Annotated in this window: 52 protein-coding genes (2 of these 52 running past the window's edge); 26 read left to right on the forward strand and 26 right to left on the reverse strand. The window is 35.7% G+C overall.

Translation table 11 applies throughout. The annotated features are described in order from the left end of the window. The 4 genes from ACQ76T_RS08090 to ACQ76T_RS08105 all read right to left on the reverse strand — a co-directional run. Positions 1 to 701, reverse strand: partial view of a PH domain-containing protein gene (locus ACQ76T_RS08090; protein ID WP_431342801.1) — the 5' portion only. The gene continues 160 nt to the left of window position 1, outside the view; only the first 701 of its 861 coding nucleotides appear in the window; its start codon is at positions 699 to 701; its stop codon lies beyond the left edge, outside the window. Positions 702 to 892: 191 nt separating this feature from the next. Continuing rightward, on the reverse strand, positions 893 to 2,242 hold the full coding sequence (gene hisS, locus ACQ76T_RS08095; protein WP_431342802.1) for a histidine--tRNA ligase: 1,350 nt from the start codon (positions 2,240 to 2,242) through the stop codon (positions 893 to 895). A 123-nt stretch (positions 2,243 to 2,365) separates the two neighbouring features. After that, positions 2,366 to 2,821 carry an HRDC domain-containing protein gene (locus ACQ76T_RS08100; RefSeq protein ID WP_431342803.1) on the reverse strand — a complete coding sequence of 152 codons (456 nt, stop codon included), beginning with the start codon at positions 2,819 to 2,821 and terminating at the stop codon, positions 2,366 to 2,368. Between the two features lie 14 nt (positions 2,822 to 2,835). Next, the gene (locus tag ACQ76T_RS08105) at positions 2,836 to 3,168 is read right to left on the reverse strand and encodes a single-stranded DNA-binding protein (protein WP_431342804.1); all 333 of its coding nucleotides are present in this window, start codon (positions 3,166 to 3,168) and stop codon (positions 2,836 to 2,838) included. Positions 3,169 to 3,522: 354 nt separating this feature from the next. Here ACQ76T_RS08105 and ACQ76T_RS08110 point away from each other — a divergent pair, with 354 nt between their 5' ends. The 10 genes from ACQ76T_RS08110 to ACQ76T_RS08155 all read left to right on the forward strand — a co-directional run bounded on the left by ACQ76T_RS08110 (position 3,523) and on the right by ACQ76T_RS08155 (position 11,033). After that, entirely contained in the window at positions 3,523 to 4,398 is an 876-nt protein-coding gene (locus tag ACQ76T_RS08110; RefSeq protein WP_431342805.1) for an AraC family transcriptional regulator, read from the forward strand. A gap of 66 nt (positions 4,399 to 4,464) precedes the next feature. Beyond that, a complete protein-coding gene (locus ACQ76T_RS08115; RefSeq protein WP_431342806.1) occupies positions 4,465 to 5,631 on the forward strand; it encodes an iron-containing alcohol dehydrogenase in 1,167 nt (388 codons plus the stop codon). Positions 5,632 to 5,793: 162 nt separating this feature from the next. After that, positions 5,794 to 6,516 (forward strand): polysaccharide lyase family 7 protein, encoded by a 723-nt coding sequence (locus ACQ76T_RS08120; protein ID WP_431342807.1) that lies wholly within the window; start codon positions 5,794 to 5,796, stop codon positions 6,514 to 6,516. A gap of 327 nt (positions 6,517 to 6,843) precedes the next feature. Continuing rightward, on the forward strand, positions 6,844 to 7,437 hold the full coding sequence (locus ACQ76T_RS08125; protein WP_431342808.1) for an HPP family protein: 594 nt from the start codon (positions 6,844 to 6,846) through the stop codon (positions 7,435 to 7,437). Positions 7,438 to 7,444: 7 nt separating this feature from the next. Further along, complete coding sequence (locus ACQ76T_RS08130) at positions 7,445 to 7,789, forward strand: hypothetical protein (RefSeq protein ID WP_431342809.1); 345 nt, start codon at positions 7,445 to 7,447, stop codon at positions 7,787 to 7,789. Positions 7,790 to 7,817: 28 nt separating this feature from the next. Next, on the forward strand, positions 7,818 to 8,726 hold the full coding sequence (locus tag ACQ76T_RS08135; RefSeq protein ID WP_431342810.1) for a TIGR01777 family oxidoreductase: 909 nt from the start codon (positions 7,818 to 7,820) through the stop codon (positions 8,724 to 8,726). 31 nt (positions 8,727 to 8,757) lie between these two features. Beyond that, positions 8,758 to 9,339 (forward strand): GDP-mannose pyrophosphatase NudK, encoded by a 582-nt coding sequence (gene nudK, locus ACQ76T_RS08140; protein ID WP_431342811.1) that lies wholly within the window; start codon positions 8,758 to 8,760, stop codon positions 9,337 to 9,339. Positions 9,340 to 9,474: 135 nt separating this feature from the next. After that, positions 9,475 to 9,861 carry a hypothetical protein gene (locus tag ACQ76T_RS08145; protein WP_431342812.1) on the forward strand — a complete coding sequence of 129 codons (387 nt, stop codon included), beginning with the start codon at positions 9,475 to 9,477 and terminating at the stop codon, positions 9,859 to 9,861. A 21-nt stretch (positions 9,862 to 9,882) separates the two neighbouring features. Beyond that, positions 9,883 to 10,341 carry a DUF2750 domain-containing protein gene (locus tag ACQ76T_RS08150; RefSeq protein ID WP_431342813.1) on the forward strand — a complete coding sequence of 153 codons (459 nt, stop codon included), beginning with the start codon at positions 9,883 to 9,885 and terminating at the stop codon, positions 10,339 to 10,341. A gap of 14 nt (positions 10,342 to 10,355) precedes the next feature. After that, the gene (locus tag ACQ76T_RS08155) at positions 10,356 to 11,033 is read left to right on the forward strand and encodes a DUF2306 domain-containing protein (RefSeq protein ID WP_431342814.1); all 678 of its coding nucleotides are present in this window, start codon (positions 10,356 to 10,358) and stop codon (positions 11,031 to 11,033) included. Between the two features lie 212 nt (positions 11,034 to 11,245). On the opposite strand, the gene ACQ76T_RS08160 is transcribed toward ACQ76T_RS08155, so the two are convergent. Next, on the reverse strand, positions 11,246 to 11,449 hold the full coding sequence (locus ACQ76T_RS08160; RefSeq protein ID WP_431342815.1) for a hypothetical protein: 204 nt from the start codon (positions 11,447 to 11,449) through the stop codon (positions 11,246 to 11,248). A 120-nt stretch (positions 11,450 to 11,569) separates the two neighbouring features. On the opposite strand from ACQ76T_RS08160, the gene ACQ76T_RS08165 reads away from it, so the two are divergent. From ACQ76T_RS08165 to ACQ76T_RS08185, 5 genes are all read left to right on the forward strand, one after another. Then, positions 11,570 to 11,953, forward strand: a complete 384-nt coding sequence (locus tag ACQ76T_RS08165; RefSeq protein WP_431342816.1) for a VOC family protein — start codon at positions 11,570 to 11,572, stop codon at positions 11,951 to 11,953. Positions 11,954 to 12,283: 330 nt separating this feature from the next. Then, entirely contained in the window at positions 12,284 to 13,054 is a 771-nt protein-coding gene (locus tag ACQ76T_RS08170; protein ID WP_431342817.1) for a hypothetical protein, read from the forward strand. Between the two features lie 254 nt (positions 13,055 to 13,308). Beyond that, positions 13,309 to 14,205, forward strand: a complete 897-nt coding sequence (locus ACQ76T_RS08175; protein ID WP_431342818.1) for a retropepsin-like aspartic protease — start codon at positions 13,309 to 13,311, stop codon at positions 14,203 to 14,205. Positions 14,206 to 14,316: 111 nt separating this feature from the next. Further along, complete coding sequence (locus tag ACQ76T_RS08180; protein WP_431342819.1) at positions 14,317 to 15,366, forward strand: hypothetical protein; 1,050 nt, start codon at positions 14,317 to 14,319, stop codon at positions 15,364 to 15,366. Positions 15,367 to 15,510: 144 nt separating this feature from the next. Continuing rightward, positions 15,511 to 15,957 carry a KTSC domain-containing protein gene (locus tag ACQ76T_RS08185; protein WP_422692609.1) on the forward strand — a complete coding sequence of 149 codons (447 nt, stop codon included), beginning with the start codon at positions 15,511 to 15,513 and terminating at the stop codon, positions 15,955 to 15,957. Positions 15,958 to 16,263: 306 nt separating this feature from the next. On the opposite strand, the gene ACQ76T_RS08190 is transcribed toward ACQ76T_RS08185, so the two are convergent. The 4 genes from ACQ76T_RS08190 to ACQ76T_RS08205 form a co-directional block, all read right to left on the reverse strand. Then, positions 16,264 to 19,449: an efflux RND transporter permease subunit gene (locus ACQ76T_RS08190; protein ID WP_431342820.1), complete on the reverse strand. Its 3,186-nt coding sequence runs from the start codon at positions 19,447 to 19,449 to the stop codon at positions 16,264 to 16,266. 7 nt (positions 19,450 to 19,456) lie between these two features. Continuing rightward, positions 19,457 to 20,518 (reverse strand): efflux RND transporter periplasmic adaptor subunit, encoded by a 1,062-nt coding sequence (locus ACQ76T_RS08195; protein WP_431342821.1) that lies wholly within the window; start codon positions 20,516 to 20,518, stop codon positions 19,457 to 19,459. A 6-nt stretch (positions 20,519 to 20,524) separates the two neighbouring features. Then, complete coding sequence (locus ACQ76T_RS08200) at positions 20,525 to 21,892, reverse strand: TolC family protein (RefSeq protein WP_431342822.1); 1,368 nt, start codon at positions 21,890 to 21,892, stop codon at positions 20,525 to 20,527. Between the two features lie 92 nt (positions 21,893 to 21,984). Then, entirely contained in the window at positions 21,985 to 22,578 is a 594-nt protein-coding gene (locus ACQ76T_RS08205; protein WP_422692613.1) for a TetR/AcrR family transcriptional regulator, read from the reverse strand. A 187-nt stretch (positions 22,579 to 22,765) separates the two neighbouring features. Here ACQ76T_RS08205 and ACQ76T_RS08210 point away from each other — a divergent pair, with 187 nt between their 5' ends. Continuing rightward, the gene (locus ACQ76T_RS08210; RefSeq protein WP_431342823.1) at positions 22,766 to 26,779 is read left to right on the forward strand and encodes a T9SS type B sorting domain-containing protein; all 4,014 of its coding nucleotides are present in this window, start codon (positions 22,766 to 22,768) and stop codon (positions 26,777 to 26,779) included. Between the two features lie 38 nt (positions 26,780 to 26,817). Here the strand turns inward: ACQ76T_RS08210 and ACQ76T_RS08215 are convergent, their stop codons facing one another. From ACQ76T_RS08215 to recQ, 6 genes are all read right to left on the reverse strand, one after another. Further along, complete coding sequence (locus tag ACQ76T_RS08215; protein ID WP_431342824.1) at positions 26,818 to 27,645, reverse strand: CvfB family protein; 828 nt, start codon at positions 27,643 to 27,645, stop codon at positions 26,818 to 26,820. Positions 27,646 to 27,837: 192 nt separating this feature from the next. Next, a complete protein-coding gene (locus ACQ76T_RS08220; protein ID WP_431342825.1) occupies positions 27,838 to 30,069 on the reverse strand; it encodes a reprolysin-like metallopeptidase in 2,232 nt (743 codons plus the stop codon). 259 nt (positions 30,070 to 30,328) lie between these two features. Next, complete coding sequence (gene lpdA / locus ACQ76T_RS08225; protein WP_431342826.1) at positions 30,329 to 31,732, reverse strand: dihydrolipoyl dehydrogenase; 1,404 nt, start codon at positions 31,730 to 31,732, stop codon at positions 30,329 to 30,331. Positions 31,733 to 31,855: 123 nt separating this feature from the next. Further along, entirely contained in the window at positions 31,856 to 32,206 is a 351-nt protein-coding gene (locus ACQ76T_RS08230) for a hypothetical protein (protein WP_431342827.1), read from the reverse strand. A 240-nt stretch (positions 32,207 to 32,446) separates the two neighbouring features. Next, on the reverse strand, positions 32,447 to 33,526 hold the full coding sequence (locus tag ACQ76T_RS08235) for a glycosyltransferase (RefSeq protein ID WP_431342828.1): 1,080 nt from the start codon (positions 33,524 to 33,526) through the stop codon (positions 32,447 to 32,449). Between the two features lie 188 nt (positions 33,527 to 33,714). Continuing rightward, positions 33,715 to 35,919, reverse strand: a complete 2,205-nt coding sequence (gene recQ / locus ACQ76T_RS08240) for a DNA helicase RecQ (RefSeq protein WP_431342829.1) — start codon at positions 35,917 to 35,919, stop codon at positions 33,715 to 33,717. 158 nt (positions 35,920 to 36,077) lie between these two features. Between recQ and ACQ76T_RS08245 the strand changes: the two genes are divergently transcribed. From ACQ76T_RS08245 to ACQ76T_RS08270, 6 genes are all read left to right on the forward strand, one after another. Then, positions 36,078 to 37,037 carry a KpsF/GutQ family sugar-phosphate isomerase gene (locus ACQ76T_RS08245; protein ID WP_431342830.1) on the forward strand — a complete coding sequence of 320 codons (960 nt, stop codon included), beginning with the start codon at positions 36,078 to 36,080 and terminating at the stop codon, positions 37,035 to 37,037. Positions 37,038 to 37,047: 10 nt separating this feature from the next. Further along, positions 37,048 to 37,608, forward strand: coding sequence for a Crp/Fnr family transcriptional regulator (locus ACQ76T_RS08250; RefSeq protein ID WP_431342831.1), 561 nt, complete (start codon positions 37,048 to 37,050; stop codon positions 37,606 to 37,608). 100 nt (positions 37,609 to 37,708) lie between these two features. Next, positions 37,709 to 38,395 carry a type 1 glutamine amidotransferase domain-containing protein gene (locus ACQ76T_RS08255; RefSeq protein WP_431342832.1) on the forward strand — a complete coding sequence of 229 codons (687 nt, stop codon included), beginning with the start codon at positions 37,709 to 37,711 and terminating at the stop codon, positions 38,393 to 38,395. 222 nt (positions 38,396 to 38,617) lie between these two features. Then, positions 38,618 to 39,445, forward strand: coding sequence for a twin-arginine translocase subunit TatC (gene tatC / locus ACQ76T_RS08260; protein WP_431342833.1), 828 nt, complete (start codon positions 38,618 to 38,620; stop codon positions 39,443 to 39,445). Between the two features lie 196 nt (positions 39,446 to 39,641). Next, positions 39,642 to 41,273, forward strand: a complete 1,632-nt coding sequence (locus ACQ76T_RS08265) for a M1 family metallopeptidase (RefSeq protein WP_431342834.1) — start codon at positions 39,642 to 39,644, stop codon at positions 41,271 to 41,273. Positions 41,274 to 41,359: 86 nt separating this feature from the next. Further along, positions 41,360 to 43,216 carry a PDZ domain-containing protein gene (locus ACQ76T_RS08270; RefSeq protein ID WP_431342835.1) on the forward strand — a complete coding sequence of 619 codons (1,857 nt, stop codon included), beginning with the start codon at positions 41,360 to 41,362 and terminating at the stop codon, positions 43,214 to 43,216. A gap of 126 nt (positions 43,217 to 43,342) precedes the next feature. On the opposite strand, the gene ACQ76T_RS08275 is transcribed toward ACQ76T_RS08270, so the two are convergent. From ACQ76T_RS08275 to pepE, 4 genes are all read right to left on the reverse strand, one after another. Then, on the reverse strand, positions 43,343 to 44,509 hold the full coding sequence (locus tag ACQ76T_RS08275; protein ID WP_431342836.1) for a sensor histidine kinase: 1,167 nt from the start codon (positions 44,507 to 44,509) through the stop codon (positions 43,343 to 43,345). A 6-nt stretch (positions 44,510 to 44,515) separates the two neighbouring features. After that, a complete protein-coding gene (dacB, locus tag ACQ76T_RS08280; RefSeq protein WP_431342837.1) occupies positions 44,516 to 45,889 on the reverse strand; it encodes a D-alanyl-D-alanine carboxypeptidase/D-alanyl-D-alanine endopeptidase in 1,374 nt (457 codons plus the stop codon). Positions 45,890 to 45,999: 110 nt separating this feature from the next. After that, the gene (locus tag ACQ76T_RS08285; RefSeq protein WP_431342838.1) at positions 46,000 to 46,866 is read right to left on the reverse strand and encodes a hypothetical protein; all 867 of its coding nucleotides are present in this window, start codon (positions 46,864 to 46,866) and stop codon (positions 46,000 to 46,002) included. Then, entirely contained in the window at positions 46,866 to 47,558 is a 693-nt protein-coding gene (pepE, locus tag ACQ76T_RS08290; RefSeq protein WP_431342839.1) for a dipeptidase PepE, read from the reverse strand. Before pepE ends, ACQ76T_RS08285 begins: the two co-directional genes overlap by 1 nt. Positions 47,559 to 47,754: 196 nt before the next feature. On the opposite strand from pepE, the gene ACQ76T_RS08295 reads away from it, so the two are divergent. Continuing rightward, entirely contained in the window at positions 47,755 to 48,291 is a 537-nt protein-coding gene (locus ACQ76T_RS08295; protein ID WP_431342840.1) for a tetratricopeptide repeat protein, read from the forward strand. Between the two features lie 348 nt (positions 48,292 to 48,639). On the opposite strand, the gene ACQ76T_RS08300 is transcribed toward ACQ76T_RS08295, so the two are convergent. Next, positions 48,640 to 49,128 carry a YdeI/OmpD-associated family protein gene (locus ACQ76T_RS08300; RefSeq protein ID WP_431342841.1) on the reverse strand — a complete coding sequence of 163 codons (489 nt, stop codon included), beginning with the start codon at positions 49,126 to 49,128 and terminating at the stop codon, positions 48,640 to 48,642. Between the two features lie 219 nt (positions 49,129 to 49,347). Here ACQ76T_RS08300 and fsa point away from each other — a divergent pair, with 219 nt between their 5' ends. Next, positions 49,348 to 50,001 (forward strand): fructose-6-phosphate aldolase, encoded by a 654-nt coding sequence (gene fsa / locus ACQ76T_RS08305; protein ID WP_047429579.1) that lies wholly within the window; start codon positions 49,348 to 49,350, stop codon positions 49,999 to 50,001. Between the two features lie 147 nt (positions 50,002 to 50,148). Continuing rightward, positions 50,149 to 51,141, forward strand: coding sequence for a serine hydrolase domain-containing protein (locus ACQ76T_RS08310; RefSeq protein WP_431342842.1), 993 nt, complete (start codon positions 50,149 to 50,151; stop codon positions 51,139 to 51,141). A gap of 61 nt (positions 51,142 to 51,202) precedes the next feature. On the opposite strand, the gene ACQ76T_RS08315 is transcribed toward ACQ76T_RS08310, so the two are convergent. The 5 genes from ACQ76T_RS08315 to ACQ76T_RS08335 form a co-directional block, all read right to left on the reverse strand. Next, entirely contained in the window at positions 51,203 to 52,066 is an 864-nt protein-coding gene (locus tag ACQ76T_RS08315; RefSeq protein WP_431342843.1) for a GLPGLI family protein, read from the reverse strand. 20 nt (positions 52,067 to 52,086) lie between these two features. Further along, positions 52,087 to 52,653 (reverse strand): sugar O-acetyltransferase, encoded by a 567-nt coding sequence (locus ACQ76T_RS08320; protein ID WP_431342844.1) that lies wholly within the window; start codon positions 52,651 to 52,653, stop codon positions 52,087 to 52,089. Positions 52,654 to 52,818: 165 nt separating this feature from the next. Beyond that, positions 52,819 to 53,724: a GLPGLI family protein gene (locus ACQ76T_RS08325; protein ID WP_431342845.1), complete on the reverse strand. Its 906-nt coding sequence runs from the start codon at positions 53,722 to 53,724 to the stop codon at positions 52,819 to 52,821. Positions 53,725 to 53,779: 55 nt separating this feature from the next. Continuing rightward, positions 53,780 to 55,726, reverse strand: coding sequence for a M56 family metallopeptidase (locus ACQ76T_RS08330; RefSeq protein WP_431342846.1), 1,947 nt, complete (start codon positions 55,724 to 55,726; stop codon positions 53,780 to 53,782). A gap of 6 nt (positions 55,727 to 55,732) precedes the next feature. Continuing rightward, positions 55,733 to 56,098, reverse strand: a complete 366-nt coding sequence (locus ACQ76T_RS08335; protein ID WP_431342847.1) for a BlaI/MecI/CopY family transcriptional regulator — start codon at positions 56,096 to 56,098, stop codon at positions 55,733 to 55,735. Positions 56,099 to 56,431: 333 nt separating this feature from the next. On the opposite strand from ACQ76T_RS08335, the gene ACQ76T_RS08340 reads away from it, so the two are divergent. After that, positions 56,432 to 57,016 (forward strand): hypothetical protein, encoded by a 585-nt coding sequence (locus ACQ76T_RS08340; protein WP_431342848.1) that lies wholly within the window; start codon positions 56,432 to 56,434, stop codon positions 57,014 to 57,016. A gap of 320 nt (positions 57,017 to 57,336) precedes the next feature. Here the strand turns inward: ACQ76T_RS08340 and ACQ76T_RS08345 are convergent, their stop codons facing one another. Next, a protein-coding gene (locus ACQ76T_RS08345; protein WP_422692639.1) for a GNAT family N-acetyltransferase crosses the window boundary here: on the reverse strand, positions 57,337 to 57,671 show its 3' portion. Its footprint extends 112 nt past the window's final position; only the last 335 of its 447 coding nucleotides appear in the window; its start codon lies beyond the right edge, outside the window — the gene reads right to left on this strand; it ends in the stop codon at positions 57,337 to 57,339.

A 57,671-nucleotide genomic window follows, 5' to 3' on the forward strand; every position in this document is an offset into this window, starting at 1 on the left:
GTTTGAGTAAATGCCTGCAATGATATAGAATCCTGACTGGAAGACCTTACAGTATCATTGTAATTTCGATTAAGAATATTTGTGAAAGCTCTTGCATCATTTTTAGTATGCAGTTTAAATTCTGCAGTTCCCCTATTGGTATTGATTTTCAATATGGAGTACAAAAGATTTTCAACATGATCAATAGAAGAAATGTTCTGAAGTGAGAATTCATTCTTTACAACTCCGCCCAGAAACTTCTTATCAATAAAAGCAAGCCTCTTTTGTGTTGAAAAAATAATTCCTTCTCTTTTACTCTGAAGATCTATTCCTTCTGCAATTGCATAAAGTTTCTCATCTCTGTCCAAAATATTAGCAAGTTCCTTCACTTCTTCATTGGCTAGCACACTGAGTCTTGCCTTAAGGGCCACAATCTGATCTTTGATTTCGTCCATTCTTGTTGGAGCATCGTATTGATAAGTATTTCCTGTATAGGAAGAATCATTTTGAGTTTGGCCTGCGTCAATTTTACTTTTCAGAAACATTCCTGTAATTTCTGCAAAGTAAAACTGATCCAGAGTATGAAGAAGATCCCTGTTAATATTGACCGCTTTGGTAAAACACCCCGTACACAAATATCCACCATCTGCCAGTCTATTTTTCCCTACCAGCATATCTGTAGACGTGAGAGCACTACCGCATAATGCACAAATAGTATTCATTTGGTTTTTATGTTTAAAAGTTTTTATTGATTTTAGAGAAAATACTTCCCTGTTTTATAACATCGACTCCAAATTACAAATTTTGAATCGAATGTAGACTTAAAAAATATTTAAATCTTGTCATCCATCAAATAAATCATCCACAAAAATTACTTTTGTGGATGATTTATTTTTAACCTATGGATATATGATTACCCTAGGAATTCTTCTAAAGAAACAGTTCTCTGTTCTCCAGCTTCAAGATCTTTATAGGTAACTGTATTATTTTTAATTTCTTCCTCCCCCAGAAAAACAAGATTCTTAATACCTTTCTTTTCTGCATAGGTAAACTGCTTGTTGATCTTTGAGTTTTCAGGATATAGTTCTGCGGAAACACCTTTTGCTCTTAGCTTCATGATCAACTTTAAAGCTTCCGTAATTCCTTCTCCTCCGAAATTAGCAAAAAGATATTCTATTTTAGAAGAAGCTTCTTCAGGGAAAAGGTTCAGTTCTTCCATTACCAGATAGATTCTATCAAGTCCGAATGAAATTCCGATTCCCGGAATATTTTTCACTCCAAAAACTTCAGTCAGGTTATCGTATCTACCGCCCCCGCCGATGGAACCCATAGCAACCTCATCCGCTTTCACTTCAAAGATAGCTCCGGTATAATAATCAAGTCCTCTCGCTAAGGTAATATTGAAAACTAAGTTCTGCATATCAACCCCAAGGTTCAGAGATTGTGTAAGAACAAATTCCAGTTCTTCTACTCCTTTAAGTCCGATTTCGTTACCCGCAAACTTTTCTTTCAGTTGAAGAAGGTTTTCTAATGCATCATCAGACTGTTCGAACAGGAAGTCTAGTTTATCAATAGATTCCTGAGAAATTTCTCTTTCCAGTAATTCTTTAACAACGCCGTCTTTTCCAATTTTGTCAAGTTTATCCAAAGCCACAGTGAAGTCAATCAGTTTATCTGTGATTCCTGCATACTCAGCTAATCCTGAAAGAATTTTTCGGTTGTTCATATGAATGGTTACAGGAACTTTCAGGTCAGAAAATGACTTTAAATACAACTGAACCAACTCTACTTCCTGCAATAAGCTTTCACTTCCTACAACATCTGCATCGCACTGATAGAACTCTCTGAATCTTCCTTTCTGAGGTCTGTCTGCTCTCCAAACCGGCTGAATCTGATAACGTTTAAAAGGAAATGTCAGTTTCCCATGATTCATTGCTACAAATCTTGCAAAAGGTACAGTAAGATCATAACGAAGGGCTTTATCTGAAATTTGTGAAGTAAGTTTCTGATGGTTTTTATTTTCCCAATCTTCCGGATTTACTTTTGAGGTGTAATCTCCAGAATTTAAAATCTTAAAAATCAAACGGTCTCCTTCTTCTCCGTATTTCCCTGTCAACGTAGAAAGATTTTCAAAGCTTGGAGTTTCTAATGGTTGAAATCCGAATAATTCAAAATTATTCTGTAAAATAGTAATGATATATTTTCTTCTGGAAACTTCCTGTGCAGTAAAATCTCTCGTTCCTTTTGCTAAACTTGGCTTCATTTCTTGTATGTCATTTTGATAAATGCAAAAGTACGGAATTGAACGGAATTTCACACAGCATAAAAAGCTGAAGCCATAATCTTCTTCAGCTTTCGCTGTTCTATGATCATTTAATCTGAAAAATCAGACACTATCCAGGATCTCCAGAATTTCTTCACCATAATTTTCAATCTTGTGCTTTCCGAATCCTTTAATCTCAAGCAGTTCTTCTTTTTTTGCAGGTTTATACCTTGCTACAGACATCAGCTCCTTGTTACTGGCAATAAAGTAAGTAGGTAGATTTTGTTCTCTTGCTTTCTCTGATCTCCATATTTTCAGAGCATTGAGAATTTTTTCTTCATTAAAGTTTAAAAAGTCATTCTCTGCAGAGTATTTAACTGCCTTTGGTTCTTTTACTGTATTTTTGATTTCTTTTACATCTTCAAAATACAGAATAACAGACCAATACCGTTCTTCACTTACAAAAGCTGTTTCTACTTTCATAATTTCGTGTGCTTCCAGAAAATTATCCAACATTTCCTGATCTTTGTAGAGGAATTCTTCGGGAATCCTTATTTTAAAAACTTTTACTTTCATCATTTGTGTTTTTAGAATCATTTTCCTCCTAATAACAGGATTTCATCAACCCGTATTTCTGTAATATACCGCTTCACCCCATCTTTATCATCATATGATCTGTAGGTAAGCTTTCCTTCTATGGCAATTTCTTTTCCTTTGGGAACGTATTTTTCAAAGATCTCTGCAGTCTTCCCAAAGGCAATCAGATTGTGCCATTGTGTTTCTTCTACTTTTTCACCTTTAGCATTCGTGTAATGATCGCTTGTTGCTAATGAAACACTTGCTTTTATATTTCCGTTTTCGAAGTTTACGATTTCAACTTCTTTTCCTGTATAACCTATCAGGGTTACTTTGTTTCTTAGTGACATAACTTTTAGATTTTAAATGTTAATAATTAGATAAGAGACGTTCACTGCTTTCTCAAATCTCTGTTGCAAAGATTCATTACCTGAGAAGCTTTAGTCGGTGATAAACTATTTAAATTCGTTTGTAGTCGTTTGTAGTCGGATATTAAATGGTAAAAAATGAACTCAAAAAAACAATTCATCAGAATAAAAGAATAGATCAAGCCCTTAATCATGCTTAATATCCTATTACATAAACAAAATATAGAATTCACGGTTTCCTTACTTTTAGGATATAAATTAATTATTTTTGCATTCTATTTCAAAAAAATAGGCATAATAAAATTTTTGGCCGGTTGATATAAAGAAACGAGAACTATGAAGAAGCTTGAGATTAAAAAAAATATTCAAAAGGAAGAGGATAAAAATCTTTCGTTTAGGGTTTTTGATTTAACAGAAGAATATTTAAAGGAATATTTTAAACCTCATAAAAAAGACCATTTTCTGATCATTATTATTGAAAGTGGAACATTACAACTTCATATTGAGGACAAAATTCACTTTTTGAAACCCGGAAAAATCTCTGTAGTATTTCCTGAGCAGGTACATTTTATTTCTGATATCAGTAATGACCTGAAAGGAAAAATTATTTTGTTTGAAGAAATACTATTCTGTTCGGATATTTTAAAGAATGAGCTGAGTACTTATAATGTTAACCTTTCCACACAGCTCCACTGTACTATTTTATCTCAGCAAGAATTTCAGCAAAGTTTATATACGATTTCAATTATTCAAGGAATTTATCAAAACCCAAGTCTTATAAAAAAGGAACAAGCAAGATTTCAGATTAAAATATTTCTGTTGGGCTTAATTGAGTCAATCCATGGCTTACACCCTGTCTTACATAAAGAAACTGCCGACAAACCTGTTTATGTAAGGTTCAAAAAGTTATTGAATGAGCATTATAAACAGTACAGAACCGTTCAGTATTATGCCGATGAACTGGCAATTACTCCTAAAAAATTAAACTCAATTACCAAAAAGCATTGTGGAGAAACGGCGATTCAGGCTATCCATAACAGAATTTTAATTGAAATAAAGCGACAGTTGATGTTTTCAGATCTTTCTCATAAGGAAATTGCTTTTGACCTGGGATTTAATTCTCCATCTGCTCTCAACAAGTTTGTAAAAGCGAAACTGAAAGAAACTCCAACAGAACTCCAGCAGGAATTGGCGCAAATGTATAACACATAATCCTGTTTGTATAACACCATCTGCTTTAGCTGATCTAATTTTGTCTCATTAAAAATTAAGTAAAAAATGAGCAAATTATTTATTGCAGGAGAAGTTTTTCATGGCGCGGGAAGTCTTTCAGAACTAGCTAATATTAAAGGAAAAAAAGCAGTAATTGTAACTGGGGGAAGTTCTATGAGAAAGAGCGGAACTTTGGATAAAGCGATTGCTTATCTTACAGAGGCGGGAATAGAAACACAAATTTTCGAAGGTGTAGAAGAAGATCCTTCATCTGCAACATGTATGAAAGGAGCTGAGGTCATGAAGACATTTGAACCGGACTGGGTTATCGGTCTAGGTGGATGCTCTGCCATTGATGCTGCAAAAATCATGTGGGTATTTTATGAATATCCTGATGCGGATTTCGATGCGATGATCAAGCCTTTTACCGTTCCGGTTTTAAGAAATAAAGCAAAATTTATTGCCATTCCTTCTACAAGTGGAACAGGAACCGAAACAACAGGTCTAGCCGTTATTACAGACAGAGAAAAAGGAGTAAAATATCCTATCGTTTCTTATGAATTAACGCCGGATATTGCCATTGTGGATGGAGAAATCTGTGCTTCAATGCCTGCCCATGTCACTTCCAATACAGGTCTTGATGCTTTGACTCACTGTGTGGAAGCCTATGTTTCGAATATTGATAATAATATCGCAGATGCTCTTTCAAAAGGTGGTTTGGAGATTGTTTTCAATAATTTAAAAGAAGCGGTAGAAAACCCGAATAATATTACAGCGCGTCAGAATATGCACGATGCCTCTTTTATGGCAGGTTTGGCATTCAACAATGCATGGTTGGGAATTGTACACTCTTTATCTCATCAGGTTGGAGCTTTGTATGGAATTCCTCACGGTGCTTCTAATGCAATTTTCCTTCCGAATGTTATCCGTTATAATGCGCAGGCAACAGAACGTTTTCCTGATCTTGCCAAAGTGATCGGTAAAGAAACGGCAGAAGAACTTGCACAGGCCATTGAAACGTTACGTTCTGAGGTCAACAATCAGTCGGCTATAAAAGAATTTGGAATTTCAAGAGAAGACTGGGATAAAAACCTTGACTATATTGCCAACAATGCACTGGTAGATCCTTGTACAGGTTTCAACCCACGAGTTCCTACGTTAGATGACTTGAAAGCAATCTACAATGCTTGTTATGAAGGTCTCGTGTACACTGAAGAATTGGTTGCAGGATAGTTTTATATTTAAATTTCAGTACTGATAGAAAAACAGAAAGTCAAATTGGCTTTCTGTCTTTTATTTTAAATCTATTATATAAAAAAACACGTACCATGTAAGAATCTTATCAATAAAAATATATAAATTCGTATATACTTTTTAACTGTAATTAAACCGGCTATGAAGAACTTATTTAAAATCATAGTACAATGTGGATTATTTGTGCTTTGTCCTATTCTTTTTCATGCACAAAAAAACGTTTATGCTAAAGTCTCTCAGGCTCAGTTTGATCTGACAGGGTTTAATCTTCAGCTCCCGGTTCCGAAAAACAATTCTATTACCATTATTAAAGGTCCCGAAATAGCGCGGTTCTCATCAGAAAATTTCTATTACTCAAGTGAGGACAAAAGTATCCGTTTCTTTTGTTCTTCGGATGGGAAACCTACTCAGGGCTCTCATTATCCCAGAACAGAATTGCGTCAGGAAGAGGATTGGCATTTTGAAAACCAGCACCAATTGCTGGTAAAAATGGCTATTCTGGAGCAACCCAGTACGGGAAAAATTATTATTGGCCAGATTCATGGAAACTCAAAAGGCACCGAAGCGGTAAAACTATGGTGGAATAATGGTGAATTGCAGGCTGGTTTCAAAAAAGAAGTAAATGGTAAAGAAGATCGAGTTACCCTCTTGAAAAATATTCCTTTGGGACAATCTTTCGAATACAGTATTCAACAGGACGGTTTACATGTTCAGGTGAAAATAAACCAACAAACCACTGAATATACTTTGGGAGATAGCTGGAAATCAGAAGCCGTTTATTTTAAAGCGGGAAATTACCTGCAGGATAACAGACTTCCGGTAACTTCTGGCTTAGTGGCCATTTATAATATTAAAGTATTTTAATTTCTTTTACTACAGATCACTCAGAAAATTAAGACACTGTTCACTGTAAATGACATAAATTGTATCTTAATTTTCCGCACAATCATTCCAAAATATTTTCATCTATTTCTCTACAGATATTGAAGTGAAATAATTGGGAAAATTATTCATTATCAAAGGGATCAGCATTCCCATATACTGTGCTTCAATCTGAGTACTTTCTTTATTGATAAAGTAAAATAAAAATTTATTTGAATCTGACTGGGCACATTAAGATCACTCATACGATCCATTTACAAACGGATATTTCCGTATCTTTGAATTTAAATAAAAAATAAAGAAGATTAAATGAAGAAGGCTATAAAAAGAACGTTCAGAGTCTCAAAATATGTGATATATAAAGAAACGCTTGTTGATTACAAAGAGCATTTCTGGTCATTCTTAGGCGCTTTTTTCGGGATTGGGCTCATTGCATTTATCCAGTCTCATACGTTAGCAGAAACAGAAAATATATTTCTGATCGGTTCTTTCGGAGCATCTAGCGTTCTTATTTACGGAGCCATTCAAAGTCCATTGGCCCAGCCAAGAAATCTGATAGGAGGTCACGTTCTGTCTGCCATTGTGGGAGTTACCATATATAAGATTGTTCCGGACATTATATGGCTTTCTGCCCCTTTAGCTGTAGCTTTCTCTATTGTTGTTATGCAGTATACAAAAACGCTGCATCCACCAGGCGGAGCTACCGCCCTGATTGCTGTAAGTTCCACCGGAAAAATTCCGGACTTAGGATATTGGTACGTTATTTCCCCTGTACTTTCGGGATGTATTATCCTGATTATTGTTGCTTTGTTTTTCAATAATATTACATCCAACAGAAGCTATCCTACTCACAATAGATTCAAAAAGCTATTAAAAAAAAGACATACACACCACACCAAATGATAAAATAATGAATTGCCTCGAATGTGGCGAAAAAATAATCGGAAGGGCTGATAAAAAGTTCTGTAATGATGCCTGCCGCAACGCCTACAACAATAAGCAGAACAAAGATTCTACCAATCTGATGCGGAATATCAACAACAAGCTCCGCAAAAATTACCGCATCCTTGTAGAAATCAATACCGATGGTAAAACTAAAGCAACCAGAGCCAAACTCGAAAGTCTTGGCTTCGATTTTGATTATTTCACCAATCTGAAAGTTTATAAAAACGGTTCAGAATACAAATTTATTTATGATTACGGCTATAAACTTCTGGAAGAGGACTTTGTGCTGATCGTTAAAAATCAGACATAGCCCCATTACACCCACTAAATATATTATTATGAAAGAAATAGTTCTCATTACAGGAGCCAGTGGCATGATCGCCCGCGAACTTTCCAAAAAACTTGAAAAAGATTTTGACCTGAGGTTTCTTACCCGGCATAAAAAACATTCTAACGAGTATGAATGGGATATTATCAATGGAATAATAGATGAACACGCTGTAGAAAATGTTTCCCACATCATTCACCTTGCAGGCGCCAATATCTCTGAAAAAAGATGGACCCCTGAAAGAAAAAAAGAACTCATCTCCAGCAGAGTTGATTCTGCTTCACTGCTTAAAAACGCTTTACAAAACAAAAATGTAAAGCTTAAATCCTTTATTTCAGCATCCGGTATCAACTTCTACGGTACCAAAACCTCTGAAAAAATTTATACAGAAATAGATCCTCCCGGAAATGACTTTCTAAGTGAAGTTGTTATATTGTGGGAAAAAGCAGCTGACGATTTTAAAAAGGAAAGTTTTGCAGAAAGAGTGGTAAAAGTCCGGACGGCAGTCGTTCTTTCTGAAAAAGACGGAGCTCTCAAAAAAATGGTTCCTCCCATCAAATATTATGTAGGATCTCCCTTGGGAAGCGGAAAACAATATATGCCATGGATTCATATTGAGGACATTTGCTCCCTTTACGAATTTGCCTTGAAAAACACTACTATTGAAGGCGCTTACAACGCAGTAGCTCCACAACATATTACCAATAAGGATCTGACGAAAGAAATTGTTGAGGTCCTGAAAAAACCTCTGTTTATGCCCAATGTTCCGGTTTTTGTACTAAAATTGATGTTTGGAGAACTTGCCACTGCTATATTGGAAGGTTCAAGAGCTTCATGCAAAAAAGTGCAGGAATCAGGATTCCGGTTTAAGTTTCCCGATTTGAAACCTGCATTGAAAGATTTACTAAAAAAAGATTAACCTACAACCAATAAAAAGACCGCACAGCGATATGCAAAATCCTAATATTGATATTCTAAAAACAGAAATCCTATCAGACAACTGGTATACTTTGAATAAAGTTACTTTTACAATTCATAAAAAAGACGGCACTGAGGAAACTCAGAGTAGAGAAGCTTATGACCGGGGAAATGGTGCCGTAATATTACTTTACAATACAAATACAAAAAACGTCATTTTAACAAGACAGTTCCGCCTTCCTACCTATATCAACGGAAACACAACCGGAATGCTGATTGAAGCCTGTGCCGGACTGCTAGATAACGATAACCCCGAAGACTGTATAAAAAGAGAAACAGAAGAAGAAACAGGATACAAAATTTCCAAAGTACAGAAAATATTTGAAGCTTATATGTCCCCCGGATCTGTAACGGAGATTCTTCACTTCTTTATCGCTGAATATTCGAATGAAATGAAAATTGCTGACGGCGGCGGCCTGGAAGAAGAAGGTGAGAATATAGAAGTTCTGGAATTATCTTTTGAGGAAAGCCTTACCATGATCGATTCAGGGGAAATAAAGGATGCCAAAACAATTATGTTGCTGCAATATCTAAGACTTAAAAATATTATATAGTTTTAACCAAACTCTACGATAAAGAAATTTTTATATGAAAAAAAACTGATCCTGATTACAGCTGTTATCATTTCTCTAACAAGTTGTAATCAAGTTTCTAAAGACCATAAAGAATCCAACTCAAATATTAAAATAATGGATAACCCAGAAATCATTAAAAATGTGAAACTTGCCATAAATCCTAAATATCAGGATTGGGTTCTTTTCAAAAATGGAACTTATATTATTTTTGATAATGCTGACACCATTAAAAATGTGAATGAAGAAGCAATAAAACAGATGAAAGAATATGGACCTGTCTTTGTGGGAGGACCTGCTGGGGACTTTAATACCATCCATTTAAACCAAACTGACGGCTGGCTTGTTTCCGGGCATGGCTACGGAATGTACACTTATGTAAATCCGGCAGAAATTGAAAATAAAACACCTAACGATATTGAAATTGGTTTATTTGGAAGATCAAAAAGAGATCTTGATGGACAGAAACCTGAAATAATATATACAAATAGTCGTAAAAAATAGTTTATAATAATTACTTTTAAAATGCTTCAAGACCATATTACCATTCAAAACCGTTATAAAAGTTTCATAAAACAAATCTGTGAAACACAAACATTATTTGCTTTAAAAGACGAAACAGGATATGCTACCTCTTATTCCAACGAAATAGAATATGAAGATGGTGGGCCTGCCCAAATCCTCTGCTTCTGGTCGGATATTGCAAGAGCAAAATCCTGTGTGGAACAGGAATGGGATCATTACGAGGTATCATCTGTTCCTCTTACTGAATTTGTAGAAAACTGGTGCCTGGGAATGAACAGTGACGGACTTATTGTAGGTGCTGATTTCGACAGCAATCTTTTCGGATACGAAGCAGAACCTCTGGAAGTTATTCTTGATATTATCACAGAGTTGAAAAATACAGGAAAATCTCTCGAATTGAGAAAGTTCAAGAATATTGACGATCTTGAAAACCAGGTAAGAGAAGTTTTGGAAGACTAAAATAATACATCAGAGTGAAGAATTGGGGTCTCAAAATCATTTCAGCGATTGCCCTATTGGCAGTCGTTATTTTCAGTATTCTTATGCTGAAAACAATTTCCCAATATCTGACCTTTGAAAAGACCATTGGCTTTCTGGCCTTCAAACAACAGGTTGTCAGCAATCCTTATTGGATGGCTTTTTTCTATATCCATATCTTTTCCATCACTCTTTGTCTTTTGGTTGGTTTAACTCAGTTTTCGACTCAATTTTTAACAGAAAACGGAAAACTGCACAGGATTATTGGAAAAATGTATGTTTATAATATTCTCATCATCAATGTTCCGGCATGCTTTGTACTTGGACTCTTTTCAAATGGTGGCATTATAGGAATCACAGGCTTTCTGCTACAGGATTTTCTTTGGGCTTATTTTACCATCATGGCTGTATTCTCCATAAAAAAGGGGAATATCATTAGACATAAAAAGGAGATGATTCTAAGCTACTCCATTACTACAACGGCCATTACGTTCAGAATTATCAAGAATCTGTTTTATAATGAATCACAACATGATTATGAACTCTTTTATGGTCTAAATGTCTGGGCAGCACTTTTCATCAATCTTTCCATCGCTTATGCTATCCTTGGACAAAGATCGCTGTTATCGGTCAAAAGAAACATTTGTAGCAAAAAGATAAATACTGGCAGATGAAACTACCAGAAATGCTCCTATGAATATTAAAACATTGAAAAGCCTTTTATATCTGCTGTTTTGAGTCCAACGATTGAAAAAACGCATAAACACATAAGATATCCCTGAAAATATAGCCAAAATTGAGAGGAAAACAACAAGTAAAAACAAGTAAAGCCAATCGAAATACATATCGTAAATTTATAGAGTAATATTAATTAAAAATCAAATTCTTATCGGCCAAAATTAACATTGGCGAAGAAAATATAAATACTAAAAGATGAAATCAGGAAAAATGATACGATGAATATCAAAGTATTAAAAAGCACTTCATATCGCTTGCCTTGAGTCCAGCGGTCGAAAAAACGCATAATCAGATAAGCAATTCCTCCAAAAACAGCGACAATAAAAATAATCGCAAGATAAACAGTCGGCATAGTATTAATTTGTGTAAATCTATTATTTTTAATTTACAAAAACAATGGAGAATATAGCATCATCCCTTCAAATAGTGCTAATTTAGATGAATATTTATGTTTAAAAACAAAAAGTAGAATATGGAAATTAAAAATCTGGATCATCTTGTACTAACCGTTGCGGATATTGATAAAACCATTGAGTTTTACACTCAAATCATGGGATTTGAAGTTGTAACTTTCGGAGACAATAGAAAAGCACTTATTTTTGGAAATCAAAAAATCAATCTGCACCAAAAAGGAAAGGAATTCGAACCCAAAGCAGAAAGTCCTACTTGCGGATCTGCCGATCTTTGTTTTATTGCTCAAACCGATATTCAGGAGGTTTTGGAAGAACTTAAACAGAAAAATGTACCAATCATTGAAGGAATTGTAGACAGGACAGGCGCTGTAGGGAAAATAAAATCTGTTTATTTTCGTGATCCGGATCAAAATCTTATTGAAGTAAGCAACTATTATCTGTAAAATAAATAAGGTGAGTTTTGAGATTTTCTCTTAGTAAACTTATCTCAATTATGGATAAATAAGGTTCACCAAATTCAAAATTCTTAACAACTGAACCTCCAAATTCAGCAACAAGGGAAAAATACATTGGAATACAAACAATTAGCCATAAAAATCTCCTTTGAAACAAATCAAATTTATATAAAAAAACACATCAGAATATAAACATCCATTAAAATAATGATAAAGTGAGAAAATAATCATATAAAATTGATCTAATTCTTTAATTTTCAAATTTAAAGCCTTAATTTTGAAGCGGAAAATTCAGAACATTCAGATTCTTCAACAACTATGCGCAAGAAAAAAATGATGATCGGGCTTTGTTTGGCTCTATCTGTTATTGTTTGGGGGCAGAAAAAACCTACTAAGACTACTCATCTTACCCCTTACAGCTATCAAACATTCAATTGTGACAACAAAGGATATTTTGATGCAACTAAATATGAAAAAGAAGAAATAGACGGCGTTAATAAGCTTTTATATAAATTCAACGGGGTTCATTTTGACACCCGTCCTATCTTTAAATTATCCAGTTTGGAGGAAGTCCGTAAAAATAAGGACGCTCATCTGGAAGATTTGGAAAAACAATATCAGGAAAAGAAAGCAGAACTTTATAACCTTAAAGTGATTGATCTTCCTATGTGGAAAAAGATGCATGAAGATGCGATCTACACTTTTGAAAACGAATATGAACTGAATAAGGAAGAAATTCTTGCATTTTCCGATCCCTCCACTCTCAAAAACAGCAAATTTTACGAAACCTGCAGAGAGCCTATTGATGCAATATCGACTCCTGACAGAGAAAAAATGTTTGCTACCTGGAAAGCTTACACAGAGTTAAAAAGCAAAAACAATTCTGATCCACAGGGAGTAATGAACCGCTTCAATGCAAAGCTGAATGATCCTCAAAGTGAAGATTATGCACTGATTGATCTTATTGGCCTTAGTTTCCACAACTGTGCCAACAGCAGCTTCAGACAGAGACGTGATGATGAAGGAACTGCCTATAAAGATTTTGACAAGATTTTCACTAAGTTGAAAAAAAATTGCGATATGCCGTAACAATCAAGATACTGAATATCTAAAAAATAATAATGCAGCACTCATTTCTGGGTGCTGTTTTTTATGGAACCAGATTTAAAATATAGACTATTTTTCGGTTCATATTTCCTCCATTTTTTTACCTTAATGAAAATAACAGGTTCGAATTTGTGAGAACAGTTAATGAACGGTTAAAGGAAGGTTAACAGCCTTCTGTTTCTTTGTCAACTTGAGAAATCCTTTTACTTTCGTTGTTCTAAAAGGCTTAATCAACCATGGATTTTATTTATTATTTATTTTCAGTAATCATCAGTATCGGGATTTCAGCTCAAAAATCGCCCACTGTTGTTCCTTTCTCTTTGGAAAATCACTCCATTTATATGTATTGTAAGGTGAATGATTCCGCTCATGTTAAATTTCTTTTTGATACAGGTGCAGACGGTTCGGTTATTAATGTCAATTCAAAGAAAAAATTGAATCTGAAAGTAGATGGAACATCTGAAAACCAAGGCTCTAACGGAACAAACACCGTGGAATACAGCAGTCATAATACCGTGCAATTTGGAAACATAGACAAAAAAGATGTTCTCCTTACCCTTATCCCCTATCATTCTGCAAATTTTGACGGCGTTTTCGGTACAGATCTGATGCAGGGAAAAATTGTCGAAATAGACTATCATAAGAATGAAATTCGCTTTTATGAAGAAAATACAACCACTTTAGACCTTTCCGGGTATGAAAAAATGAAACTTCACCTCATTGATAATTACCCGGCTATAGAAAGCACTATTACAGTAAACAGCAAGGAATATTCCGGAATTTTCGGACTCGACAGCGGAGCAGATGATGCCCTTACGATTGCTGCTCCGTTCGCAAAAAAGAATGAATTGGCTAAGGTCATGAAAAAAATAGGAAAAGCGACAGCCCAGGGATCAGATGGTTCTGTATATGAAATGCCGGTAGTCATTTGCCCATCCATACAATTTGCTCAAAAATACCTTTATAATGTTCCTGTCACTCTTTCGGGTTCTACAGAAGGAATGGATGCTACTGAAAAAATGGCGGGATTCTTTGGAAATCAGTTTCTCAAAAGGTTCAATACCATCATCGATTTCAAAAATCAGTTTATTTATTTTAAACTGAACAAAAATCTTTACTCTGAATTCAAATAATCGAATGATTTTATCCAGAAAACACTGTTACTATTGTTAATTGTTCTTTTGAGGAATATTTTTTGCTATTAAGATTCAGTAGCAAAATAACCTTAAAAACATTGAGTATTCATGAAGATCCGAGCTATAATTATTCTTTCTCTTTCACTGGCACTTACATCCTGTCAGTACAATGAGAAACAGCAGAAGATGATTCATCAGATCGCAACATCTAATAATTCCGTTTATGAAAATACATTCAGAAAGAATCTTTTTGAAGAATTTTCTAAAAGAAAAATTGTTCAGCTCTCTTCCAATGAAAACCCAAAAGTTGCATTATATTTTTTCCAAATTCTTGTAGAAAAATATCCTGAAGAATGCTTTGGAGTGCTTATGAAAAACCTGAATAATAAAAAAACACTTGATGTATTTACAAGTTATGACACCATTAATGAACTCACAGTTCCGGATGCCATGATGTTTTATACCATCAGCAAAAAGGATATTTTCACTAAAGAGCAGAAAGAAAAGCTTTTCGGGATAATCATCAACAATTTTGAACAGCTATCTCATCTGGAAGGTTATATGTTTTTATACCTTGATAATAATAAAAGCACTCCTGATCCGCAATATTATCAACCGCTCAGAAAACTGATGGAGACGAAAAGAGACAACAGACTCTATGGAAATAGTACGCTGCTGAATTATATGGCCAACTACAATAAACCCGAAGACAGCCTTCTGATCAAAGATTTTCTCTATCAAGCCGCAAATGAAAGTATGCAGTCTCCTACTCACATGAATCCCGCGGTCGATTTTATCAAACATCATCCAAAGCCTTCCTATTTTCCCATTTTAGAGGAATTTTACAATAAACAGGTTAAAGGAAAAGCATTCAGTGCTTATGATTCTTTTTTCGAGCTTGAAGACCTTACTATTGCCACACTTCAGTATAAAACAGAAAAAGCCAGAGATCTGATGAAGAATATTGCTTTCCATACCACCTATAAGCCGGAAGAAAGCGGTACTGCCATCAATGAGCATCTTTATTTTCTTGTGAAAAAATATGATCCTTCCAACTATTTTTCTGAGATTACCAATGCCCTATCTCCTAAAATAAATAAGGTTAAAATGGATTCCGTTGTATCAAAGCATGATCGTTGGGATCGGTATATTCACTAACATGAAAAAAAACGATTAGGTTAATGCTTTGATTGCCACCATTCCCAACCCCGTAAAAATAATTGAATAAATTAATAATGAATACGTTATGATTTTTCAAATTTAATTGCTTAATTTTGCACCCCGAAAATAAGGATTAGATATATGAAAAAAATTGGTGAGCACAGAACGCTTCTTGGAGTAGATAAAAATGTTACTCTAAAAGAATTAAAGACCATTTACAGAAACGTGATGAAAGACACGCACCCTGATAAATTCATTAATGATGAAGCCGGAAAACTGGAAGCTGAAGAAAAAAGCAAGTCTGTGATTGAAGCGTATCACTTTTTGGTAAGTATCAATGCTGAAACACAGGAGAAATATAAAGAAGAATATACTGAAACCATTACAAAATCCAACATTCAGGATTTTTATCTGGAGAAATCTATTCTAACGGTCCAGCACCTGAACGGAAATATGTATGAGTATATAGGTGTACCTAAAAACACATACATCAAGATGATCAATGCTGATTCACCAAGCCGTTTTGCAAGAAGACACATCTATGGAAATTTCGTTTACAGAAAGTCCGGAGAGGCGATGGCAGACTAATTTTTCAATAACAATATATAAAATATAAAAAGGGCCTTCGAAATTATTCGAAGGCCCTTTTTTCTCTGACCGTCATATGACATCATATGAAAAGCCTTTCACATAGTTCCCCTTTAATAATGATTTTTTGGGCCTATTCAATACTCCATCCATCTGTCGCCGTTATGTATCTAAAAGAGGTTTATAACCTGATAAGATAGATTTAATAAAGGTTTATTGGTCTTCAGGATCTTATCAGATGGTTTAAAATAAAAAAGCGCCTCAGAAATTCTGAGGCGCTTTCGGTTAATTAAAGGTTGTGTTATATTAATCTAAATGTTTAGGAGTAAATCCGTCTTCACTCAGTTCTCTGTGTTCATAATCTGCTTTCATTTCAGCTTCGTAGTCTACTTTGGTATCTTTACCCATTCTTCTTAAGATAGAATCGAATAGAGAGTATACTACCGGTACAATGATCAAGGTAAGGAATAGTGACGATGTCAAACCACCGATTACTACCCATGCAAGACCTTTATTCATTTCAGCTCCCGCTCCTGTTGCCAATGCGATAGGTAACATACCGAAGATCATCGCAATGGTAGTCATCAGGATCGGACGAAGACGTGCGTGGTTTGCCTGTACTAATGCGTCGTGAGTATTAGAACCTGCAGCTTTTCTGGCATTCGTAAAGTCAACGATAAGGATCGCATTCTTCGCAACAAGACCAATCAACATGATCATCCCTAGCATGGTGAAGATGTTCAGTGAGTTGGCTGTTAAGGCAAGAATTACCATTACCCCGATCATCGCCAACGGAATTGAGAACAATACCACGAACGGATACACGAAACTGTCATACAGTGACACCATTACCAGGTATACCAATACGATAGCTGCCAATAACGCGATACCTAACGTACCGAAACCTTCCTGCTGGTTCTCCATATCTCCACTCCAGATATATTCTACTCCTACAGGTTTTTTCTTACCATCCATGAACTGTTTAGACCATTCATTGGCAACGTCCCCTACAGGTCTACCTACTGCTTTTGCTCTTACTTTTACAGAAGGAGATTTGTCTCTACGTTCAAGTAAGCTTGGCCCTGAACCCATTTTCACATCTGCAAACTGGCTCAGACGAATCTGCTGCCCCTGAGGATTTGTAAACATTAGGTTTTTAACATCATCAATAGATTGTCTGTTGACATCTCCAAAACGGATGTTGATATCATATTCATATTCTCCGGCTCTGAATTTTCCGTCTGTATTTCCGTTGAATGCAGTCTGCATCGTTTGTCCTACACTGGAAAGATTCAATCCTAAAGAGGCCATTTTATCTCTGTCTATACTTACCTGAACTTCCGGGCTTCCTGTATCTGTAGATAATTCTGCATCTACGGCTCCGGGAACTTTCTTCAGTAATTCCAATATTCTGGTTGCTTCTTTTACAGCGGTTGCGTTATCCGGTCCGGTTACTACCATTTCGATTGGAGCATTTTCAGCCCCCATGATACCAATTGGAGCCGTTTTGAATTCAACCCCTGTAAATTTCTCTTCCAGCTGTCTTTTTATTTTCGCTGCTTTGATGTTGGTACTTTCAGAACGTTCAGATTTGTCTGTTAAGTTGACCTGAACTTCAGATTGGTAGGTTGTTGCCTGAGCTCCCCCAAAGCCTGTCGACTGTTGTCCAACGGTTGTAATAAGGTCTACCACATCATGATCATTTCTTAAGAACTTCTCAACATCTAATGTCAATTGGTTGGTTTTCTCAATGGTTGCATCTTTTGAAAGCTCCATTTGTACTAAGAACTGCCCACGGTCAATCGGCGGGAAGAATTCACCTCCAATGAAACCGAATGCTACCAGCATAAATGAACTTATCAAAACAATAAATGTAATCACTACCGTTGAGATTCTTCTTAATGTAGTCTTCAGACACCATTCAAGAATTCCTGTGATCCAGTGAGTGAATTTGTCGATCAACCCTTCAAACCAAAGAATGAATTTCTCAAACCAGTTTTTACCTGTTAAATGTTCCAGTTTACCGAATCTTGATGATAACCAAGGAATGATGGTAAATGAAGCCAATAAGGATAGTAAGGTGGCAATAACTACCGTGACGCAGAACTGAGCCAGGATGTTTGCTACAAGTCCTGAACTCATGGCAATAGGTAAGAATACCACTACGATTACCAAGGTAATTGCTGCTACGGTAAATCCGATCTCAGAAGCTCCATCATAGGCGGCTCTGATCTTGCTTTTCCCCATCTCCATGTGACGGTAAATATTTTCCAGTACTACGATCGCGTCATCTACAAGGATACCTACCACGAGCGATAGCCCAAGTAAACTCATCAAGTTCAAAGTGTATCCCATCAAGTTCATTCCAATGAACGCTGCCACAAGGGAAGCTGGAATAGAAACCATGACGATAAATGCGTTTCTGATACTGTGAAGGAATAGTAACATTACAATAGCTACGAGGATAATCGCCAAGAACAAGTCGAAAATAACGTGGTTGGCAGATTCAAGGGTAAATTCTGTGGTATCGTTTACGATTTTCACTTTTACCCCTTGAACTTTGTAAGCTTCTTCTACAGTTTTAATGGTTTTCTGAACACTTTCAGATACAGCCACCGCATTGGCATCTGACTGTTTTTTAACCTGCATTAAGATGGTTGGGAACTGATTGAATCTTGCTACTTTTTCAACATCCTTCTGAGAGTCAAAAACAGTGGCAATGTCTGATAAACGAACCTGAGCTCCATTTTTGTTGGACACTACAAGGTTGTTCATATCTTCAATTGATTTATATTTCCCTGATAGTCTGATCGTAGATTTTGTAGTTCTCGTTTTCAAACTTCCTGTAGGGAAATCCAGGTTGGAAGATAAGATAGACTGTTGTACATCTCCTATTGAAAGACCATACCCCTGTAGTTTTTTCTCATCCAGGTTTACCTGAATTTCTCTTTCCTGACCTCCTACAAGATCTACCTGAGCCACACCGTTTACACGGGAGAAGATAGGTTCTATTTTTTTATCTAAAAGGTCATAAAGGTCCTTACTGTTCAGTTTATCTGATGAGATACTCATGGTAATAATGGGTAAATCATCTAAGGAAAATTTATTCAGGGACGGTGCTTTTACGTCATCCGGAAGGTCTGCCAAGATTGCATTTACCTTACGCTGCGCATCATTCAAAGCATAGTTTACATCTGCTCCATCGTTCAGCTGAACCATGATGATGGATAAACTTTCGTAGGAAGAGGATTCTACTTTTTTCACGTTTTCCAAAGATCCTACGGCATCCTCTATCTTTCGGGTCACGGAAGTTTCCACCTCTGCGGGTGAAGCTCCCGGGTATACCGTTGTAATGGTTACCATATTGGTTTCAAACTTCGGAATCAATTCGTATCCCATGAGCGTATAACTCAGGATACCTCCCAACGTCAGAATTGTAAATAATACAATGACTAACGAGGGTCTTTTAATCGATATTTCTGCTAACTTCATAGATCTGCTACTTTATAATGTTCACTTTAGATCCGTTGTCCAGGTTGATCTGTCCGCTGGTTACTACCTGCTCTCCTCCATTCAATCCGCTTAATACCTGAACTTTATCTCCGTAAACTTTTCCAACGGTTACTTTGATCAATTTGGCAACACCGTTCTGAACAACGAATAGCTGCCCTGAACTTACTCCATTTACAAACGCTTCTGCAGGAACTGTAAGCATATTCTTGGTCTCAGCTCCATTGTTGGTACTGAATTTTGCGGTTGCATACATCCCTGCTTTTAAGTTTCCTCTGTTCTGAACTTCAATTTCAACAGGGAAGTTCAAAGAGGCATCACTTTTAGGAGCAATAAATGTAATTCTGCCCACGAAAGAATCTTCCGGTAAAACGTTTACTTTAATAGGAACTTCCTGACCTAACTGGATTTTTCCGATCTGGCTTTCGTCTACTAAAACTGAAAGTTTTAAGCTGTTGATATTAACAATCTCAAACATGGCTGTTCCCGGTGAAACAACAGTTCCCGGTTCTACCATTTTTTTGTTAATCGTACCGCTAATCCCTGCACGGATGCTTGTATCGTTTACTTTTACACCCTGAGCCTTAAGGGCAGCCTGCATATTTTTAAGCTGTAGTCTTGAGTTATCCAGCTGTTGTTTGGTTACCCCTCCTGTTTTGTATGCATTTTCATAACGTTGGTTATCGATAATGGCATTTTGAAGGTTATTTTGAGCCTGAGTAACATCTACTTCGATAGCATCTCTTTTAATGGTAGCTAAAACCTGTCCTGCTCCTACTCTTGATCCTTCTTTTACCAACACATTAACGATACGCCCTGAAATTTCGGAAGACTGATTCATTTCCTGCTTGGGAAGGAAAGTTCCGTTGGCAGAATAATCTGTATCAATATTTTCCCTTGCAACGGTAACGATATTAACATTGACTTTATCTACCTGCTTGGCAACCTCTGCTACTTCTTTTGTCTGTTTTTCTTTGTTCCCGGCAATCTTATAAGCGGCTAAACCTACGAGTACAGCTGCTACGATGATATATATTAAAGTTTTTTTCATTGTTTATTATGGGTTTTGTAATGTGTTTAACTCTCCTTTTGCTTTTATTACTTTTATTTCAGCCTGTTTATAGTCAAGCAATGCATTTGCATAGTTTTGTTTGGCCTGTGTAAGCGCATTTTCCGTATCCAGTACTTCGGTAAGGGTTGCCAAACCGTATTGGTAGTTAGACTGAGTATTTTTCTGTACTTTATCTGCCAGGTCCACATTATCTTTCATGCTTTGAATATTGATTATTGCATTCTCCATATTGGTAATGGCGTTTTTATAATCTAAACTCAAATTCAGTTTTTTGTTTTGGATATCCTGATCCAGATCCTGAATATCAATTTCCGCCTGCTGGATCTGAGCTTTAGTAGCTCCACCCATGAAAATTGGAATTTTGATAGCCACCCCTATTGAAGCATAGTCTCCCCAATTGGTTCCCTGGCTAGATCCTGTAGCATAAGGAAATTTATTTCCCAACCCCTGCCAACCATAGTTAGCTGAAAGCCCTACAGTAGGATAAAGATTAGCTTCCGTTGCTTTTTTACTGAATTGTAAAAGTTCTTTTTGTTTATTTAAAACTTTTATTTCAGAACGGGTTTCCAGGTTAACGTTGGTTTCCAGAAGCTGAGGATTTGGTACTATTGTTTTTTCTTCAAGTTCAATGGCATTATCAATAGGAATTCCCATGTAGAACTTCAATGAGTTTTTAGAAACCTCAACAGAGTTGATCAACTGTTGTTTATTGGATTTGATATTGGTAAGCTGAACGTTGGTACGATCCAAATCTATTGGTTTTGCCAATCCGTTATCCACTAAACTCTTAATGACGTTCCTTGTACGCTCTGTATTGGCGTAGCTTTCTTCTACGGTTTTTAGATTCTCTTCCTGAACAAATACCTGATAATATGCTGTAGCCACATTTTCGATGATCTGTTCATTGGTTAATTCAGAATTTAAAAGATAGAATTCTCTTGTAGATTTCGCGGCTTTAAGACCTATGAAAACTCTTTGATCAAAAATATTCTGATTCAGGCTTACTACGTTTACAGATTGCCATTTTGTTCCAAAAGCTACCGGGATAAGTTCTCCTGGTCTGCCTAAAATCTCTCCTGGAAGCACAGACTTCTGCAAAATTGGATTATAGGTATTGTTTATCGTTGCACTGATCTGGGGTAAAGCTCCGGCTCTGGCCTCATCAATCTTATATTCGGCTTTTTTAACCTGCAAAGCAGCTTTTTTAGCTTCTGCCTTATTTTGGAGTGCCTGCTTTATTGCTTCCTGTAGAGAAACCTGCTGTTGGGCAGACACAGATGAAAAGCCGAAAATCATAAATGCTGCAGCTATCCCAATCTTTAGCTTTTTAGCAGTTATACGTTTTCTTTTCATAATTTTATACTTCGTTTATTTTTTAATTTAATTTTTCAATCATTATTTTATTTCTAAAGGACGAACCATTGTGGGAAATACTTTAGATTTTTTTAATTTTTAAACAACATATTGATAATAATCTCTTTACGTTCAGAAATAATCTTATCATATTCTTCGTCATTTATCATAAGATTCTCCATAAATAATGGTCTTATAGCACTTGGGAAAACCAATAGTGATACCATATTAAGGATAAACTGAACGGGAGCCATTTTTTCAATATTTCCCAATTCCATTTCTTTTTCGATGTCGCTATACATCTGGTTCAGAACGTCTTCTTCAATTTCTCTCTGATGGCATGTTCCCTTGTTGATCTGTGAAACGATATAAGTTTCCAGATAAGGATATTGAAGGCTTGTAGCAAGGCTGCTTTCTATGAATTTACTGATCTTCTCTTTAAAGGGCAGATCGGCATTCTGAATAATCTTTGATTTCTCCTGCTCTACTTTCTGAGCTTCATCAAAAATAATCTGTAACAGCTTATCTCTTGATCGGAAGTAATAGTTAATTAAGGTTCTGTTTACTCCTGCGGCATCGGCAATCTCCTGCGTAGTAGCATCAAATTTTCCTTTCACAAAGAATAAATTCTTCGCTGTCTCCTTGATCAATTCCTGTGTTTGGTCTTTTTTTGCTTGATTTGACATTTTTGTTAAACAAATTTGTGCAAATTTATAGTAAAAAATATTTTTGACAAAATTGTTAAACAAAAAAATTAAACAGAATTGTTATGACATCCATCATATTTTTAGGAATATTTTGGGGATTAATGTTCATAAATATTTGATGAAAACAGCAATTTCATATCTTTGCCGCAAAAAAATTGATAACCAGATGAAAAAAATTATATTACTGTTCTCAGTTTTGAGTGGAGTATTTCTATTTTCACAAAAAAAGATTTCGGAAAACAATTCTTACTATTTCTACGAAAACAAGGGGCAGATTATTGATCAGGACGGGAAGGAGAATAAAGATGTGAAGTATCTTTTTCTTTCAAATGGGCTGAATGTTCAGCTTCGTTCTAATAGTTTTTCTTATGACGTATACCAAGTAGAGAAAATAAATGAATCTATTACTTCTAAAACACAAAAATCCCCAGATCAAAAGACAGAAAAGGTAAAATATAAATATCATAGAGTAGATATAGATTTGGTTGGTTCTAATATTAACTCTGAAATAATTCCTGAGGAAAAATCTCCAGATTACGATAACTTTTATAATGTTCCCGGAAAGCCTAACGGAATTTTAAATGTTTATCGTTTTAAAAAGGTTACTTATAAAAATATCTACAACAATATCGATCTTGTTTTCTTTAAACCAAAAGATACTTTAAAACCTATTGAGTACAATTTTATCGTAAGACCTGGTGGGAAAGTCTCAGATATCAAAATGAAATTCAATGGTATAAAAACTTCTTTAAAAGATAAAAGGATTGTGATGGAACTCCGCTTTGGAGATATGCATGAAAACATTCCTCTTTCCTGGGTCACAGATGGAAAATCTAACCAGGAAACAGCAATCAGTTATAGACAAATTGATGAAAACACTTATGGTTTTGCCGGCAAGCAGGACTTATTTACTAAAACATTGATTATTGATCCTGTTCCTACTCCTATATGGATTAAAAATCACCCTAACTGGGTTTGGCAAAGTAATACATATTACAGAGTGCTGGCCAATTCTAATCAGGAGGTTTATACTGGCTTCACTACTATTGCCAGGTATAATATTGCTACCAGTACGTATACTATTATGGATACCAACTCTCAAAATTATGGGTATATCTGTAAATTTGATTCTGCAGGAAATAAGATATGGGGGGTCTTTTTAGGAAATCATCAATTCAATTACGGAGGTGATGAGACTAATCTTTTAAAAGATATTACGATCAATAATAACAATGAAGTATATGCCGTTGGCCAGGCCAGAGATTCCGAAGGGGGAACCAATACCGTAACAACTCCCGGAGCCCATAAAGAGCATACCAATTATCAGGGGCAGTGGATGGGATATGACATTGATTCTTTTATCATGAAATTTAATGATAATGGGGTAAGAATGTGGGGTACTTATTTTGGAGGAGATCAATTTGACACTGCAAATACCGTAGTTCTCGATTCTAACCAGAATTTAATTATTGGAGGGCTTAGTACTGGTAATAATGGCATTGCCACTTCTAATGGGGCCATTCAAAATAACCCAAATGGAGCTTCTTTTATTGCAAAGTTTTCTCCCACTGGTCAGCAAATGTATGGTTCTTATTTTTTGCTAAGAGATTATGGGATCAAAAAGATTGACAGGGACAGTAATAATAATATCTATATAGCTGGCGATGTCTATCAAGGTTACAATATCAGTGGCCTGGGAACAGTGGGCACACATCAGCAAACTCTGATCGGATATGGTAATATGTACCTGGCTAAATTGGACAGTAATTTTCAGTTTTTATGGGGAACTTACTATGGAGGTAGAAATGCATATGGTATTCAATTTAATTCCGATGAAGGAAAAACAACCGTAAGGGACCTGAAAGTAGACAAAAATGATAATATCATCCTTTTAGGAAATACTGATGCCAACGAAAAAATAGCAACTCCAGGAACACATCAGACCACTCGTACCTCTAATCTGGGCAACGATATCTTTTTAACAAAATTTAGTCCAACAGGATATCAGATCTGGGGAACTTATTTTGGAGCAACCACAAGCAATAATGTAGATGATGATATTGCTTTTGGGCTTTCTGTTGATGATAATAATAATTTGGTGTTTTCTGGCCAGACTTCTAATGGAATTCAAATAGCAACTCCAAATGGTTATCTTCCAACCAATAATAATGGTTACCATTCCGGATTTTTCACAAAATTCGGCACTACAGGAAATCGTATCTGGGGAACTTACTATTATTCTACCATTCATTCTATTTTTGCAAAAAGCAACAATATTTATACATTAGGAGGAACAAATGTCAATAATAATTTTGCCAAATTTTATGACTGTTATGCGGGAATATCTGTCACTTCAAATTCTCCTGTTTGCGTCAGTTCCACCATTCAACTTAATGCTAATGGAGGTACCACTTATCTCTGGACAGGTCCTAACGGATTTACATCTACCTTACAAAACCCTACGATCCCTAATGCTATGGTCGCCCATTCCGGGACCTATACTTGTCAGGTTTCCGGGTCTGGAGCTTGTGATGGTAATTTTACCGTAAATGTAGTTGTAGGTGATACCATTGCACCAGTTCCAAATGTGGCCAACTTAGCAGATATTACAGGAGACTGCCACATAACGGTCGTTAATTTGCCAACAGCTACAGATAACTGTGCTGGAACGATTACAGCGACCACAACGGATCCGCTTTCTTATTCTACCCCTGGAAATTATATTATTCACTGGACCTATAATGATGGCAATGGAAATACAACTACTCAAAATCAAAACATCATTGTAACCTCTCCTTCTCTGCCTAATGTTTCTAATGTCCAGCAGACCTTCTGTGCTACCAACAATCCAAAGATATCAGATCTCCAGATTACAGGTCAGAATATAAAATGGTACGATGCCACAGGAGTTGCTTTATCACCATCAGCTTCTCTGGTGAGTGGACAAACCTATTATGCATCTCAAACTGTAAATGGATGTGAAAGTAATAAGGCTTTCGTCCAGGTTATCATAAATACTACTCCAAAGCCAACAGCCAATAGCAATCAGGAGTTGTGCGCATCTGCTAACCCAACACTGGATAAACTTTTTGTAATTGGAACTTCTCTGATCTATTACAATGCAGCGGGAAATATATTACCGGTAAACACTCCTCTCGTAAACGGACAAACCTATTATGTTACACAAACTATCAACGGATGTGAGTCTGAAAAACTGGCTATATCAATAACTCTTTCTCTGGATAATGTTCCGGCAAATAACTTTTCGCAGGTTATCTGTAATAATACAACCGGAAATACAATGACCGTTAATCTTCATTCTTATGAAGGTAATATCATTAATAATCCTTCAGGATATACCTTCACTTATACTGATGCAGCAGGAAACGTAATTATTACCCCTGAGGCTTATGTTTTAAATATAGGCTCAACGCTTATCCTTGTGAATGTAACGACTCCTGACGGATGTTTTAAAACAGTGAGACTGACTTTAACATTACATCCAAAACCTTCCGTCCTGCTTCCTGAAAAACTTGAATTCTGTGAAGGAAAATCTGTAGTTTTGGATGCCGGGGCAGGTTTTAAATCTTATCTATGGAACACCGGAGCAACGACCCAAACGATCACAGTTTCTACCCCAGGAACATATTCTGTAAAGGTTACCAATAATTTTGGATGCGAGAGTAGCAGCTCTTCACAGATTACTTATTCTATATTAGCACAAATTGTTTCTGTAAACATTACCGGAAACACTGCTACAATCATTCTTTCCGCAACGGGTAATTACGAATATTCGCTGGATAATTCTACTTGGCAGAATTCAAACGTTTTTACCAATTTGACAATGGGAGAATATACGGTGTATATAAGAACAAAATCGGGATGTTTTATCGGGCAGAAAAAATTCTCCATTTTCAATATTCCTAATGCAATAAGTCCTAACGGAGATGGTGTAAATGATACGTGGAAAATATCAGGGTTGGAAAATTATCCTGGGACAGAAATCTATTTATATGACAGACAAGGTGCAATCATATATAAAGAGATCATCAAAAAGAAACCATTCCAATGGGATGGAAAATATGACTCTCAACCATTACCTACAGGAAACTACTGGTACACAATCAAAGTTTCTGATGGAAGAATATATAGCGGATGGCTGCTAATTAAGAACAGATAATAACAAAAAACGGGCAGAATTTTCTGCCCGTTTTTATTTTATAGTAATTTGATTTTATCTTCCTCAATATCGATAATCTTATCTTTATAAAGTCCACCGATGGCTTTCTTAAAGTTCTTCTTACTCATCTGAAGTTCATCTTTAATCTCTTCAGGAGTCGATTTGTCTGAGACATACAGGAGACCGTAGTTCTCTTCCAGCCTGTTCAGTATTTTCTGTTTGAATTCATCAATGTTTTCAAAACCTTCCAGTTGCAGGGAAACATCAATTTTACCATCCTCACGAATGGCTTTGATATAACCTGTTCCCTCTGATAAAGGATATAACTTTTTGAAAACATCAGAAGTATAGATCAGGCCAATATATTTTTTATTGATGATCACATTCCAGCCCAGTTCGCTTTCATTCATCATGATCAAATCTACTTTATCTCCTTTTTTGAATGGAAGATCCTGATATTGAGGATTTCTCTTGAATTTTGTAGTTCCGGTAATCAGTTCCATATCTTCTTCAACATATACATAAACAAGATATCTTTTCCCTTCGATAATTTTTGTTTTCTGCTGCTTGTAAGGAATAAACAGATCTTTGATAATTCCCCAATCCATAAAGGCTCCACTCGGAAGACTCTGCACACAGCTCATAACAGCAAATTCACCCACTTCTGCCAAAGGAATTTCGGTGGTTGCTTTTAATTTATCATCATCCTGATATACAAAAACCTCAACATATTCTCCTACTTCCTGTTCATCACGAATGAAGATTTTGGGAAGAAAAGCTTTTTCAGCAGATTCTTCATCAGTTAAGATCCATCCTGAGTTAATTTTTTCTGAAATTTTTAAAGTCTGAGTTTTTCCGAGTTGCATTGATGATAAAATTAGCTGACAAAGGTACGGAAATAAAGTCAAGATTAAAAAAGCATCATAAAAATCAGATTTCGGATATTATGAAAAACAAATAGAGCCTGTCTTTATATTTGTTGCAAGACAGACTCTATTATGAGTAGTTTTAGTGGAATTATTAATCTATGAGATCAATATTCATCTTAATAAAAGCTATTATTCTTTTATCCATTTAATCGTTTTATCTATAATTTCAGATTTAATATGAATTAAATATTCTCCTTTAATCAGTTTTTCTACATTATAAGAAGTAACTTTTCCACTATCCAGTTTATTGTTAAGTTTGCTGAATACTAATCTTCCACTGGCATCATAGATACTAATATCATGTGTATTACTTGCCTTAGTAAATTTAATATTCAAGATACCTTTGCCAGGGTTAGGATAGATTAAAAATGCATCATCATCTTTAGTTAATTCATTTACTCCTAAAGTTTGACCAGCAATATTAAAATCAGATGGATTAATATGATAGAAAACATTTCCTACACTCGCTACCATAATTCTTGCTTTTGAAGTAGTAACATTAGGAACTGTTATCACTTGCGAACCGTCATTGGGAGTAGATGCTAAAAGTGTAGTTGGATAAGTAAGACCTCCGTCTGTAGAAAGCAAAATACTTACATTGGCACAACTTACAGGTGAAAACGTTGTATTGGCAACATTCCAGCTTACGGTCTGTGTACTGCCTCCAACCCATGTGACCGCTGAAGCAGGTGCCGTTACTCTGAATGGCCCCGAACCTCCATTTACTGTTATTGCAACATCATCATTGGCAACTCCTCCACAACCTGCATTATTGTCTCTTACCGTTAGTCTAAAATTTAAAGTTCTGGCATAGGTAGGCCAAACTTCACCTTTCGTTACACTATTACTTAATACATCCTGAAGCCTCGGAAAATATCTATAAGGAACCGTTACTGGCAAATATGACCTGAATAAAGGGGCATTACCTGTTGCTGCGTTCCAATCTCCGGCAGGACCAACATCATTTTGTTCCCAAGAGTAAGTAAGTGCATTTCCTTGTGCATCTGTAGCGGAACCCGTTAGTTTAAAAGGAGTATTTAGAGGAATAGTATAATTATTCCCAGCCTTAACAACAGGTGCAGTATTAGAGACATTCGTAGTAGTTTGGCATTTTTTAGACTTCACTGTTGAAGTTATAGACTCAAAAGAATTGGTATGAAATATCGCAATACTGTTTGATGCCAAGTTATTTACACTATCACAAATTCCCGCATATCCCATAATAGTAATACCACTTCCAGGCTCCACAGCATTATGCGCTTCACGGTTACCATTACAATAGCTTGTTGTAGCATTAAAAGTATGGGGTCCTCCGAATTGATGGCCCAGCTCATGAGCTACATAATCTACATCATAAGGATCTCCAACAGGATTGGATGAACCAGTAATTCCGCTGGCTTTTATTTTATTTATACATATTCCACCTAAATCTGCCAATCCGCCACCTCCAGTACTGAATGTATGCCCTACATCATAGTTTGCAGCACCTATTCTGGTATTAATCTCGGATTGACTTTCATCAATTAATACATCCGAATTATTATTACCACTAAAAGGATCTGTAGAAGCATTTGTAAAAATAATGTTGTTTTCATTTGCTATAAGTACCAGTCTTACGGCCAGTTCTTTTTCATATATACCATTTACCCTGTTTACAGTAGTTACAATAGCAGAAAGAGTCTGAGCAACAGTAGGTGAAGGAGAGCCGGTGGCCGCAACAGCATATTCACCGGTACAAGCTATTGCCAATCTGAAAATTCTGATTTGATTACCTATACTGGCCGTTACACTTTTTTGTTCAGCTTTTGCTTCTGCCGGCAATGTATTTCTCAGTCCACAACTTGTTCTTTTATTGTTAATTAAATCTTCTTTTCTGTATACTACATAATTATCAATATCACCTTTTGCATAAGGATCAATGTACAAATCACCTGTTGCCGTAGACTGTATTTGAGCGTGAAACCCTAATTCTGTGAAATCCAGCTTTACAGTAGCATATTTATCATCAATTCCTTGCCCTGTAAATGTTACAAGCTCTGGAAATTTTGCAGCCAGTTCGCTATCCATTATAGAAGATTTCCAGATTTTGAATTTGGCTTTTGTTCCATCAGGCATCGGGAGAATAATAATTCGGGCGTTATCTTTGGAATCATTGTCTTTTAATTCGGGAACAGAATTAAAATAGCTTTTCATTTTACCTACATTCAATGTGTAAGTAAGAAATTTTTCAGGTTGTACCGTTCTCTTCGCAGGTTCAGTTTTAATACTTCTTTCATTAGCTTCTGTAAAGAAATCCTGAGCTTTTCCTAAGGAAAAAGATAGTACAAACAACACTGAATACAATAAACGTGTTTTCATCATATATATGTTTAAAATAATTTTCTACATAATCAAAATATTTCAGGTTTGAATTATATCAATTTAACAATCTATTTGATTTTTTATTTCTTTTCAAATAGTTTGAATAATAATTTCAACTAATTGATTTACTGATAGTTAACAAATTACAAATGTAATAAAAAGTTTTTAAAAATAAAAAAGCACCACACTTAAAGTATGGCGCTTGTATTTATTGTTAGAAGTTTAAAACCTTTAAAGGTAAACTCCGGATATTTTTATCTTACATGTGGATAGGTCTCTTCGCAGTAGCATCCAACGCTGCTTCTTTGATTGCTTCAGCATAAGTTGGGTGAGCGTGAGAACTTCTTGCAATATCTTCAGCACTTGCACGGAATTCCATTGCAATTACTCCTTCAGCAATAAGGTCAGCTGCTCTGGCGCCGATGATGTGCATACCTAGAACCTCATCCGTTTTTTCATCTGCAATGATTTTAACAAGACCATCGATATCACCACTTGCACGGCTTCTTCCTAATGCTCTCATTGGGAAAGAACCTACTTTGTAAGCTACACCTTCTTCTTTCAGCTGCTCTTCAGTTTTACCAACTCCTGCAACTTCTGGCCATGTATATACTACACCTGGGATTAGGTTGTAATTGATATGTGGTTTTTGTCCAGCTAATAATTCAGCAACAAGAACTCCTTCTTCTTCAGCTTTGTGAGCTAACATTGCTCCTTTGATAACGTCTCCGATCGCATAGATGTTGGAAACGTTAGTCTGTAAATGATCGTTTACTTTTACTCTTCCTCTTTCGTCCAGTTCAACGCCTGCTTTTTCAAGAGCTAAACCATCTGTATAAGGTCTTCTTCCTACAGAAACCAAACAGTAGTCGCCTTCTACAACTACTTCTTCTCCTTTTTTGTCTTTCGCGGTGATCTTTACAGTATCTCCATTTCTTTCCACGGCAGAAACGGCTGTAGAAAGCATAAATTTCATACCTTGTTTTTTAAGAACTTTTGTCAATTCCTTGCTTAAAGCTCCATCCATTCCAGGGATGATTTTATCCATAAATTCAACAACAGTTACCTGAGCTCCCAATCTTAGGTATACTGAACCTAGCTCAAGACCGATTACTCCACCTCCGATTACGACTAAATGCTTAGGAATTTCTTTAAGATTTAAAGCTTCTGTAGAGGTAATTACTCTTTCTTTATCTAAAGAGATGAAAGGTAAAGAAGATGGTTTAGAACCTGTAGCAATAATTGTATATTTAGATTCTATAGTTTCAGAAGAACCGTCATTTTTCGTGATTTTGATCTGAGTAGCAGATTCAAAGCTTCCTAATCCTTCAAAAACAGTAATTTTGTTTTTGTTCATCAGGTAATTAATCCCGTCTGTATTCTGTTTTACCACTTCATTCTTACGTTCGATCATTCTGGCAATATCTGCCTGAGGCTCGTTGATGATGATTCCGTGACCTGCAAAATTGTGTTTTGCATTTTCGAAATGCTCAGAGCTGTCAAGAAGCGCTTTTGACGGAATACATCCAACGTTAAGACAAGTTCCGCCTAAAGTTGAATATTTTTCAATAATTGCTGTTTTGAAACCTAACTGAGCTGCACGGATCGCAGCTACATATCCTCCAGGACCAGAACCTATTACGGTAACATCGAATTGACTCATGTTATTTTATGAATTTTTTATTATTATCTATCTTTATTCTCACAAATTTACGTATAAATTACCAAGCACCAAAGTGAGTTTTATCAATTTTACAATCGAAAAATTTTAAATAAATTATAGCCTCTATAAATCTACGTTCACTTTACCGCTTCCAATAGTTCCGGTGCTTTCAAAATAAGAACCACCATACACATACCATTCCAGGCTTTCCAGATACTCTACTGTATTTTCCGGGGTTATCTGCGAGCGGTCTTTTTTCGAAACAATTCCTTTGTACCATCTTCCTGATTTGGAAAAGCTTTCATACTCAACAAAATAATGGATCCATATTCTTTGGCATAACTTACACTGCTGAATACTTACTTCTCCATATCTTCCATTGGTATGATCTATCCCTAATTCCGAGCTTCTAAATTCAGTATAGCTGGCGTCAGGTTTTTCACAAGCACATCCTATTTTAGGAATTACTTTCATAAATTTTAATTTTAAATAATATTTGCGCGAAATTAGTTCTTTTTCTTTTCATAAGAAGGTCTGCTAATCATCCGCATGTCTTTTTTTGGGGAAATCAGCATAAGGATATATGATACTGTAATTATAATTTCTGGAAAAGAAATAGATGATTATAGATGAAATTTATATCTATCAAGAATACCGTTGAAAAGCAGTTATGATCTTTCCGGATAACGGTTTCACTATCTTTTTTCTACTATCTTATTTCACAAGCTCTAATAAAACTCTTTCATATTCATCAAGAATGATGTTTTTTGAAAATCTTGATCTTATAGAATTTTTAATGGCATCCCGATTATATTGACTGTGCAATACTTTAACAATTTGCTGAGCGAAGTTTTCATAGTTTTCTATATTAGAAACTTCTCCATTCACATTATGCTGGATAATCTCGTTAATTCCTCCGGGACAATTATTGGCCAACGAATATGTTCCACAAGCGCCTGCTTCCAAAAGAACGTTTGGAAAGCCTTCATATCTTGAGGAAAGAATGAACAGGTCTGCATATTTCAAAAACTGATAAGGATTTTCCTGTCTGCCATGAAAAATAACGTTTTTAAGTCCTAAAAACTCTTTTGTCTGAAGCAAAACATCTTTGTCTTTTCCATCTCCCAGAATGTGGAGCAGAATATTATCATTTTTAAGTCTTGAAAAAACTTTCAACAGATTGTCAAATCCTTTTCTTGCCGATAGATTGCCAATGGCAACAACATTTTTATAGTTATATTTAAAACATTCAGGTTTCAGGGAAACAGCAAGTTTATCATCTATAAAATCAAAGTCTACTGGATTGTTGATCTTGACAATTTTCTTCTTTTTAATATTAAAATTATCGACAAGATCTTTCATCATATCATCGCTCTGTGCAATGATTTTCTGATAGTTATTGTAAAAATTATAGAAGAATTTTATATCTTTTCTGGTAACATGCTGGGTAACCACATTGGTTTCTCTGGCAATAAATTTAGTTCTCGGAAAAAGTTTGATAAACAGAGATAAATAAGCATTTACTTCTCCAAAACCAGAGAACACAATATCAGGTTTTCTTCTATATATTTCTCCTAAAATAGGTTTTAAGGAATGTCTGATTCTTTCGGTATTGATATCAATAATTTCGACATCTTTTTTTAGAAAATTGAGGTATCCACCCTGTTTACGTAAAAGCAAAATCTTAGGCTCAAACCTATCTCTGGAGAGATGATTCGCTATAGTAGTAACTATTCTTTCTGCGCCCCCGGTTTCTAAGTCCGGCAGAATAAATATGACAGATATTTTTTTCATCAGTTAAAGTTACTAAAAAGTTTCATTATGAGTCAAATATTGAGCTGCCGAAGATTACTGTAACAATGGTTATTAACAGAAATTAACTAACCTTTAAAATATATTGAACTTTTACAGGATTTATTTCATAAAAAAGTAAGCTCTTTTGTGAAAGAGCTTACTTTTTATTTTTAGTGGTATTGAAAACATTAATTTGCAACATCACTGATGAATTTAATTCTCAGCATTCTTACTTCTTCATCAGACAGCTCATCTCCAAACTCATCCAATAAAATTTTCATACTGTCGCTTTCAGATTCGTTCATGAACTCCATAAAGCCATCTACGATATCTTCGTCAAAATTATCTTCAATATAATAGTCTATATTGAGCTTGGTTCCCTGGTAAACAATTCTTTCCATTTCTTTTAAAAGCTCATCCATGGAAAGATTTTTGGCTCTTGCGATATCTTCAAGATCAATTTTTTTATCGGTACTTTGAATGATGAAAACCTTGTGACTTGATTTATTAGCCACTTGTTTCAATACCATATCCTGAGTACGCTCTATGTTATTATCCTCAACGTAGGTTTTGATATAATCAGCGAATTCTTTACCATATTTTTTGGCTTTTCCTTCTCCTACTCCATAAATTTTGTTGATCTCATCTACCGTAATTGGGTATTGAACCGTCATATCCTCTAAACTTGGATCCATAAATACCGTGTACGGTGGAATACCATGTTTTTTGGCTACTTTTTTTCTCAATTCTTTTAATAGAGTAAACAGTTTTTGATCTAAGCCACCACCTGCCTGTTGCTGTAGCTGATCACTTTCTGCTTTTGCCTGTGTAAGATCGAATTCTCTGTCTTCTGCTATTAAAAAGGTCTCTTTAGATTTGCCACTTACTACTTTTCTTCCCTTTTCGGTAATTTTTAAAACACCGTAGGTTTCAATATCTTTCTGCAAGAAGTTCTGAACCGTCGCCTGTCTGAGAATTGTTTTCCAGTAATTATCTTTTTCTTCTTTTCCGAAGCCAAAGTAAGAAGACTGCTCCAGTTTGTATGATTTCGTAACGGCTGTTTCTTTTCCAACGATCACAGAAATCAGATCTTTAGCTTTAAATTTTTCTCCTGTATCATTAATCAGTTCCAGAGATTTTTCCAGATCAGCAGTAGCATCTTTTAATTTTGGAGGGTTGGACGAATTATCACACATATTGGCTCCGTCTCCTTTTACAGGATCAAAATTTTCCCCAAAATAATATAAAATATACTGTCTTCGGCTCATGGACGTTTCGGCATATCCCACTACTTCGTTCAAAAGCTGTAGTCCGATTTCTCTCTCTGAAACAGGTTTCTGCGCCAGGAATTTCTCCAGTTTCTCAATGTCTTTCGGATCGTAAAATGCCAAACAGTGCCCTTCTCCTCCATCTCTTCCTGCTCTTCCGGTTTCCTGGTAGTAGCTTTCCAGAGATTTTGGAAAGTCATAATGAATGACAAAACGAACATCCGGCTTGTCAATTCCCATTCCAAAGGCAATGGTTGCAACAATCACATCTACTTCTTCCATCAGGAATTTATCCTGATTGGCGACCCTTATTTTTTGATCAAGACCTGCATGATAAGGAAGGGCATTAATGCCGTTTACCTGTAAAAGCTGAGCAAATTCTTCAACTTTTCTTCGGCTAAGACAATATACAATCCCCGATTTTCCTTTATGCTGATTGATAAATTTAACGATTTCCTTATCTACATTGATCTTCGGACATACCTCATAATACAGATTAGGACGGTTAAAACTTTCTTTAAATACCAATGCGTTGGTCATCCCTAAAGTTTTCTGGATGTCATCCTGAACTTTAGGCGTTGCGGTTGCCGTTAAGGCGATCACCGGTACACTGGCGATCTTGTCTATAATCTGTTTAAGATTTCTGTACTCCGGCCTGAAATCATGTCCCCATTCTGAAATACAGTGCGCCTCGTCGATCGCGAAGAAGGAGATCTTTACATCTTTCAGGAAGTCCAGATAATCATCTTTAATCAATGATTCAGGAGCTACATACAGAAGCTTGGTTTTTCCGTTTTTAATATCGTCAAAAACCTGTTTGGTCTGCGTTTTGTTTAATGATGAATTCAGTACGTGTGCTACTCCATCATCGGATGAAAGACCATTAACGGCATCTACCTGGTTTTTCATCAACGCGATTAGGGGCGAAACGACTATTGCCGTGCCTTCCGAAATAAGTGCCGGAAGCTGATAACATAATGATTTTCCACCTCCAGTAGGCATCAAAACAAATATATCCTTTCCATTCAATAGGTTGTCTATAATCTGTTCCTGCTGGCCCTTAAATGTAGAAAACCCAAAATACTTTTTCAATTCGCCTGATAAATTGGCTTTTTTTGCGCTCATCTAATTTTCTATTGCTAAATTTGCATGTCTCCCAAAGTTATAAAAATTCTGCTTAAAATAAAAGCGAACGAATTTATAAAAAATAAAATTTATATTAAATATTCTTTTTAAAATATAACGTTTTTTAAGAACTTTTTTGTATACCTTATCATCATAAAATGGATAGAACCAACATTATATCAATTGCTAAAAGCACTTTAGAAATAGAAATTTCTGAACTTGAAAAATTAAAAAACAGAATTGATGAAGAATTTGCCCAGGCAGTAGAGATTATTCATTCCGCAAAAGGTAAGCTTATCGTCGTGGGAATAGGAAAATCCGCTCATGTAGGCAATAAAATTGTAGCAACTCTTAATTCTACAGGTACTCCGTCTCAGTTTTTACATGCTTCAGAGGCTATCCATGGAGATCTGGGAGTGATCCAAAAACAGGATGTGGTATTATGCATTTCCAATTCCGGAAATTCCCCTGAAATAGCCAATCTTGTTCCTTATCTAAAGGATTATTCCTCTGCTTTAATAGGAATGACAGGAAACAGATCCAGCAAACTGGCTGAATTTTCTGAAGTCATTCTAGATACTCATGTAGAAGTAGAAGCCTGTCCTAATAAATTGGCACCTACCAGTTCTACAACCCTTCAGATGGCATTGGGTGATGCATTGGCTGTTGCTTTAATGGAACTTAATGATTTCAAAGCAAATGATTTTGCCAAATTTCATCCGGGAGGAAGTCTCGGTAAAAACCTAACCTCTAAGGTAGAGCAGTTTCTGTCTTCACAAAAGCCTCAGGTTACTGAAGATGCTCCGGTAAGAGATGTTATTATTTCCATCAGTGCATCAAGACACGGAATTACAGTGGTCACAAATGAAAATCAAATCATTGGAGTAATTACAGATGGTGATTTGAGAAGAATGCTGATGAAAGGAGAAGATATCACGAAAGTATCAGCAAAAGACATCATGTCTGCCCATCCACGAACGATTGAGAAAGAAGCATTAGCAAAAGAAGCCATGAAAATACTTAAAGAAAACAATATCGGGCAGCTTGTGGTTACCGAAAACGGAAAGTATTTTGGAATCATTGACCTTCATAAGTTACTTGACGAGGGAATAAACTAATGGTATCGGAATGAGTCATTTTCTGAAAATACATATACAGGAAATTGTCAGCCTCAGTGAGGATGAATTTGAAACAGTACAGGCGCTTTTCATCAAAAAAAAATTCAGGAAAAGGCAGTTTCTCGTACAGGAAAACCAGCCGGTGAATGAAATATTTCTTATAGAGAAAGGTTTTGTTAAAAGCAGTATCATTGATTCTTCCGGGAAAGAACATATTCTGCAGTTTGCTTCCTCCAATTGGTGGATCTCAGATTTTGCAGGATTTTTTAAACAGGAAAACTCATCGCTGGCTATAGATTGTATTGAAGAAGCCGAAGTATATTCCATTTCTTTTGAAAATATGAACCTTCTGTGCTCTCAAATGCCGAAAATGGAACATTTTTTCAGAATAAAATCTAACTTCGGATATGTTGCTTTGCAGCAGAGAATTCTTTCATTAATGAGCAAAACTGCCAGGGAGCGTTATGAAGATTTTGTAAAACAGTATCCCGGCTTTACCGAACATATTCCCAAACAGCTTATTGCAAGCTATCTGGGAGTTTCAAGAGAAACATTAAGCAGATTATATTGATAGATGTGACGCAGGTCACATCTTTTTTTTGACCTACATCCTTATTGTTGCTTTTATATATACACCATCTTTGTGTTATCATTTTTAAATCATAAAACAAATGAAAAAGAAAGCATTAATTGTAGTGACAAGTGTAGAAAAGTATCCTAATATGGAAAGAGCAACAGGATTATGGCTGGGAGAAGCGGCTCATTTCTATGAAAAACTGCATGAAAAAGGATACGATATTGATTTTGTAAGCCCCAAAGGTGGCTATACTCCACTAGATCCGGTTTCCTTGCAAATGTTTGTACAACCGGCAGACTGGAAATATTATGCAGATGAAGATTTCAGAAAGAAATTAGGTAACACTTTAAAACCGGAAGATATAACTCCTGAAAATTACAGTGTCATCTACTATTCTGGAGGTCATGGGGTAGTCTGGGATTTCCCTGAAAATGAAAAATTACAGGAAATTGCCCGTAAGATCTATGAAAATGAAGGAATTGTTTCATCGGTATGTCATGGAGCTGTAGGCCTTTTCAATATTCATCTTTCCAACGGAGACTTGCTCATCAAAGGTAAAACGGTGACCGGATTTTCAAATTCGGAAGAAATTGCTGTGGAACTGGCCGATCATATCCCTTACCTTACAGAAGATGTTTTGAAAAGCAGAGGAGCTCATTATGTAAAATCGGAACAGGATTTCGTTTCTTTTGCTGTTGCCGACGGCCGTTTGGTGACAGGACAAAATCCTCAGTCCGGAGGTGAAGTTGCAGAAAAAGTATTGGAAATTCTTGAAGGATAAAGAATAGCAACATTCAAAAACAGGAGCTGTCGGAAGTTGAGAAAGCTTTTGACAGCTCTTGCTTTTATGATACAAATGAAGCTTTTAAAATCATCTCAGATATTCCCTTTGTAAACTTGAACAAAATCATGAACAATAAATTATAAATACTGATTATTATTTCATAATTTCGCAGACTTAATCTGCTATCCTAAGTCGGTTGGCATTTTGATAGATTATTATATGGACAATAATAAAGACATGTCCTTTCTTGGGCATATTGGAGAGTTAAGAGGACACCTGATCCGTTCGATGATTGCTATCGTTGTTGCTGCTTTTATAGTGGGTTTCAATATTAACTGGATTATGGACCATATCTTTTTTGGTCCTACAAGAAATGATTTCCCTACGTTCAAGGTTGTTAACCATTTTTCGAGAATGATTTTAGGAGAAGACAGCATTCATCTTCCTAAAGAATTCCCGGTTCGTGTACAGAGGTTATATCAGCAGTTTAATGTGATGATGGCCGTTTCTGTGTTTGGAGGAATGGTAGCGGCATTCCCGTATATTGTATGGGAATTGTGGCGTTTTATTGGTCCTGCATTACATCCTAAAGAGAGAAAGAATTCTATTTATATCATCAATGCCGTGTGGATGCTTTTTATGACTGGTGTTTTATGTGGTTATTTTTTAATTCTTCCGTTTGCAGTTAATTTTGGAGTTATTTTCAAAATTTCAGATATCATCGTACCTTTATATGATCTGAGTGATTATACTACTTTATTTTTACAGGTGGTTTTGGGAATGGGCATTATTTTCCTTTTCCCTATTCTGATCTATTTCCTTACAAGCATAGGAATTCTTACTCCAACCTTCATGAAAACTTACCGTCGCCATGCGATTGTTTTAATCATGGTGGTTGCAGCAATCATTACTCCTGCAGATGTTTTGAGTATGATGATGGCAGCATTCCCATTACTTATCTTATACGAATTCAGTATTATGATGTGTACCTTCACATATAAAAAGGTGCAAAAAAGCAACGGAAATCTTCCGACAGTACAGAAGTAAGTTTCGCTTCATTATAAATAAACAGACGTATTTTCATCGATGAAAGTACGTCTGTTTTCTTTTTGTACACGATCAATACTTACTTTTGGACGTAAATCTTTGGTATGTCTTTTGAACATCAGGTATCGAATTTTTATGTACTCCGCTGCATTTAATTTAATTTTATATTTTTGAATAGATATTAATAAAGCTAAAAATGAAAAAGCTATCATATACCCTTCTATTTGCATCAGGACTGGCTTTCGGTCAGTTCTTTGAAAAAGATAAAGTTTTCACCAGACAGGATACTTTAAAAGGTTCCAACACCTCATTCCGGGATTTTTGGGATGTAAAGAAATACAACCTTTCTGTAGAGCCGGACTTTAAAGAGAAAAGCATAAAAGGCAGTAACAAAATAAGCTTTGAAATTGTTAAAGATGCAATCAATCCTGTATTCCAGATCGATTTGCAGCAACCCATGAAAGCAGATCAGGTAACAGCCGATTTTCCTATAGCCAATTATAAACAGGACGGTGATTTTATCTTTATTAATACCAATAAAAAGTTTAAAAAAGGAGAAAAATACACCATAGATATTACCTATTCCGGAAAACCAACAATCGCTAAAAACGCCCCTTGGGATGGCGGATGGGTTTTTACAAAAGATAATAACGGAAATCCGTGGATGAGTGTTGCAGATGAAGGAATTGGCGCTTCTATCTGGCTTCCTACCAAAGACATATGGAGCGATGAGCCTGATAACGGGATCATTATGAAAATCATCACTCCAAACGATCTTGTAGGCGTAGGAAACGGAAGACTGATTGATAAAAAAACAGAAGGCAGCAAAACCACTTATACCTGGGAGGTAAAAAACCCGATCAATGCTTACTCCATTATCCCGAATATTGGGAAATATGTTAATTTTAAAGATACTTTCAATGGAGAAAAAGGTAAACTGGATCTTGATTACTGGGTATTGGACTACAATCTGGAAAAGGCTAAGAAACAGTTTCAACAGGTAAAACCTATGCTTTCCGCTTTCGAATATTGGTTCGGGCCTTATCCTTTCTATGAAGATTCCTATAAACTGGTGGACTCGCCTTATCTGGGAATGGAGCATCAAAGTAATGTAGCTTATGGAAACGGCTACCAAAACGGTTATCGCGGGACCGATTTTTCAGGAACAGGAGTTGGTTTGAACTGGGACTATATTATCATTCATGAAAGCGGTCATGAGTGGTTTGCCAATAATATTACCGCAAAAGATCAGGCTGACATGTGGATTCATGAAAGTTTCACCATGTATTCTGAAGTTCTGTTTACCGAAAAGTATATGGATAAAAAAGCGGCCGATACGTACGCTATAGGAATTCGCTCAAAAATCCAGAACGATGTGCCCATTATTGGAAAATATGGAGTAAGAAATGAAGGAAGCGGAGATATGTATCCGAAAGGAGCAAGCATGCTTCACACTATAAGACAGGTCATCAACAATGATGAAAAATTCCGACAGATTTTAAGAGGATTAGGGAAAGATTTCTACCATCAGACGGTTACTACCCAACAGATTGAAAATTATATCTCTTTAAAATCAGGGATTGATTTTTCAACCGTTTTTGAGCAGTATCTTAGAACGGTTATGATTCCTACCCTCGAGTATTCTCAAAACGGCAATACCTTGAAATACCGCTATACAGATGTTGTAAAAAACCTGAAATTGCCTGTGATCATCAATGGTAATCAAACTATTACTCCTACTGAAAACTGGCAGACCACAACCCTTAAGAAAAATACTGCAGTTGAGTTTAATCCCAACTATTATATCAATTATAAAAATGTTCAATAAATTAAATTTAAGAAAAGTTTAATACTTGGTTTTGTAACATAATGAAAAAAAATGCAACTATTTATTAATTACAATTTATAAGCATAATGAGAAAAATAACACTAAGTTTGGGGCTTTTCGTTGCTTTTTTGGCGAATGCACAATCTATAAAAACCACTATAGACCTTGTGAATGTAAAAGACGACAAGGTTGCCGTGACAATGGAACTTCCAAAGATGAAATCTGGAGATGTAAAATTCCATTTTCCTAAAACAGTTCCCGGCACCTATTCCGAAGATGATTACGGAAGGTTTATAGAAGGGATCAAATTCTACGACAATAAAGGCAAAGAACTTACCTATACCAAAGTAGACGACAATACATATTCCCTGAAAAATGCGCAGGGTCTGAGTAAAATTTCCTATCTGGTAAACGACAGTTTTGATGATGAAATGGATACCTCAAAGCATAAAGCCGTATTTTCTCCATCAGGAACAGATATTGAAGAGGGAAAAGTCTATATGATCAATACCCACGGATTTATCGGCTATATCGACAATATGCAGGATGTTCCTTATCAGCTGGTTATTAAAAAGCCAACAGGGTTTTATGGCACGACCGCATTGGTAGATCAGGACAAATCTGACGCTACAGATACCTATACCCTTGCCAATTATGCTAAAGTAACCGATTCTCCATTAATGTATACAAAGCCTGACTTCATTACCTTCAACGCAGGAGGAATGGAATTGGTTCTTGGAGTATATTCTCCAACAGGAAAGTACAAGGCTGCAGACTTCAAAGATAATCTGGAGAAAATGGTGATTGCTCAAAAGAAATTCTTAGGGGATATGAATACCAATAAGAAGTATGCGATCATGCTTTACCTTGCAGGAGGTGACGGGCCAAAAATCAAAGGATTTGGAGCGTTGGAACATCATGAATCTACTAGTGTTGTGCTTCCTGAGGCAATGCCAAAAGATGCGATAGACAATACCATTACAGATGTGGTTTCCCACGAATTCTTCCATACCGTGAATCCTCTGAAAACCCATTCTGAAGAAATTCACTACTTCGACTATGCAGACCCTAAAATGTCTCAGCACTTATGGATGTATGAAGGGGGAACAGAGTATTTCGCCAACCTGTTCCAGGTGCAGGAAGGTCTTATAGACAAAGAACATTTCCTTCAAAGAATTGGAGAGAAAATCGCAAATTCCAAGAATTACAACGATACAATGCCTTTTACGGTAATGAGTAAAAATGTATTGAAGGAGCCTTACAAAGATCAGTACAGAAATGTATACGAAAAAGGAGCCCTTTTGGCGATGTGTCTGGATATTGAATTAAGAAAGCTTTCCAACGGAGAAATGGGATATCGTGATATGATCAGAAAGCTATCTCAAAGATTCGGGGAAAACAAACCTTTCAAAGATGATAAACTTATTGACGAACTGGTAACTGTAACAGGATATCCTCAGGTAAAAGATTTTTATAACAAATACATTGCAGGAAATCAGCCGACTCCTTATGCAGAATACCTGAAAATGGTAGGAATAGATATACAGAAACAGGAAAGCAGACCTTTATTCTGGTTTATTAAAGATCCCAACCAAACCGGTTTTGACGAAAAAAATAATGCCTTTGCTTTTGATGAAAACTCAGCACTTTCTCCTTTCGCAAAAAGTATAGGATTTAAAATCACAGATCAGGTATTGGCATTGGATGGAAAAACAGTTGATGTTAAAAAAATACAGGATTTCATTGGCTACACCCAGACGATTAAAGAAGGGCAGACCGTGACTGTTACGATTTTGAGAGACAATGCTGGTAAAAAAGAAAAAATGACCCTTACCGGAAAAGCTATTCTTGATAAAATGACAATGGAAACCCCGGTATTTAAAGCTAATCCCACTCCGGAAGAACTGAAATTGCAAACCCAATGGCTAACGGGTAAAAAATAGACTGTTCTACAATTTCAGTCTATTTACATAATAAAAAGCACGAATAAAATATTCGTGCTTTATTGTTTCTGTAGATCAATATAGGGTATTTCTAACTTCAGTTGAATGAGCATAGCAATACTATTTTTACTCCTTCTTAATCGTTATTCTAAAAGTGCTCCCCTTTCCTACTTCAGTCTGGGAAATCTTAATGTCACCATTATGATATTCGTGGATTACTCTTCTTGCCAAAGACAATCCTAATCCCCAACCTCTTTTTTTAGTAGAATATCCAGGGTTGAAGGCGTTTCTGGCTTGTTGTTTTGTCATTCCGCTTCCGTTATCTTTTACTTCTATCAGAATACTTTTATTTCTCTCAAATACAGACATCGTGATTGCACCCACTCCTTTCATGGCATCTACGGCATTTTTCACAAGGTTTTCAATCACCCAGCTCATCAGGATCTTATTATGAGGAACCAAAAGAGTATACGTTGGAAGATGCAGGGTAAAATCTACCTTTCTGGAAATTCTGGTTTTCAAATAATCAAAATTCTCTTTAATCGTTTCATTGAGGTTCATATCATTCAGTTCAGGAACAGATCCTATTTTGGAGAATCTTTCAGAAATTGTTCTTAACCGCTCAATATCTTTTTCAATTTCGTGCACGCCTTCAGATTCAGGATTATCCAGTTTCATAATCTCTATCCAACCGATCATAGAAGACAGCGGAGTTCCGATCTGATGTGCTGTTTCTTTAGCCAAACCTGCCCAAAGATATCCTTCATCAGTCTTTTTGATGGTTCGGAAAAACCAAAAGGTAAAACCAAAATACAGCAAAATAAAAAGCCCTAAAATATAGGGAGAATACTGCAAATTATTGAGAAGCCGGGAATTATCATAATACACAAACTGATTATTGCCATCCGGAACTTTGATCTCTATGGGATTATAGTTTTTTTCCATATTGATAATCAGCTCATTAAGCTTTACCGGATCTTTTATTGTGCTTTCCGGAATATTTCGATAATAGCCAAGATCAAGAATAGGGTTTTTATATTTATCTGTTACAATAAACGGAATGGTATTGTTGATATTCAGAATATCCGGCAGAAGATCAAGAACATCCGTATCCGGTGTTTTTACTTCCTGCTGTATACGTATTGCCTTGGAAAGCAGACTTATCCTTTTGATTTCCTCTTTTTTGAGAAAATTAATAAGCGATGTTGAAGCTACAATGATAGCAATTACCAAAGTAGTCATCACAACAAAGATAATCCAGTTATTCAGTCTGGTGACTATTGATTTTCTCAAACTTTTCTATTTTAAAACATTCAGTATTTTCTGCAGCTCTGCACTTCCGCTTCCCTGATAATTGTTAATGATAATCGAAAATACATATTTTTTACCATCTTTGGCAGTATGGTAACCTGCAAAAGACTTGGTATCTCTCATAGTACCACTTTTCATTTTCATGCCATTATCCTGCATTGGAAAACCATCATAGTAGGATTCAAACCAGGACTGTTTTTTAGCATATAATAAAGCCTGTACTTCAGCCTTTGCAGCAACATAGTTCTGAGGCGACAATCCACTTCCATCCGCAAAGTTGATCATATTTGGGTTGATGCCTTTAGATTTCCAGAATTCTTTCAGATAAGCAACTCCGCTCTTGAAGCTCGGATCTCCTTTTTTCTCTTTTCCTAAAGTTTTAATCAGCGTTTCTCCATAAAGATTAATACTTTTTCTTAAAAACCAATAAATAATTTTATCTAAAGTTGGAGACTCATACGTCAGAAGAATATTATTTTTCGGAGCTTCTATAGCTTTTTTACCTTCAATTTCCAGTTCAGAATTTGTCACTGCTTTTCCGGAAAGTTCTATTCCAGATTCCTTCAGCCATTGTTTCACTTCAGCAGCCAGTTGTAAAGGCGGATTCGGAGTAGCACCAGAAACAGTAACCGTTTTTCCTGCCGGAAGCATCCCATTAATAAGAGCGACATTGGAATGTGGTGCTGTGAAAATCAGACTTTGATCTGAACTTCCTCCTGCTTTAAGATCATTCAGCCATTGTACACCTTCCAATGGGTAGGAAAAACTTTTGAAATCGGTTCCGCTGATATTGATATCAAACTGATTTTCCCGCCAGTTGATTCCCCAGACTCCCGCTCCGTAATAGTTCCCCAAATCATCCCAAGGCCATCCTCCGGGAATGGTCTGATGGTCAAAGTAAGAATCATCAATCACCAGATCACCGGATATTTTTGTAATTCCCGAGTTTTTAATGGCCTCTATTAATTTCTTTTTAAAGTTTTCCGGTTTATAGGCATCATACCTCCAGCTTCCCAAGGTAGGGTCTCCTTTGGAAGAAATGAAAAGATTTCCGTTTAAAACAGTTCCTGCTATCTTTCCGGAATAACTTGAAGTGGTTGTAAAAGTATAATTTTTACCGAGAGTTTCCAAAGCTGCACCGGCCGTGAAAATTTTCTGTGTGGAAGCGGTGGAAAGACCTTTATTCCCTTGATATTCGTAGATAAGGCTTCCGTTTTCATCGGAAACATAGAACGACAATCCTGAAGAGATAGCCCCTGAAGAATCCATAAGAGCTTTGGTCGCTTTATCCAGTTTCTGAGTTATATTCTGAGCAGAGATCATCTGCATAGACAGCGTGAGTACTGCGAGTGTCTTTTTCATTATATTGTATTTGGGTTCCTGACCTTACTAAAGAAACTATCTTCTTATATTTTCTACAGCATTAACATCTTTTTTAGCAGATAAAATTCTTTACAACTTATCAAAGATAGTTAAAAATGTAGCTTTTCATATTCTCTGAGATCATGATGATTAAAAAGAATCTTATGATCTTTAGCTCTTTCGAAGGAGATATCATGCTTACCATATTTTTCATAATCATCTTCATCCAGAAATCTATCCATCTGACAGGATTTTATGTAATCGGACTTATCTTTATAGCCTTCCAGATTGATTTTTGAATCATTCCACGGTTCGTGACGGCACCTTAGGCACCATTTTCTGTAGACAGATTGGTTTCCGCAGATCTCACAGTTTTCCAGATGTTCAAACAATTCAAAAATTTCCTGCTGTTGATCTTCGGGAAACAAATAAAGAGGAATTGTTTTCAAAAGAAGATAATAATTAGGCTGCTGCCACGAAAAGCAATCGGCATCCATTTTATCAGAAGTTTCTTCATTTCTAAACAACCATAAGGTCTGAAGATCATAATCAATTTCTGCTTTAGCAATTTCCCTAATATTGAGAATGATTTTGTTTCTCACCTTAATATTCAATCTGTTATCAATATTTACAACAGGTTTTCTTTCTAAATAATGATTCAGGCACAGGGTTGTTTCCCCTGAATCTTCCTCTCTTTTTTTACCTTGGCTTCCACAAATCTCACAGACTGTAGCAGATAAAGCCATATACTTACCGGTTAATGTTTTCATAACCGCATTAAGTTCCGAATTTTCAGAGTAGATGCGACACCTCAGTTCGCCGTTTTTTTCCTTTCCAAAGACATCTTTTTCAAGATTCCAGCCACCGATTACCAGTTCAAACAGCATCTGGCGGATTATTTCATTCCAACCAGTGCTGTTTACAGAAAAATTTTTAAGATTGCGTTCTATAAAAAGGTCAATATCATCCTGATGCATTATAATGAGCTTCCTGATTCTATTTCGTAAGGTTCCTTGCCTTTTTCAAAGATTCGGGTCAGTTCACTTCCTTCCACGGTAATATTTTCGCCAACTCTTCGGATCCAGTTCCCTTCTCTTAACCCTACTACCTTTATATCATTTTGAGTAAGAAATTCTTTGATGCGGGTTTCTCTGGTTTCACCGTTATGCTTCAGCTCCGGATTCGGATCCAGATAATGTGGATTGAGATTGAAAGGAACAAGTCCCATACAGTCAAAACTTGGAGGATATACAATAGGCATATCATTCGTTGTTTTCATATTCTGTCCTCCGATATTACTTCCGGCACTGCAGCCAAGGTAAGCTTTTCCGCCAGATATATTATCTTTTAAAACAGACATAAGCCCTTCTTCGTGAAGTGTTTTTACCAATAAGAATGTATTTCCACCTCCTGTAAAATACCCTTTTGCCTGCTGTATTGCTTCCGCTTTATCCTGAAATTCATGAAGTCCTTTTACTTTGATATTGATGGTTTCAAAAAAAGAACGTGCCTTGGCTGTATATTCATCATGAGAAATACCACCAGGTCTGGCAAAGGGAATAAATACGATTTCGTCAATTCCTTTATATAGCTGAATCAATTCTTCTCTTAGGTATTCCAGATATTCTCCACCGAAAATAGTGGACGTTGAGGCTAATATGATATTCATGTGAGAAAATTATAGGTATTTAAAAATAATTGATGACAAAGATAAACTCAAAGATCAACGAATCAAAAATTAAACTAAAAAAATACGTGAACCCGTTAATATTTTCTAAAAAAGCTTAAAACCTCTAAAATTTGGGCTTTTCTGGAATTATTATTGAATTTTAGATTGTAGAACTTTAAAATATAAGATTATGAAAATGGCTAAGATTAAAATTAAAAATCTATTTTTAGGTTTAATACTTGTAGGAGGTGTAAGTTTTGCAAACGCTCAGACAACACAGTCGGGTACTACTACAGCTACAACAAGTCAGGCAGACAACTCTATTGAAGGTCTTAAAAAACAAATTGAGGCAAATCCAAAGGATACCGAATCATTGGCAAAACTGGCGGCAGCTTATCAGGAAGCTTCAGACTGGCCTAATGCAATTGATACATGGAAAAAGATTTCTGCTTTATTACCGGACTGGGCTCCGTCATATTACAGTCAGGCCTACGCTTATCAGTCTGCTAAAGACGATGCCAATGCCAAGATGGCGTATGAAAAGTATATTGCCACTGTAAAGCCTGAAGAAGTGGAACAGAATAAGAAAAATCTGGCATATGCTTACTTTTATATAGCCTTTGCAGAACAACAAAGCGATCCTGCCAAAGCGAAAGAACATATTGCTAAATCGATACAATATGACCCTAGCAACCAGGATGCTGTAAAATTGAGTAAAGCATTAAATTCATAAAAGGATATAAAATCCGAAAATGTTAAACTGCCCTCAGAAAGTGAAATACTTTCTGGGGGCAGTTCATTTTTAAAAGACTTTCTCAAGAAGTTTTTATCTTTATGAAAACCACACGAAATGATTCCTATGGGAGCGTTGGTAGTGTAGAACGGATAACTGCGAAGGCTGGATTCCTTCGGAATGACTTACAGGATGTTTAGTGTATCTTCACTCTTTGTCATTCCGGAGGAATCTAAACATCGTATAACTTAAATAATCCAGCCTACCTATTCCTGAAGTACCTCATTACTGCAAGATTGTATCGTGTGGCTCTTGTTTTCAAAGACGTTGATTTTAAACAGTTTATCATTAATCAATTCTCTTTCCGAAAAAATCTGTTTCGCCATGGAGGTGACGGATGATCTTCTCAATATTCCGTTGGATGCTTATCTCTGTTTTCAGGTTATTAATATAGCGGATCAGTTCATTTTTTCTTGAAGGAGTAAGATTTTCAAAATTTGCAGCAGCAATACTACTTTCCTTGATCGCTTTTTCCAATTGAGGATGAATGGTTATACTTCTGTTGGAAGCATCATATTCCACAGTAACCTCAATGGTTTCTCCTATTCTTTGAGGAGAATTTTTAAGCATTGTAAAATTGATATACAACCTCCATTCCCCTAGATATTTCATTAGATTCTGTTGATATTCTTTTCCGTTTATCGTTCCTCTTACAGGAATTGGGCTTTTATTTTTGCCTGAATCGCTAAAAATATGGCTTAAAATTTCATTAGGGACAAAAACAAACGGATTGATCCCAATAATTTCTAACGTTGCATTGAAAGAATTTGTTTTCATGGAAATTGAAATTAGAGATTCGCAATTGATAACAAAATTACTTATTAGATTCTAAATCTGTTTACATTTCTTTTTTAATTGATGATACCCTAAAAAAACAATCTCTCCTATTCTTACCTTCATCCTGCCCTTAAATTTTTCCATGTTGAACTTTCTCTTTTCAGCTTTCAACTCCTACATTAATTCCCTATCTTTGTCAGAATAAATCTATTTATCACAATGAAATTTTTTATTGACACAGCTAATTTAGAGCAAATCAAAGAAGCAAGAGACCTTGGAATTTTAGATGGTGTAACCACTAACCCTTCATTAATGGCTAAAGAAGGCATTCAAGGAGCAGAAGCGATCAAAAACCACTACAAAACGATCTGCGAGCTTGTAGATGGAGATATTTCTGCAGAAGTACTTTCTACTACTTATGAAGAAATGATCAAAGAAGGTGACGAACTGGCTGCTATCCATCCTAACATCGTTGTAAAAATCCCAATGATCAAAGACGGAATTAAGGCTTTAAAATATTTTTCCGATAAAGGAATCAGAACCAACTGTACTCTTATCTTCTCTCCAGGACAAGCTCTTTTGGCAGCGAAAGCAGGAGCAACTTATGTTTCTCCGTTCTTGGGAAGATTAGATGATATTTCTACAGACGGACTGAACCTTATCCAGGAAATCAGATTAATTTTCGATAACTATATGTATGAAACTGAAATTTTAGCAGCTTCTATCCGTCACTCAATGCATATTATCGACTGTGCGAAGATTGGTGCTGATGTTATTACATCTCCACTTCCTCCAATCTTGAGCTTATTGAAGCACCCATTAACAGACAGCGGATTAGCTCAGTTTATTGCAGATTCTCAGAAATTAGCATAATAACCGGCTTTTATTAAGATACACCCCCGAAACTTTGTTCCGGGGGCTTTTTATTTTTACATTCCTGATTTCTGAATCATATTTGTATCAATCATCATTTTTTCATTTAACTCCGTGATCTTATTTGAATCAAAAAAATAAAAGATCATGAAACGTACTATTCTTTTCATCACACTATTTTCCTTTGTTTTTGGATGGGCCCAAAATATCGTTTTTTCAAAGGAAAAACTTGATTTGCTGAATCAGTTCAATCTTGAAAATAAGAGCCGCGCTTTTATTATTTATCAGGATGGAAAAGTCATCAATGAAAAATACTTCGGAACAAAAATCATTGATAAACAACCTTTTGACAAAAACTCAACTTGGTATTGGGCTTCTGCAGGAAAATCTTTGACAGCCACTTTGATTGGAATCGCTCAACAGGAAAATTTACTGAATATCAATGATCCTGTATCAAAGTATTTAGGAAAATGGACGGGAATGGATCAGAAAGATGAGAATAAAATAACAATCAGAAATCTACTGACAATGACCTCCGGGCTTGATTATCAGAAGGATCTAAAATGTAAATCCGGTGATTGTTTTGTTTTAAAAAATGCTGCAGGAAGTTTCTGGTATTATGATACTTCAGCCTATTCTCAACTGGCAAAAGTAATTGAAAAAGCAAGTGGTAAAAGTATAGATCAATATACTGCTGAAAAGCTTTCCGGTTCAGGAATTTCAGGGAAATGGGTTCCTTATGAAAACGGCTTGGTATTCTCAAGTACAGCCGAGAGTTTTTTACAATTCGGGAAGCTTGTTTTAAGTAAAGGAAAGCTGAATGGAAAAACCTACTATCAATATGATGATTATTTTCAGCAGATGACCAATACTTCACAAGATCTTAACCTTTCCTATGGCTATTTATGGTGGCTGAACGGAAAAAACAGTATAAAAGTTCCGGGGTTTGAAACCACTTTCAATCAGTCATTAGTTCCTGATGCTCCTCAAGATATGTTTTGTGCATTGGGAAAAAATGGACAGATACTAGACATTGTTCCCAGCCAAAACCTTATCATTCTCAGAATGGGAGAAAACCCAAATGTTTACAACAATATGATGAAGTTTCACAGAGAACTGTGGGAGAAAATCCTTAAATAAAAAAACGGTCTCAAAAGTAAACGAATTACACTTTTGAGACCGTTTTCGTAGTCAAGTTAGACTATTTCAGTATATCCAGTTCAAGCATATTATTTTCATTTTTAATTTTGGCCTTCATTCTCTCTTCCTGCTCTTTTCGGGCTTTTACAGGATCAATAAGTTTCCCGGAATCATCCCTCATTTCTATAATGGTACCTTGTGCCAGCATCTGTCTTTCGCTCTTCATAGGATCATTGCGATAGTCTTTAAACGCTTTCTTATACTTCGTTTCATTCAGGGTAATGAGAGGATTGTAGCGGTGTTTCTCTTTTGTACTTGTCCATTCGTACCCGTTAGGAAGCTTTTTACTGCCTTTTATTTCAAATATATGAGAATGGGTACTGTCTTCCAGTTTAACGATCAACCCTGGAAGTCCATGAAATTTATAAGGACCATCCTGAATCGGAAGATCTGTTGTAAACCATGCGGTCCATTTTCTGCCGGCAAAATCACAAACCGCTTTTTGAGTATTGAATTCTCCTATCTTTTCTTTTTCAGAAAGTATTTTCCAGTCTTGTTTTCTGCTTTCCTGTACCAGATATTCTTCGGCAGAAAGGGTGGTAAAGAAATTAACAGCATATTCAGGATACATTTTCTCAATACTGTATCTTATTTTTCCTTTAAATTTAATTCCTGTAAAATTTAAATCTCCAGTTTTAGACTGTTTCTCGATAATTGCTCTCATGGTAGAATCTGATTCGAAATAATCTTTGCTATAAAATTTGGAACCTTTTGGAGCAACATCCAGCATCATAATTTCAGTCTCAATTTTGTCTTTAGCTGTAGAATCTATAATATATTTGTATTCATAAATAAAACGTTGATTCTGAGCTTGCATAAAGGCACCCAGCAATAAAGCAAGGGTCATGGTAATTAGTTTGTTCATTAGTTTTTTTATTGTTTGCTTTAGTTTTTTTGATTAATGTTTTTAACAACTGTACAGGGATTGCCTACTGCCACTACATTCTCCGGAATATCTTTAGTGACTACACTTCCCGCTCCAATTACGGAATTATTTCCTATAGAAACTCCCGGAAGAACCACTACATTACCTCCCAGCCATACATTATCTCCTATGGTAATGGGATGGGCATATTCTAATCCTTCGTTTCTCTGTTGTACATCCAGTGGATGTCCCGCGGTGTAAAAGCTACAATTAGGGCCAATAAAGACGTTATCTCCAAAGCTTACTTTAGCACAGTCTAAAATAACAAGATTATGATTGGCGTAGAAGTTCTCTCCTACTTTTATATTATAGCCGTAATCACACCAAAATGAAGGTTCTATACAGATATTTTCTTTTATACTGCCAAGGATTTTTCTGAGAAGTTTATTTCTATTTTCTGTATCAGAGTTTTTCAGTGCATTATATTCCAGACAGAGATCTTTGCAGGCAATGCGTTCCTGAATCAACTGCTGGTCATAATTGGCGTTATATAATTGTCCTGCTGCACATTTTTCCTTTTCTGTCATAAACTGATCGTAATAGTGATTAATTTTTGAGTATTTTTATATTATTACTTGAAAGTTAATCAATTTCTCACAATGTGGTTTACTGATATTTATCATTTTGAGCTTTTATCAATAAAAAAAAGGATACCAATGAATGATATCCTGCTATATAAAATTGTTATTTTTCTAATTGACTAAATCTGGTTCAATAGGATTGTTATTTTTTTTAAGAGCTTCCTTCGTAGATTTCTCCATTTCTCTTATCACTTGATTAGGATCTGAAATTTCTTTTCCATCTGCCGTCTTTACTTTAAAAGATACTTTGGTATTGCTGTCCCCACCATTCTTCATCATCAGTTCTTTCATATTTTTAGTAGGGTCATTTTCATATGTTTTCCAGGCTTTTTTAAACTGGTCTTTGGTAACCTCTATTTCTTTTCCGCCTACTCCCAATACTTTTACATGATCCGGAACCTGAAGCTCCTGCTCTGAAACAGCAGTTTTTATAATTTTGTTTCCCACCAACACCATACTGTGGGAGTTGGTAGCATCTTCAATTTTGATGATAAGTCCCGGAAGTCCGTAAAATACATACGGGCCATCCTGAAAAGGAAGTTCGGTTGTAAACCAGGCGGTCCATTCTCTTCCTCCAAAACTGGCAACTGCTTTCTGTGCATTGTATTCACCAATTTTTTGTTTTTCAGGGAGAATCTTCCATTCCTGTTTTTTGTCTTCTTTTATTTTATATTTATCTGTAGAAATACTTCTGAAAAGATAGGTTTTAAAATCCGGATACTCTTTGGTCACTTTAAAAGAAACCTGTCCCGGCTTTTCCCGTCTGTTGATACTGATGTTTCCACCTCCGGCTTTCAGTTGTTTTTCCAGTTCTGCTCTTCCAATGGAATCTGAGACAAATTTATCGTGGCTATAATAGCTTGATCCGCTTTTATCTATGTCCAGCAGCATTATTTCTTTTTTCACATCTTCTTTATTATTGGAGTCGGGAATGAATTTATATTCATAAAAGAACCTGTTGATCTGAGCGTTGGTAAGCACTCCGACCAATATAAAAAATAGAATTTTGCTTTTCATAATATATCATAAAAAAGGCTTTGCCAATCTATAATTAACAAAGCCTGATTAAACTTTATTTCTTGGTCTCGATTCTCACTTCTCCCTGTTTAACATCTCCCTTTTTCTGAGTATTGACGTTCACTCTTGATATATCCTTGGTATCTAATGAGTTTACATCATTCTTAGAAGCTTCTTTACCATCAATGTAATATTTGTAATTTACATCGTCATTACCGCTTACTTTAAACTTTTTCACTCCATTCATTACAATGTTTCCGTTGCCGTCTTTTTTTATAAAATCAGCATTCATTACGATTACATCAGGTGAAGCGTTAGTAATTTTGATAAAAGTACCGTCTTTAAAACTTAGTGATCTCTTTTCGGCTTCTGCACGGGCTATATCTGCCTGTTTTCTTATCCGATCACCATCCAGTCTGATCCTGTCTCCTTCTTTTCGTATTCTGTCTCCTTCCAGTCGGGCTTTTTCTCCTATGGCTCGGGCTGCTTCACCTTCTATTCTTGCTTTCTCTCCAATAGCCCGGGCGATCTCTCCTTCTTTCCTAGCCTTCTCGCCTTGTATTCTGGCTTTCGCACCTTCCATTCTTGCTTTAACTCCTTCTTTAATAGCCTTTTGGGCTTCTTTCAATGCTTTACGCACTTCTGCTTTATCTTCAGGGCTTAAATCTTTATATTCTATCCTATTATTTTTTAAATAGATAACGTTCTTAGGTGCTTTTGGAGCTTTTGGAGCCGCAGGCGGAGCTTTAGGGGCATCAGGAACCTCGGGAACTTCAGGAACTTCAGGTATTTCGATCTCCATGTTTTCTAATTCGCTCATCTGACGCTTCCATTCTGGAGAATTGAAATATTCATCCACTTTTTTGGAAGTTTCATCTGTAATTTCAGTCATTGCAGAAACCAGACCATCTATTTCTTCCATTTTCTTTTCGAAGGCTGTACTTCCAGGATCCAGTTTTCTTAATTCTTTTTGTTTCTGATCTACCTTTTTCTGAAGTTCTGCCAGCTTCTTATTAGATTCATCATCATTAAGATTGGGTAATTGTGATTTTTCTGATGGTTGTGTTTTTTCAGGTCGTACAGTATCTTTCTTAATTTGCGAAACTGCTTTTTTAATACTGAGATTGGTTTCTTCAATTTCTCTGTTTTTGGCATTTACCAGATAAGCAAAAGCTACTGAAAAAAGAACCGGCAGTGCAAAAATTCTTCGCGCATATCCGAATTTGGTTTTAGGTTTTTGTAACATCTTAAGTCTTTTTTTAAGGTTTGAACTTAGAAACGGACTGGCAGCAGGCAACTGTGTTCCGGAAAAGTGGCTTGCTAAAAGCATCTGCGCAAATGCTTTGGTGTCCGAATGCTTCACGGCTTTTTTATCAGCCAGATATTCGTGGATTAGATTAATTTCTTTTTTAATGAGATGAAAAAACGGGTTGAACCAGAAAACAGAGGTAATAATTTCGATAAGGATCTTATCAAACGAGTGTTTCTGCTCAATATGAACCATTTCATGCTTTAAAATCTGCTTTCCAATTTCTGAATTCAAAGTAATTGTATTCTTCCAGAAAAGGTTCTTAAAATATGAAAAGGGGGCTTCGGTAAGATCTGTACGGTAAAAGTTGATCCCGTCAAAACTTTCTTTCTGAAACTGTTTTTTAAACTGTTGGATTTTAAATATCCCTATCGCTAGTTTTCCTAAAAAATAGAAAGAAACAAGTCCCAGAGCTGAAAAAATAATGTTAAAATAAAGGTTACCATTGTCGATGTTTTTTTCTGTATTAAAATTTTGAACTCTATCAAGAAGCAGATACATCTCATTACTTACTTCTATTGTAAAATCTTCTACTTTGATTAGCGGCAGCAGCAGCGGTATCAGAATGGCAGACAATAAATAAAATCGGTTATAATGATGAAATGTCTTGTCTTTTAAAGACAACTGATAATACAAAAACATTACACCGGAACACAAAATTATTTTTCCAAAATATAAAAGTATAGCTTCCATAGGCGTTTAGTCTTTGTTTTTAAGTTCATCTAAAAGCATCTCAAGATCTTCTACAGTCATTTCATTTTTTTCTACCAGAAAAGAAACGGCGCTTTTATAAGATCCTTTAAAATAATTTTTCACAAGACTTTTCATCGTTTTCCCGGAATACTGTTCCTTGGAAACCATCGGAAAATACTCATGTTGCCTTCCGTGTACATGATAGTCTACAAATTCTTTATCCTTCAATACTTTTAAAATGGTAGAAACAGTATTGGTGTGCGGCTTAGGTTCCGGAAAAAGATCAAGAACGTCTTTAAGAAATCCTTTTTCAAGTTTCCATAGATACTGCATTACCTGCTCCTCTGCTTTTGTTAAGGTCTGAATTTTCATATTATGTACGTTTACTTATTAAGTGATAAAAAGAGTGCAATCCTATATCACTAAGAAATTAGTTATACAAATGTAGAAATAAAATCGATTCTAACAACTATTTTTTTAGTGATAAAATATGATTTAAACATAAAAATCTGTAAATCAAGTATATAAAATTAAAACAAATATATTAATTTTTTAACGATGGGAAATTATCACCTATTTAATTAACAGAAAAAGAAGTGTTTCCAAAGTAAATTCTTAAAACTTGTTAATTTTTATTAAATAAAATTAAAATGAATTTGTATTAACCGGGAAAATATATTTATTTTAGTGCCTTAAAAATTTCTCATGAAAAGATATAATTTATTGATTGTACTATTACTGCTTGTTTTTAACTTTACTACAGCACAAAAAAAAAGCAAATCTCCTGCTGCTGACCTTAGTATATTAAAAGATACGAAATCAAAAATTGAAGCAACAGTTCCATTGGTAATCCAACATTTGCAGACTATTGCCACCAAAGAAGGTGACAACAATATTGTGAACAATGGGAAAATTGCAGTAGGTAAAGAATATGGTATTCTGGAATCTGAGTGGTTCCTGTACAGAAATAACATGAAAAACTGCATTCTGAACAATTCTTCGAAGAAAGCTAAAAAGTGTATGGAATATCATACTCAATATCTGAGAAATACCCTTATCAATTACGGGAACTATATCTCTAATCTTACCAGAAAAAATGGATACCTGGGTGTAGAAGGTGATACAAAGTTTGATTTTAAACCTGCAGAAATTGCTACTAAACTTAGTGAGGCTTATGCTAATGCTAGTGATGCAGCAGGAAGAATGAAAGCTGATCAGAAAAGAGATTTCCTAGGGCAAACTATGGATGATGACAATAAACTGACTCCTTACGCTCAACTGGCTCAATAACCGAACTCCACATTTAAAATATAAAAAAGAGAACTGCAAATGCAGCTCTCTTTTTTATTTAAAGCAAAAAATCTCCGTCGGAAAAAGCAGTTTTGTGGTACTAATCATAAAACTTGAGGGGAAAAAGTAGAAAATTAGGACGGAGATTTTATTGCAACGCTCTACAGGAACAATTTGTCCTACCCTTGACCTGTAAAAGCTTTACAAAAATAAAGGTATACCCTTCACCTGTAAAAGAATCATTGTAGAATTAAATAGTGGGAATTGTAGAAATAATTCTACTCAGAAAACTAAAAATGTTTATTCTAAAGCGTTTTTCTTTACTTCCACCAATGGTAATAGTTGTGCAATCCATCATATTCAAATCCACAACGAGGGTATAAAGTATTTCCTATATCATTGGTCTTTTCTGTTTCAAGCATCAGTCCACAGGCTCCTGTTTCTTCACACCATTGTTTGCTGCGGTCTATTAAAGCTACAGAAAGTCCTTTTCCTCTGTAATCGGGATGAACGAACAAATCACTTAGCAGCCATTGTTTCTGTAATTTAGTATAATGAAACAGTTTGTAAAGCTGTACAAAGCCCACTGCTTTCCCATCGGCCAAAGCAAGAAAAATATCAGATTCACTGTTGAGAAACCTTTCTTTAAGAAAAG

Source organism: Chryseobacterium sp. JK1, assembly GCF_050632815.1.
Lineage (GTDB): Bacteria > Bacteroidota > Bacteroidia > Flavobacteriales > Weeksellaceae > Chryseobacterium.

Excerpts from the sequence above, each read along its gene's own strand:
- hisS (WP_431342802.1), bottom strand. The coding sequence starts at position 2,242 with ATGAAGCCAAGTTTAGCAAAAGGAACGAGAGATTTTACTGCACAGGAA.
- ACQ76T_RS08100 (WP_431342803.1), bottom strand. The coding sequence starts at position 2,821 with ATGATGAAAGTAAAAGTTTTTAAAATAAGGATTCCCGAAGAATTCCTC.
- ACQ76T_RS08105 (WP_431342804.1), bottom strand. The coding sequence starts at position 3,168 with ATGTCACTAAGAAACAAAGTAACCCTGATAGGTTATACAGGAAAAGAA.
- ACQ76T_RS08110 (WP_431342805.1), top strand. The coding sequence starts at position 3,523 with ATGAAGAAGCTTGAGATTAAAAAAAATATTCAAAAGGAAGAGGATAAA.
- ACQ76T_RS08115 (WP_431342806.1), top strand. The coding sequence starts at position 4,465 with ATGAGCAAATTATTTATTGCAGGAGAAGTTTTTCATGGCGCGGGAAGT.
- ACQ76T_RS08120 (WP_431342807.1), top strand. The coding sequence starts at position 5,794 with ATGAAGAACTTATTTAAAATCATAGTACAATGTGGATTATTTGTGCTT.
- ACQ76T_RS08125 (WP_431342808.1), top strand. The coding sequence starts at position 6,844 with ATGAAGAAGGCTATAAAAAGAACGTTCAGAGTCTCAAAATATGTGATA.
- ACQ76T_RS08130 (WP_431342809.1), top strand. The coding sequence starts at position 7,445 with ATGAATTGCCTCGAATGTGGCGAAAAAATAATCGGAAGGGCTGATAAA.
- ACQ76T_RS08135 (WP_431342810.1), top strand. The coding sequence starts at position 7,818 with ATGAAAGAAATAGTTCTCATTACAGGAGCCAGTGGCATGATCGCCCGC.
- nudK (WP_431342811.1), top strand. The coding sequence starts at position 8,758 with ATGCAAAATCCTAATATTGATATTCTAAAAACAGAAATCCTATCAGAC.
- ACQ76T_RS08145 (WP_431342812.1), top strand. The coding sequence starts at position 9,475 with ATGGATAACCCAGAAATCATTAAAAATGTGAAACTTGCCATAAATCCT.
- ACQ76T_RS08150 (WP_431342813.1), top strand. The coding sequence starts at position 9,883 with ATGCTTCAAGACCATATTACCATTCAAAACCGTTATAAAAGTTTCATA.
- ACQ76T_RS08160 (WP_431342815.1), bottom strand. The coding sequence starts at position 11,449 with ATGCCGACTGTTTATCTTGCGATTATTTTTATTGTCGCTGTTTTTGGA.
- ACQ76T_RS08165 (WP_431342816.1), top strand. The coding sequence starts at position 11,570 with ATGGAAATTAAAAATCTGGATCATCTTGTACTAACCGTTGCGGATATT.
- ACQ76T_RS08170 (WP_431342817.1), top strand. The coding sequence starts at position 12,284 with ATGCGCAAGAAAAAAATGATGATCGGGCTTTGTTTGGCTCTATCTGTT.
- ACQ76T_RS08175 (WP_431342818.1), top strand. The coding sequence starts at position 13,309 with ATGGATTTTATTTATTATTTATTTTCAGTAATCATCAGTATCGGGATT.
- ACQ76T_RS08180 (WP_431342819.1), top strand. The coding sequence starts at position 14,317 with ATGAAGATCCGAGCTATAATTATTCTTTCTCTTTCACTGGCACTTACA.
- ACQ76T_RS08185 (WP_422692609.1), top strand. The coding sequence starts at position 15,511 with ATGAAAAAAATTGGTGAGCACAGAACGCTTCTTGGAGTAGATAAAAAT.
- ACQ76T_RS08190 (WP_431342820.1), bottom strand. The coding sequence starts at position 19,449 with ATGAAGTTAGCAGAAATATCGATTAAAAGACCCTCGTTAGTCATTGTA.
- ACQ76T_RS08195 (WP_431342821.1), bottom strand. The coding sequence starts at position 20,518 with ATGAAAAAAACTTTAATATATATCATCGTAGCAGCTGTACTCGTAGGT.
- ACQ76T_RS08200 (WP_431342822.1), bottom strand. The coding sequence starts at position 21,892 with ATGAAAAGAAAACGTATAACTGCTAAAAAGCTAAAGATTGGGATAGCT.
- ACQ76T_RS08205 (WP_422692613.1), bottom strand. The coding sequence starts at position 22,578 with ATGTCAAATCAAGCAAAAAAAGACCAAACACAGGAATTGATCAAGGAG.
- ACQ76T_RS08210 (WP_431342823.1), top strand. The coding sequence starts at position 22,766 with ATGAAAAAAATTATATTACTGTTCTCAGTTTTGAGTGGAGTATTTCTA.
- ACQ76T_RS08215 (WP_431342824.1), bottom strand. The coding sequence starts at position 27,645 with ATGCAACTCGGAAAAACTCAGACTTTAAAAATTTCAGAAAAAATTAAC.
- ACQ76T_RS08220 (WP_431342825.1), bottom strand. The coding sequence starts at position 30,069 with ATGATGAAAACACGTTTATTGTATTCAGTGTTGTTTGTACTATCTTTT.
- lpdA (WP_431342826.1), bottom strand. The coding sequence starts at position 31,732 with ATGAGTCAATTCGATGTTACCGTAATAGGTTCTGGTCCTGGAGGATAT.
- ACQ76T_RS08230 (WP_431342827.1), bottom strand. The coding sequence starts at position 32,206 with ATGAAAGTAATTCCTAAAATAGGATGTGCTTGTGAAAAACCTGACGCC.
- ACQ76T_RS08235 (WP_431342828.1), bottom strand. The coding sequence starts at position 33,526 with ATGAAAAAAATATCTGTCATATTTATTCTGCCGGACTTAGAAACCGGG.
- recQ (WP_431342829.1), bottom strand. The coding sequence starts at position 35,919 with ATGAGCGCAAAAAAAGCCAATTTATCAGGCGAATTGAAAAAGTATTTT.
- ACQ76T_RS08245 (WP_431342830.1), top strand. The coding sequence starts at position 36,078 with ATGGATAGAACCAACATTATATCAATTGCTAAAAGCACTTTAGAAATA.
- ACQ76T_RS08250 (WP_431342831.1), top strand. The coding sequence starts at position 37,048 with ATGAGTCATTTTCTGAAAATACATATACAGGAAATTGTCAGCCTCAGT.
- ACQ76T_RS08255 (WP_431342832.1), top strand. The coding sequence starts at position 37,709 with ATGAAAAAGAAAGCATTAATTGTAGTGACAAGTGTAGAAAAGTATCCT.
- tatC (WP_431342833.1), top strand. The coding sequence starts at position 38,618 with ATGGACAATAATAAAGACATGTCCTTTCTTGGGCATATTGGAGAGTTA.
- ACQ76T_RS08265 (WP_431342834.1), top strand. The coding sequence starts at position 39,642 with ATGAAAAAGCTATCATATACCCTTCTATTTGCATCAGGACTGGCTTTC.
- ACQ76T_RS08270 (WP_431342835.1), top strand. The coding sequence starts at position 41,360 with ATGAGAAAAATAACACTAAGTTTGGGGCTTTTCGTTGCTTTTTTGGCG.
- dacB (WP_431342837.1), bottom strand. The coding sequence starts at position 45,889 with ATGAAAAAGACACTCGCAGTACTCACGCTGTCTATGCAGATGATCTCT.
- ACQ76T_RS08285 (WP_431342838.1), bottom strand. The coding sequence starts at position 46,866 with ATGCATCAGGATGATATTGACCTTTTTATAGAACGCAATCTTAAAAAT.
- pepE (WP_431342839.1), bottom strand. The coding sequence starts at position 47,558 with ATGAATATCATATTAGCCTCAACGTCCACTATTTTCGGTGGAGAATAT.
- ACQ76T_RS08295 (WP_431342840.1), top strand. The coding sequence starts at position 47,755 with ATGGCTAAGATTAAAATTAAAAATCTATTTTTAGGTTTAATACTTGTA.
- ACQ76T_RS08300 (WP_431342841.1), bottom strand. The coding sequence starts at position 49,128 with ATGAAAACAAATTCTTTCAATGCAACGTTAGAAATTATTGGGATCAAT.
- fsa (WP_047429579.1), top strand. The coding sequence starts at position 49,348 with ATGAAATTTTTTATTGACACAGCTAATTTAGAGCAAATCAAAGAAGCA.
- ACQ76T_RS08310 (WP_431342842.1), top strand. The coding sequence starts at position 50,149 with ATGAAACGTACTATTCTTTTCATCACACTATTTTCCTTTGTTTTTGGA.
- ACQ76T_RS08315 (WP_431342843.1), bottom strand. The coding sequence starts at position 52,066 with ATGAACAAACTAATTACCATGACCCTTGCTTTATTGCTGGGTGCCTTT.
- ACQ76T_RS08320 (WP_431342844.1), bottom strand. The coding sequence starts at position 52,653 with ATGACAGAAAAGGAAAAATGTGCAGCAGGACAATTATATAACGCCAAT.
- ACQ76T_RS08325 (WP_431342845.1), bottom strand. The coding sequence starts at position 53,724 with ATGAAAAGCAAAATTCTATTTTTTATATTGGTCGGAGTGCTTACCAAC.
- ACQ76T_RS08330 (WP_431342846.1), bottom strand. The coding sequence starts at position 55,726 with ATGGAAGCTATACTTTTATATTTTGGAAAAATAATTTTGTGTTCCGGT.
- ACQ76T_RS08335 (WP_431342847.1), bottom strand. The coding sequence starts at position 56,098 with ATGAAAATTCAGACCTTAACAAAAGCAGAGGAGCAGGTAATGCAGTAT.
- ACQ76T_RS08340 (WP_431342848.1), top strand. The coding sequence starts at position 56,432 with ATGAAAAGATATAATTTATTGATTGTACTATTACTGCTTGTTTTTAAC.